Below are 57671 nucleotides of genomic sequence, written 5' to 3' on the forward strand. Positions count from 1 at the left end.
CGGCGACGTCGGCCGTCACACCACGTCGGCGATCGCGCGCTTCCGGCGTCAGAACGGGCTTCCCGAGGGGCTGATCGATCAGGCGCTGCTGACCGCGCTGGGGCTGTCATGATGCTGACCTTCGGCAGCGCGACGTCGGACCAGACCGAGCGCGCGATGGCAGGGCAATTGCTGTTCGGCTTCCTCTGCCTCGTCCTTCTGGTGCTCTTCGCCGCCGGTGCGGCGACCTGGGGCCATTTCATCGGCTGGGTGGTGATGACGGTGTGCTGTTCGGCACTCGTCGGGGCATTGCTGGGGCTGCTGTTCGGCCTTCCGATCCACCGTGTCGACGTCACCAACGCGATCAGCCGGGTGAAGGTCGCCGCTGCCGAGGCGATGAGCAAAAGCACGGCGACGGTCACCGAGGCGGCTGGCGATAACGCCGCTGTCCGGGATGAGGCACCCGCGTCGAGCGAGCCGGTCGTTATTCCCTACGCCGAAAGCAGCAGTCTGGAGCAGGTTGCCGATTGGCTGACGAAGATCATCATCGGCGTGACGCTGACGCAATACGCCAGCTGGGAGCAGCGCTTCTTCGAACTGGCGGTCGATGTGACCGCGAACCTCAACGGGACGCAGGCGTTGCTCGGCCGATGCGTGGCGGATCGCTATCGACCCGGTCTGTCGTCGGAGCAGGCCGAGGCATTGTTCCCGGTCTGCGCGCGCGCCAGCGGCGGTGCGATCCCCGGTGGCCTGTTGATGGTGACATTCGCGACGCTGGGCTTCCTGATCGCCTATCTGTGGATGCGGCGCTATTTCATCATCGAGATGGTCGTTGCGCGCAACGAGGCGATCGAGACGCTCCGCCGGACCCAACGCGTGAAGGAGCAGATCGAACTCGCTCGCGTCCGCCAATCGCTCGATCAGTTGCGGGTGGAGGCAGCGGCGGCGAAACTGAAATCCGATGCCGATTATGAGCGCGCGCTGCGGGAGTCGGAGGAGATCAAGGCGGAGCTGGAGCGCGAACGCGCCTCATCCCGCGACGACGACAAGCGCAAGCGCGCCGAAAGCCTCGGCACGCTGCAACTCAACGAGAGTAGCAATCCGGCCGCCGACGTGCTCGCTTATGCCGAGGGCGTCCTGACCCGCGCGCAGCAATTGCTGCCCAACAGCGAGCGCGCGCAGGGCGATATCGCCGTGATGCGCTCGCAGCTGCCGACGCTGATCCGCTACCCCGACGATCCGTGGCGTGGGCTGTTCGGCGGCAACATGGAGTCGCTGGTCGACGCCGTCATGCTGCGCGCATCGGTGAAGCCGTTGGCGCTCAATCCGAACGAGTTCGAAGTGAACCTGACGGTCGAGCCGCTCAACCCCGATCGCGTAACGCTTTCGGGGCAGAAGGCGTTGTTCTTCCTGCATCCGACCTTCGGGCGCGATCCGCGGGCGGTGTCGTTCGGGCCGGACGGACGCGCGGTATTGCCGTTGATCGCCTACGGCGCGTTCACGGTCGGCGTGTTGCTGGAAAGCGGCGAGAAGCTCGAGCTGAACCTCGCCGAAGTGGCGGATGCGCCGCCGATGTTCCGGGTGACCTGATCGGGCGGCGTGCATCGAGACCTGGCTCGTTGCACGCCGCCGACGGGTTCAGATCAGAAGTTGAAGCTCGCGCCCGCGCTGAAGTTGCGGCCGACGAGCCCGGCGTAGTGCCAGCTGCTCAGATAGTTCGGGTTGCTGGTATAGGCCGCCGATGCGAGCGGTGCGCGCGCATTGGTCAGGTTCTGGACGTTGAAGAAGAACCGGAAGTCATCGTTCACGCGCAGCGCGACGTTCAGGTCGGTGTAGATGAACGGCCGGATGTAGCAGTGGTTGTTCGGATCGCTTCCGCTGACGATCGGTGCCAGCGTGTTCTTGCACGACAGGTCGATCTCGCCGTTCACCGGGGTGATCCGATCCGCTGCGACCTGCTTGATGCGACCGACGTAATAGGTCGTCGCGGTGAGCGAGAAGTTGCCCACTTCCAGCGCGTTCTGCCAGTTGCCGCGGATGCGCGGCGTGCCGCCGCCCGACGACAGCTCGTACGGCCCGAGCGTCCCGGCATATTTCTGCACCACGCCCTCCGGCGTCACCAGATCGAGCCGCAGCACGCGGGTCACGTCGACGCGGCTGATGAAGCGGACGTCGTCGCGCAGGCGGACGTTGGCGGTCGCCTGCATGTCGATGCCCGAGCTGACCTGATAGTTGGCGTTGACGTAGGGCACGTCGAACACCAGCAGTCGCGGCAGCGCGTTGGGGTTGGAGGGATCGGGCGCGTCGACGACGTTGCACTTATAGCCCGGGCCGACCGCCGCGAGCGCCGCGCAGCCGTCGGTGGCGTTGCTCTTGCTGTAATAGGCGTCGATGGCCGCCGCGCGGAGCGGGCCGCTGACGATCAGTGCCGACTTCTTGATGTTGTAATAGTCGGCGGTGAGGTGGAACCAGCGCGTCGGCTTCAGGATCGCACCGGCGGTGAAGCTGCGCGACACTTCCGGCTTGATGTCCGGATTGCCGGTTGCGCCGCTGCCGATGTTGTACGTGCTCGTGTACGCCGCATTGCCCGGGTGTGCGGCGATGAAGGCCGCATTCGGGGTGAAGGACGAGAAGCCCGAATAGCTGCTCGCGGGATTGTACTCGGCAAAGGTCGGCGCGCGGAAACCCTGCGAATAGGTGGTGCGCAGCGACAGCGCCGGGATCGGCGTGAACTTCAGCCCGACCTTCGGCGAGAAGTGGCTGTAGCCCTGTGAATAGTGGTCGTACCGGCCCGAGACGTTGAGGTCGAGCTGCTCCAGGAACGGCGCATCGATCTCGAAGAAGCCTGCGGTCACGGTCTGGCGACCCTGTGCCGACGAGGTGTTCAGCGCATAATAGCTCAAGTCCGCATTCTGGTTGCGGTTCATGAGCGTCTCGCGACGGATCTGGAAACCGGCCCCGACGTTTAGGTCGCCGCCGCGCAGCTCAATCAGCGACTTGATGAGCGAACCGCCGATCGTTGCGACCGTCGAATAGGACGGCGTCGTGCGCTCGGGCGAGATCTGGTTACGCACCGCCGCGCTGTTTTGGCTCGGATCGACGAAATTGTACGCGCCGGTGTTGATCGCGTTCAGCAGGCCCTGGATGTTGATGAAGCCGCGCTGCGTGACGCTGAAATTGTCGCGGGCGTACACGCCGTTCAGGCGGAACTTGAAGCCATTGCCCAGGTCGCCCGAAATGCCGGCGGTGGTACGGAACACGTCGACATAGCGGTCGCTGCCCGCCGGAATGTCACCGAACAGGTAATAGATGCGCGCCGCGCCGTTCGCGGGCGTGTTGGCGTTGGCGGCGGCATAGGGGTTGTTCGGGTTCAGCCTGCGATCCGCCGCATTGGCGCAGTTGACGCCCGCGGAGCAGATGTAGACCGGCAGCACGATCCCCGGGCTGCTGGAGGCGAGCGCCGCCGACCCGCCGAACGGCTGCGTCTGGCGGATGCCCTGCGGCGCGCCGACGATGCTGACCTCCGAATGCGAATAGCTGCCGCTGGCAAAGGCTTCCAGATTGTCGCTAAGCCGCACGGTCAGGCGACCGGTCGTCGAGTAGCGTTGCTGACGCGGCTGGATGATGAAATATTCGTCGGGCAGGCTGTGCGAACAACCCGTGCCCTGCGCCGCGCCCGAGGTCACGGTGAAGGTGCCATAGGGGCAAGAATTGGGGTTCAGAAGCTGGTATTGGTTGGTCAGCGGCGCACCGACCTGTCCGGCGAGCGGATTGTTGAGATCGGTCTGCCGCACCTGCGTCACCACCGCCTGCGGGTTGGGCGTGGTCAGCGAATCGTCGTTGCGGTTGCGGTCGGTCAGCCCGCTTGCGCGCAGGTCGAGCGTGTTGAACGGATAACCGCGCGCGTTGTTCGTGATATACCCGTCATAGGTATATTCGCCGTTCAGGTAGAAGTTGAAGCCCTGCGAAGGATAATCGCCGAACCCGGCGGTCAGCGTCGCACGGTAGTGCGAACCATCGGCCTTCTCGGTCGCGCCGCCCTGCACCGAGCCCTGCACGCCCTGCACGTTCTTCTTGCTGATGAGGTTCACGACGCCGCCGATCGCATCGGCGCCATAGGTGGAGGACGCGCCGTCCTTCAGCACCTCGATCCGGTCGATCGTGCTGAAGGGGATCGAGTTCAGATCGACATAGGCGTTGTGGCCGTCGTCGTTCAGTGGGAAATTGGCCGAGCGCAGGCCGTCGATCAACACCACGGTCGACGACACGCCCAGACCGCGCAGCGACACTGCCGCGCCGCCGGCCGAGAAGCCGTTGCGGAAGCCGGTCGAAATCGACCCGGCGCTGTCGGCCGAAACCGAGCGGATCGCATCCTGTGCGGTGGTGATATTGGCGCGCTCCAGGGTCGCCGAGTTGAGCACCGTCACCGGCGAGATCGAGGTCGCGTTCGAATCGCGGAACAGCGTGCCGGTGACGACGACGGTCGCGCCCTGTGCAGGCTCCGCCGGTGCGGCGGCCGGCGCCTGCGCGTCAGCGACGGTGGCGGCAACGGGCGTCTCGCTGGCGGTGGTCACGTCGCTGGCGGTCGTTGGCGCGGCTTCTTGCGCATAGGCGGGCACGACGATCGCGCTGACCAGAGCCGCTGCCGAAATCCCGTTTCGCAGCGTACAAAAAGCGGCATTCATCAGCTTCACCAAGATTTCCCCTTCTGAACGCAGCGACGACTTAGGTCGTTGATTCCCGAGCAAGATTGCCCGGCGCTGCGATGAGGGGCGCTTATCGTCGACGGCGTTACCGAGCCGTTAAGCGCGAGGGGGTGCCAGGTCGAAAAACCGCGGCAGGCGAATGCGTTAGAACGCCCGTGAGCAGGCGATCTTGGACGAGAGGTGCTGATCCACGCCGTCGTTGGTTCAGCCTGCGGAGCGGCGGGGACGAACGCGGCTACGATCCGTCCCGCGCCGCGCCCGTTATTGCCAGATGCTCACCCGCTGTTCGGGCGGCAGATACATCGCGTCGCCCGGCTTCACGCCGAACGCCGTGTACCAGGGCCCGAAATTGCGAACGATGCCGTTGACACGATATTTATCGGGTGAATGCGGGTCGCTGAGCAATTGCTGCCGGACCGCCTCCTCGCGTCGCTTGCCCTGCCATGCCTGCGCATAGGCAAGGAAGAAGCGCTGATCGCCGGTCATGCCGTCGAGCACCGGCGGCTCGCCGTGCCGCGCGACATAGCGGCGGTAGGCGGCATAGGCGGTCTCCAGCCCGCCAAGGTCGGCGAGATTTTCACCCAGCGTCAGGCGTCCCTTGATCTTGACGCCGGGGATCGGCTCATACTGGTCGAACTGGTTCGCCAAACGATCGGCTTGCACGTTGTATTTGGCGGCGGTTTCCTTGCTCCACCAGTCGCGCAGACGTCCCTTTTCGTCGAACTGTCGCCCCTGATCGTCGAAGCCGTGGCCCATTTCGTGCCCGATCGTCGAGGCGCCGGTTTCGGCATAATTGACCGCCGGATCGGCGTTCGGGTCGAAGAACGGCGGCTGAAGGATCGCGGCCGGCAGCGTGATCTGGTTCATCGTCGGATCGTAATAGGCGTTCACCGTCTGCGGCGTCATGTACCACAGCCCGCGATCGACCGGCTTCGGGAAGCGCTGGAGTTGCAGCCGCCACTGGAAGTCCTGGACGGCAAGATTGTTGGCGAGCGGATCGGTGCGGCTGACCTTCAGCGTCGAATAATCGATCCACTTCTTCGGATGGCCGACGCGCGGGTCGAAGGTGGCGAGCTTGGCCAGCGCCGCGGTGCGGGTGGCGGCGTCCATCCACGTCGCCGCGTCGATCTTTTCCTTATAGGCGGCCTGCATGTCGGCGACGAGTTCATCGGCCTTGGCCTGCGTCGCCGGTGACCAGTAACGCTCGACATAGATCGCGCCGACCGCTTCGCCCAGCGCATCGTCGATCAGTCCCATGCCGCGCTTCCAGCGCGCACGCTGCTCGGGCACGCCACGCAGGGTCTTGGAGTAGAAGTCGAAATTCGCCTGATCGAAGGCATGGGGAAGGAAGGGCGCGGCGCCCGAGATGAACCGCGCGGTCATCCATTCCTTCCACGTCGCGAGCGGCACGTCGCCCAGCCGCTTCGATGCTGCCGCCACCGCGCTCGGTTCCGACACATTCACCTTCGTGGCCCCGGCAAGCCCCATGGACGCGAGCGTCGGGCTCCAATCCAATTCCGGTGCCAGCCGCATCAACTCGGCGCGCGTCATCGGATTGTGGGTCTTGACGGGATCGCGACGCTGTTCCGGCGTCCACTGATCCTGGCTCAACCGCGTTTCCAGCGCGATGATGCGGTCCGCCTTGGCGGCGGCATCGGCAATGCCCGCCAGTTCCTGAATCTTGATGAGATAGGCGCGATAGGCGCGGCGGATCGTGTCGTATTTTTCGCCGGTCAGCAGGTAATAATCGCGCGTTGGCAAGCCCAGGCGCGCTTGCCCCGCATCGACCATGTAGCGGGTCGGATCGTCCGCGTCGGTCGAAATGCCGATATTCACCGGCGCGGCGAAGCCCGGCCGCATCATGAGCTGGATGAGCTGCGGACGCGTCCGTACCGCATCGATCCGCGTCAGCCACGGCTTCAGCGGGGCCAGCCCGCGCGCATCGATCGCGCGTTCGTCCATCCATGCCGCATAGAAATCGCCGACCTTCCCCGCCGTCGGTGTCGTCGGGGAAGCTGCCGCCTCCTCGACGATCCGGCGGACCTGTCCCTCGATCTCGTCGGGCAGGTCGTAGTTGTAACCGGCCCCCACCTTGTCGGCGGGGATCGGATGATCGCGCAACCACGTCCCCAGCGCATAGGCATAGAAGTCGTCGCCCGGCTTAACGTTGCGGTCCATATTCTGAAGCTCGAGCCCCCAGGGCTGATAGCGAGGCTTGCCGTCCTGTGCGGCAAGCAGGGCGGGGACGGAGGCAAGCGCAAGAGCGAGCAGGACGGGACGGCGCATCGATAACTCCAAGGCAGCGAGCGAATAGCTTTAGGTGCGCGCGCGAACCCTCGCCAGCCCTTGGCGAGCCTCGTCGAAACGCAACGTAGGCGGGCAATACGCCGTATGCCGGCCGAACGAACAACAACTTCTTCCAATTCGCAGTGTTTTGATCACGATCCTGTCGACTCTGCGACGCCTTTGTGTCAGCCTCTCGCAGATTGGAGAGAGATGTCGCGAGCGATGGCTAGTCGTGCGGCATCGGTATGCTGGGGGGCTGCACATGGATCGTCGTGACTTCGTCTTGTCGTTGACTGCCACCACCTTCCTGTCCTTTTCGCACAAAGCACGGGCGCAAACAACGAAGCCGCCGGTGGCCAAACAGGTCGAGGCGGTCGACACCCGGCTCGGCTATACGCTGCGCGATCCGTATCGCTGGATGGAGAATCCGAAGGATCCCGATTGGGAGCCGTGGATGCGCGCGCAGGGTGCTTACGCGCGGCAGGCACTCGACGCGCTGCCCGATCATGACGCGCTGCTGCGGCGGATCGGGGAACTGACCGGCGACCTGCCGCTGGCCTCGCGCTTGCAGCGGATCGGTGACGCGACCTTCCTCGAGTTCCGCCCCAGCGGGGCGAGCGTCCCGAAGCTCTATGTGATCGAGCGAGCGGGGGCCGAGAAGAAGCTGCTCGTCGATCCAGAGACGGTGAAGGATGCCGGCGGCGCACATATGAGCCTGGATTGGTGGCGCGCCTCGGACGATGGCAGCTTGGTCGCCTACGGCATGTCGCCGGCCGGATCGGAGGAGTCGGTCGCGCGCATCATGCGGGTCGCCGACGGTACGCATTTCCCCGAGACGATCGATCGCGCACGCTTCGCCAGCCCGCAATGGTTGCCCGATGGCTCGGGCTTCTTCTACACGCGCGGCCGTGAGGGCGCGGTGCGCGGCGCCGCGGATTATTTTCTCAACACGGTGGCGTGGCTGCACCGGCTCGGCACCGATCCGAAGCAGGACGTGCGGATCGCAAGCGGTGGCGACATGGTCGACGGCTATACGTTGCTGCCGATCGACTTTCCGTTCGTGGTCCTCACCCCGGGATCGGACATCGCGTTGTTGTTGCCGTTTGGCGGCGTCCGGCGCGAAAATCCGCTGTTCGCTGCGCCAGTGGCGGAGGTGATGACGGGCAAGGCGCGCTGGCGTGCAGTGGCGCGAATGGAGGATCGCGCAACCAGCTTCGCGCTGCGCGGACGCGACGTTTATGTCGTGTCGGAAAAGGACGCACCGCTGGGACGGGTGCTGCGGACCTCGGCGACGGCGCCCGATCTCGCGCGTGCGACCGTGGTCATGCCAGAGGGCAAGACGCCGATCGAAACCTCCGATGCGGGATTGGTCGCGACGCGCGACGGCGTCTACTTCGCGCGTCAGAACGGCGGTCCCATGACGTTGCACCGGATCGCGCCGGGCGGGCAGGTGACCGACATCCCGATGCCGTTCGATGCGGGCATCTATGCGCTGTTCGGGTCGACCGATCAGGACGGCGTCGATGTGCGGATGTCCGGCTGGGTGGAGCCGGCCGGCATCTATCGGTATCGGCCGGGCGGGCGACTGGTCGATACCGGGCTGAGCCCGCGACCGACCTTCTCGACCGCGTCGTACGAGTCGGTACGCCTGATCGCGACCGCGCGCGACGGCACCAAGGTGCCGGTTTCGATCATCGCGAAAAAGGGGCTGAAGCGTGACGGCTCCGCCCCGGCGCTCGGGCAATGTTACTCGAGCTACGGCATTTCCGCCGCGCCGTACTTCTCGCCGCGCTCGATCGCGTTCCTTGAGCGCGGCGGGGTGATGTTCGAGGTTCATGCACGGGGCGGCGGTGAATTCGGCTCGCCGTGGTGGCGCGCCGGGCAAAAGGCGAACAAGCCCAACACCTGGCGCGACTTCATCGATGGATGCGAGGCGGTGGTGAAGGCGGGCTGGACCTCGCCGAAGCGGCTGACGATCATGGGCACGTCGGCGGGCGGCATCGCGGTCGGCAACGCTCTGGTCGAACGGCCCGACCTGTTCGCCGGCGCGATCGACAACGTCGGCTGGACCAACACCTCGCGCGCCGGGGTGGAGCAGAACAGTGCCCCCAATTTCCCGGAGTTCGGCGATCCGTCGAACGACGCGGAATATCGCGGGCTGGTGGCGATGGACGCCTATCAGAAGGTCAAGGATGGCACGCGCTATCCGGCGGTGCTGGCGATGACGGGGATGACCGATCCGCGTGTCGCGCCCTGGCATCCCGCAAAGATGGCGGCGCGCTTGCAGTCCGCCTCGACCGGCGGGCCGGTGCTGCTGCGGGTCGACTTCGACGCCGGACACGGTCTGGGTTCGACGCGCCAGCAGACCGACGCGCAATGGGCCGACGTCTTCGCCTTCGTCATGGCGCAGGGGCGCGCCTGAACATCACGCGCGTGGAAGCGCGGTTTGTTCCTTGCGCTTCCACTCGGCGGTACGCAGCGTGACGTAATCGCGCAGCAACTGCACCCGGCGTGGCCGGAAGCTCGTGCCGCCGCGTGAAAGCGCTATGATCCGCGGCACCTCGAACGTGCGATAGCCATCGCGCAACTGGCACCAGGCAACCAGCATCAGCGTGCGCGGGCTGTACGACATACCGAGCGGCAGAATCTCTCGCTCGGTTATCTGCTCGCGCGCGTCGCGATAGGTGATGCGGACGCTGGATTCGTCCCAACACGCCTCCCGCAACAGGCCGAGATCGACGGTGATCGCGGCGCGGGGCTCGGGTGGCCGCCACGACCGGATCGTCGCATGAGCGGCCTGTCGCGCCTGTCGGTCGGGGAGCGTGGCGACGATCCGTGCCAGTGCGTTGCGCCCGGCGACCGCCAGCGCCGCGTCGCCGTAATCGCCGAGGCTGGCGACACCAAGCATCAGCGCCTCGATCTCAAGCCGAGAGAAGCTTTGCGGCGGCAAGGTCGGGTCCTCGGTGAGGGTATAGCCATAGCCCGCGGCGCCATCGATCAGCGCGCCGCCCGCACGCAAGGTTGCGATGTCCCGGTACAGTTGGCGCGGCGAAATCTCGGTTTCGGCCGCGAGACGCGCGGCGGTCACCGGTTTGGGCAGGTGGCGCAACGCCTCGAGCAAACGCATCAAGCGATCCGACCGCGCCATTCCTGCTGCCCGAAATTGTCAGGAGCAACTGCGTAGATCGGGCGGGTCATTCAACGCAAGGAGTCCAAGGATGCCAACGCTATATTTCTCGCCGAACTCGCGGTCCGATACCGTCGTCACGCTCGTGCGGATGCTCTCGGCCGATATTGCGCTGCGCGAGGTGTCGATCGCGCGACAGGATGGTTCCGGCGTGCGCGACCCTGCCAATCCGCACCCGGAGGGCAAGGTGCCGTATCTCATCGACGGCGACGATGCGGTGCGCGAGCGCGGGGCGATCATCCTCTATCTGACCGACGCCTATCCCGATGCGGGCCTGGGCCCGGTCGTCGGTGAGCCCGGGCGGGGCGCCTATCTGTCGTGGCTGTCCTATTACCAGGGCGTCATGGAGCCGCTGCTGATCCTGAAGTGGGCGAATGTCGATCACCCGGCGATCAACGCCGGACTGCGCGACTTCGATACGACGATCGAGCGGCTGGCTGAGCCGCTGCGCCGCGGACCGTGGCTGCTCGGCGAGCGCTTTTCGGCGGCGGACATGCTCTGCAGTTCGCCATTCCTGTGGTTCACGGCGATGATGCCCGACGAGCCGGTGGTCCGCGATTGGGTCGCCCGCTGCAAGGAGCGGATGAGCCGCGTGGCGGCCTAGCATCGCTCCCGTGGCGCCGCGCAGGGCGACGAAGGAGATCGTCGGAAGCGAACCCCTGCGCGGATGTCGATCAGAGCCCTATGGGCGCTGTCGGGTGGTGCCGACCTGCCCGACACAGGCGGGACCGACCACGCTGCGGAGGGCTATCGCTTGCTAGAGCAACACCTCGGCATGGCCCGCCGCACTGCGTTCGCCGGCGTCGAGCACCTCCATGACCGCGAGGGCGTCGCGCGGGGGCACGGGATTTGCGCCGGTGCCGTGAATAGCGGCCACCAGTGCGGACCAGAAGCGCCGATAGTCGCCGCGCAGCGTGGGAATGCCCTGCTGCGTTCCGGCGGCATCGGTGAGCAGGCCGTCCTCCGTATCGAGCCCCCAGTCGTCGCCACCCGGCGCGCGTCCGCTGAAGGTCGCGGCTTCCTGCGGATCGATCCCGTGCTTGATCCAGCTCCCTGCCGTACCATGGACCGCGAAGCGCAGGCGATGGTCGGCAACGATCTTGCTCGAATGGAGCACGACCCGCTTGTCGGGGTAGCGCAGCGTGGCGTGAAAATAGTCGGGGGCGGGGGCATCGGTGCGCAGCGTGGCGATATCCGCCGTAATGCCGAGCGGCAGGCCGAACAGCACCAGCGCCTGATCGACCAGATGCGGGCCGAGATCGAACCACGATCCGCCCGCGCGCGCCTCCTTCCACGTCGCGGCGGCGGTCGGCCGCCAACGATCGAAGTGGCTCTCGAAGGTCGCGACCGCCCCCAGCCGGCCGTCGGCGAGCAGCGCACGAAGCGTCAGGAAGTCGGCATCCCAGCGCCGGTTGTGGAACACCGTCAGCAACCGGTCGGCACGCTCGCTCGCCGCGACCAACCGTCGCGCGTCGGCGAGCGAGGTCGCGAAGGGCTTGTCCACCACGACATGCTTCCCCGCCGCCAGCGCGCCGAGCGCGTGCTGGGCGTGCAGCGCGTCGGGGCTGGAGACGATCACCAGATCGATACCCGGGGCGGCGAGCAGCGTCTCGACGTCGGGAACGACCGTCGCCCCGGGCAGATCGGCATGGACCTTGGCCGCATCGCGGGAGACGATCGCGCGAAGCGTCAGGCCCGGCGTCGCCCTCACATAAGGGGCGTGGAAGGCACGCCCGCCCAGACCATAACCGATCAGGCCGACACCGATGTCGCCGCTCATTCTCCGTCCTCCGTTTCGATGCCCGACCCGCCGTTTCCGTGGAACCAATAGCCGCTGCGAAGCGGTTGCGGCACTCATCGAACATCACGCGAGATTTTTTATGAGCATTGCATCGGCACTGGGGCTGGGCGGACGCAAGGTCCGCTACGCGATCGTCGGGCTGGGCGATATCTCGCAGGAAGCGTTGATGCCGGGCGTCGCGCACACCGGCAATTCAGAAATGACCGCATTGGTATCTGGCGATCCCGAGAAGCTCGCGGCGCTCGGCAAGCATTACGACATCGCGGATCGTTATTCCTACGAACAATTCCCGGAGCTGCTGCGGTCGGGCACGATCGACGCCATCTACCTTGCCACCCCCAATTGGCGTCACGCCGAATTCGCGGTTCCGGCGCTGGAGGCCGGTATCCACGTCCTCTGCGAAAAGCCGCTCGATGTGTCGGCGGATAAAGCACGCGCGATCATCGCGGCGGCAAAGCGCGGCGGCGCCAAGTTGATGACCGCCTATCGCCTGCATTTCGAGCCTGCGACACTCGATGCGATCCGTCGCATCCGGGCCGGCGAACTCGGCGAATTGATCGCCTTCACTGCCTGTTTCACGCAGATGGTCGATCCCGCCAACCATCGTGCCAAAAACGGGATCGAGGCGGGGCCGCTGTTCGACATGGGTGCCTATCCGATCAACGCGATCCGATACCTGTTCGGGGCCGAGCCGCTGGAGGTCGTGTCCGCGATCGGCGTGCGGCATGCGGACTCCGGGTTCGGCGACTTCGACGATACGATCGCGGTCACGCTGCGGCTGCCGGGCGACCGGCTCGCGCAATTCACCGTCAGCTATTACGCCAACAACGTCGACAGCCTGACGATCGCGGGCACCAAGGGCTCGATCGAGATGAACCCGGCATTCGGCTTCGGGCAGGGCCTGGAGCATCATCGTCAGATCGGCGAGAAGCAGTCGCACGAAACCTACAAGGCCACCGACCAGTTCGGCGGCGAACTGCGCTATTTCTCCGACTGCATCCTCAACGATCGCGATCCCGAACCGGACGGCGAGGAGGGGCTTGCCGACCTGCTGGTGATCGAGGCGATCGTCGCGGCGCTGAAGTCCGGCGGCGCGGTGAAGATCGAGCCGCTCGCGCGTGTCCGCCGCATCGACCCGGATGCGCAGGAGCAAACGCTGCGCGCAGTGTCCGCGCCGGAGCCGGTCAACGCCGCACCGCCGACCGGCGCCTGACCCCTCACACGATCCCACAGGAGACATCGATGTCCAATCCCTCCCAGCCGCTCGCTGATCATGTCGCAGTGGTCACCGGTGCGAGTTCCGGCATCGGGCTGGCGGTTGCCGAGGGGCTGGCGGCGGCCGGCGCCGCGGTGGTCGTCAACTATCACTCGGACGCCGAGGCCGCCGAGGAACTGGTGTCGCGTGTCCGGGGCAATGGTGGACGGGCGATCGCGGTCGGCGCCAACGTCTCCGAGGAAGAGGATGTCGTCAGGCTGTTCGACGAGGCGGTCAGCGCCTTCGGGCGAGTCGACGTACTGGTCGCCAATTCGGGAGTGCAGAAAGATGCGGCGATCGCCGACATGTCGCTTGCGGACTGGAACACTGTCATCGAGGTCAATCTGACCGGACAGTTTCTTTGCGCACGCGAGGCGGTGCGGCGCTTCCGCGCGCAGCCCAAGGAAGCGCGACCGGCGCGCAGCGCCGGCTCGATCGTCACGATGAGTTCGGTGCACGAGGTGATCCCCTGGGCCGGGCACGTCAATTATGCGGCATCGAAGGGGGGCAGCCGTATGTTGACCCGCTCGCTGGCGCAGGAGGTAGCCGCCGACGGCATCCGCGTGAACGCCATCGCCCCCGGAGCGATCCGCACCCCGATCAACAAGGAGGCGTGGGAGACCGAGGCCGCGCTGGAAAAGCTGTTGCGCCTGATCCCTTATGGCCGGATCGGCGAACCCGAGGACGTCGCGCGTGCCGCGGTATGGCTGTCGTCCGATCAGGCCGATTACGTGACGGGAACGACGTTGTTCGTCGATGGCGGGATGACGCTATATCCCGAGTTCCGCGACAATGGGTGAGCCGCTGCGCACGATCGGCGACCACGGCATCATCGGTGATCTGGAGACCGCGGCGCTGATCGCGCGCGATGCGACGATCGACTATCTGTGCTGGCCTTCGCTCGACAGCCCGACGGTCTTCGCCGAGCTGCTCGATACGGAAAAGGGTGGAGCGTTCACACTTCACCCGGACCTCGACCGGCCCGAGCGCCTGCAACTCTACGTTCCCGATACCAACGTGCTGCTGACGCGCTGGATGGCGGAGGACGGCAGCGCCGAGGTCCGCGACCTGATGCCGCTCGCCGCGGCGCGTGTTCATCCCGATCGCGCAGCGCGTTGCCTGATCCGCCGTGTGACGGCGACGCGCGGCACGGTACGGTTCACCATGCGGTGCGCGCCACGCTTCGATTATGCGCGCGAACAACCCACGATCCACGCGCTGGATGGTGGCATTCGCTTCGTCGGGCACGAGCTGTCGTTGCGGCTGTTCGCCTCCGTACCGCTGTCGGCCGACACGGACGCCGCGACGGCAAGTTTCACGCTGACCTCCGGGCAGAGCGCGTGGTTCGTGCTGGGCGCCGACGATCTGCTTTGCCCCGACGACCAGACGATCGATCAGGACGTCGCCGCGACGACCGAGGCCTGGCGAAGCTGGGCGAACCATTCCTCATACAAAGGACGGTGGCGAGAGGCGATGACGCGCTCGGCGCTCGCGCTCAAGCTACTGACCTCGGAGCGGCACGGCTCGATCGCCGCTGCCGCGACCTTCTCGCTTCCCGAGGCGACCGGCGCGGGGCGCAATTGGGATTATCGCGCAACGTGGATCCGCGACGCCTCCTTTACCGTCTACGCTTTCCTGCGGCTCGGCTTCGTCGACGAGGCGGAGCATTTCAATCGCTGGGCGGCGAAGCGCGTGATGGCCGCCGATCCGCAGCATCCGATCCGCATCATGTATGCGATCGACGGTAGCGAGGCGGCGGACGAACGGGAGCTGCCGCACCTGGCCGGCTATGACGACAGCCGCCCGGTGCGGATCGGCAATGCGGCCCACGCTCAGACGCAGCTCGACATCTTCGGCGAGCTGCTCGACAGCGTCTATCTCTCGAACAAATACGGCCACGCGATCAGCCACGAAGGCTGGCAGCATGTGCGCGGCATCGTCGACCATGTGATCGCGCACTGGCAGGAGCCCGACGCCGGCATCTGGGAAATGCGCAGCGCGCCTCGGCACTTCCTGCATTCGCGCGTGATGTGCTGGGTGGCGCTCGATCGCGCGATCCGGCTGGCGCATCAGCGTTCCCTGCCGGCGCCGCTGGTGGAGTGGGCGACGGCGCGCGACGCGATCGTCGAGGACGTCTGGGCAAACTTCCGCCATCCCGAGCACGGCTATTTCGTGCAGGAGCGCGGCGGCCGCGCCCTGGACGCCGCCGCGCTGATGATGCCGCTCGTCCGCTTCGTCTCGTCGACCGATCCGGTGTGGCTCAAGACGCTCGACGCGATCGGCGCGGAGTTGCGCGACGACGGGTTGGTCTATCGCTACCGCAACGCCGATGGACTGGAAGGCGGGGAAGGGGCGTTCACCACCTGCACGTTCTGGTACGCCGAATGCCTCGCGCGCGCGGGGCGGATGGACGAGGCGCAGATGATCCTCGCCAAGGGCATGGCCTATGCCAATTCACTCGGCCTGTTTTCGGAGGAGGTCGATCGCCGCGGGCTGGCGCTCGGCAATTTTCCGCAGGCGCTGACGCATCTCGCCTTCATCAGCGCAGCCTATTTCATCGATCGTCGGCTCGATCCGTCCTATCGCCCGAATTGGCAGCCCTAGCGGCGATCGAACCAGGATCGGGCGATACGCCGAAGGTCGACGTTGACGCGGTCGCGCAAAGTGCGTTGTCTGCGGCGATGAACGATCCTCGCCCCACCAACCCCGCATCGCCGTCCCGAGCAACGCGCGCATGATCCTGCTGTCGATCGTCGCGGCGCTGGTGGTGCTGATCGGTTTGGTCACGCTGCGCGCGCCGCCGTTCCTGGCGTTCGTCGTATCGGCGCTGATCGCGGCGCTGCTGCTCGGCGTACCACTTGCACGGCTTCCCACCGCGATCGAGAAGGGGATCGGCGACACGATCGGCCCGGTCGTCATCACGATCGTGCTCGGCGCGTTCCTCGGCAAGCTGATCGCCGACAGCGGCGCGGCGCAGCGGATCGCGGACACGCTGATCGGCTGGTTCGGTCCGGCGCGGCTGCCGATCGCGATGGCGGCGACCGGTTTTCTGGTCGGCATCCCTTTGTTCTACAATGTCGGCTTCGTGTTGATGGTGCCGCTGATCTTCTCGATCGTGCTGCGCTCGGGCCTGCCGGCGGTGCATGTCGGCATTCCCTTGCTGGCAGGGCTGTCGATCGCGCATGGCTTCCTGCCGCCGCATCCGTCACCGACGGCCGTGGTGGCGCAGCTCGGCGCAGACCTCGGCGTGACGCTGATCTACGGGCTGATCGTCGGCATTCCGACGCTCGCGATCGCCGGGCCGCTGTTCGCGACCACGCTGAAGGGGATCGTCAGCCCGCCATCGCCGCTGTTCGAGGCTGCCGCCGCCTCGCGCGACCGCCCGCTGCCGGGTGCCTTCGCCAGCTTCGCCTGTGCGCTGCTGCCGGTCGTGCTGATCGCGGGCGCGACCGCGCTCCATTATGCGCCGCTGTCACCGTCGGCCGCGACGCTCGTCGCCTTCGTCGGTCATCCGACCAACGTGCTGCTGCTGTCGATCGCAGTCGGCATCATCGCTCTGGGGCGCAGCGTCGGGCTGACGAGGGTCGAGATGATGGACGGCTTTACCGTCGCGATCCGCGACATCGCGCCGATCCTGCTGATCATCGCAGGGGCCGGCGCGCTGAAGCAGGTGCTGGTCGAAAGCGGTGCGGACAAGATCATGGCCGCGCAACTCGCCGATCTGCCGCTGCCGCCCCTCGCACTCGGCTGGCTGCTAGCGTGCGTGATACGGATCGCGGTCGGCTCGGCGACGGTTGCGGGCCTGACCGCGGGCGGGCTGATCCAGCCGGTGATCGTCGCGACCGGCGCGGACGCCAATCTGATGGTGCTGGCGATCGGCGCGGGCAGCCTGATGTGCAGCCACGTCAATGACTCCGGCTTCTGGATGTTCAAGGAATATTTCGGGCTGTCGCTCCGCGACACCTTTCGCTCCTGGTCGTTGATGGAGACGCTGGTCGGGGTGTTCGGGCTGATCTTCGTGCTATTGCTCGATGCGGCCTTGCGGCTCGTCTGACTCTCTGACGAAGAGCGATGTCAGCGAACAGCTGACAGCTGCAACGGAAAGCACTCGATGTCCTCGCCCGAGGTCCGATCGCGCCTGTGTCCAGCTTGCGATAGGCGCTTAGCTTCAACGCCACCCGCGCCAAACCGTCTGGCGCACGCGAGGCGGCCGGCAGCTTCGGTCATTGCGTCGCCATCGCGACCGTCCACGGCATTGTCGATGTGGCCATCCGCCTGATTTTCGCCGAAAGGGCTGGGAATGCGATGGAGACGACGTAACCTGGCCTCGATGAGCGCCGATGTCGGTGACGGCCTGGCCCCGGCGGTCGAGGCGGTCACCGGCACATCCCCGCGCACCACGGCGGGCGCGCCGGTCCGCGGCTATCGCGTGATCGCGCTGGTGGTCGCCTCGGCGCTGTTCATGCAGCAGCTCGACGGAACGGTGCTGACGATCGCGCTGCCCACGATGGCGCGTGATCTTGGCACCCCGGCGGCGAGCCTCAGTATCGCGCTCACCAGTTACCTGCTGGCGCTGGCGCTGTTCATCCCTGCCAGCGGGACGCTTGCCGACCGGTTCGGGTCGCACAGCGTCTTTTGCGGCGCGATCGGGGTGTTCCTGCTCGGGTCGATCGCCTGCGCCTTTGCCGGATCGCTGCCGACATTGGTCGCGGCGCGTTTCCTGCAGGGCATCGGCGGAGCGATGATGGTGCCGGTCGGCCGACTCGTCCTGCTGCGCAGCGTCGCCAAGGAGGATATGGTGCAGGCGCTGTCGTGGCTGGTCATGCCCGCGCTGATCGGCCCGATCCTCGGGCCGCCGCTGGGCGGGTTCATCGTGACGTGGCTCGATTGGCGCTGGATCTTCTATCTCAACATCCCGATCGGCATCGTCGGCGTCATCGGCGCCTTGCTGGTGGTGCCGGAGGTGCGCGGCGATGCACGGACGCGCTTCGACGTGCCCGGCTTCCTTCTCTCCGGGCTGTCGCTCGGCTGCCTGTTGTTCGGGTTCGAGCTGGCGAGCCGTCCGGGCGCGGGGGCGGTCGCGGTGGCGTTGCTGGCCATCGGGCTCCTGCTCGGCCTCGGCTATGTCCGGCACGCGCGGCGTACCGACGACCCGATCCTCGACCCCAGCTTGATGCGCGTTCCCACGTTTCGACTGTCCGTGATCGCCGGATCGCTGACGCGGATCACGCAGGGCGCGCAGCCGTTCCTGCTGCCGTTGATGTTCCAGCTCGGCTTCGGCCTGTCCGCCGCGCGAACCGGCTCGATCACCATGGCCGGGGCGATCGGTGCATTGGCGATGAAGGCGCTGGCCCCGCGAGTCCTGCGCCGCTGGGGCTTTCGCCGCAGCCTGATCGTATCGGGGGTGGCGAGCAGTGCGGGCTATGCCACCTGCGCCTTGTTCCGGCCTGATTGGCCGATCGGCGCGCTGCTGGCGGTGCTTGCGATCTCCGGCTTCTTCACCTCGTTTCAGTTCACCGGCTATAATGCGATCGCTTATGCCGACGTCGACAAGACGCGGATGAGCGCGGCGACCAGCTTCTACGCGACCTTTCAGCAGCTCACCTTGTCGCTGGGCATCTGCACCGCCGCGACGGTGCTGGAGATCGGGTCGCTATTGAACAGCACACGCCAACCGACGCTCGCGACCTTTTCGATTGCGTTCGTGGTGGTGGCGACGATTTCGATGTCCGCAATTATCTGGAACCGGAAATTCGCCCCCGACGCCGGCGAGGAGATGAGCGGTCACCACGGCTGATCCAGTCTCAGTCCAGTTCGCGAAGATCCCGACCGCGCGTCTCGCGCCCGAACCACGCGACCAGCACCAGCGACAGCGCGGTCGGCGCCATGACCAGCAGCGCCGAGCTGCCCATCGCCAAGGCGACGCCGCTGATCGTCAGGCCCTGGGCGATCAGCCCGCCGGCCTTGGTACACGCCGCCACCCATCCGGTCGCGCGGCCGCGCACCCGCAGCGGGAAGCTCTCCGCGGCATAGGGTAATACGATCGCGATGATGCCGTTGCTGCCGACGATCAGCAGCGCGACCGGCAGCACCGGGCTTCCGCTGCCCGCCAGCTCGAGGCGCAGGACCAGCAGCAGCCCCGACAGCGTCACCGCGATCATCGTCGCCAGCGCCCATTTGGTGCTCCACCGGCTATAGAGCAGCGCGGCGATGAAGACGGTCGGAAAGGCGATCAGTGCGCTTTCGGCGAGCAGTCGGCTCGACACGCCGACCGAATAGCCCTTTGCGACCAGATCGGCGGGCAGCCACAGCAGCAGCCCGAAATTGACCAGCCCCCATGATAAGGCACAGATGCTGAGCGCCGCCAGCTTGCCGTACAACCCGATGCCGCGCAGCGCGTGGCCGCCGGGCGACGGCAGCTCGCGCATCGGCGTGGCGACGCGAGCGGTCGCGCCGAAGCGGCGCATCACCGCCTCCGCTTCTGCCACCCGCCCGCGGGCGAGCAGGAACTTGGCCGACTCGGGGATCAGCGCGCCGAGCAGCACCAGCGTCAGCCCGGTCGGCAGGTTCGCCAGCCACAGGATCCGCCAGCCGAAGATCGGTTGCAGCACCGCCGACATGCCGCTCGCCGCGAAATAGCCGCCGACCGCGCCCAGACCGCCGACCAGCACCAGGCTCCAGCCGCGATGGCGGTTCGGCATCATCTCGGCGAGCAAGGCATAGGTGACCGGCAGCATCCCGCCCGCCGCCGCGCCCATCATGAAGCACATCGCGATGTTCCATGCGAGGCTGGGCATCGCGCCGCAGATCGAGGTGCCGACGAACATCACCGCCGACAGCAGGATCGACGCCTTGCGGCCGTAGACGTCGGCGATCCATCCCCATAGCACCGATCCGGTGACCGTTCCGGCGAGTGCGAAGAACGGCACCAGCGACACGGTCTTCTTCGGCACGCCATATTCGGCGATCATGCCGGGGACGGTGAAACCGAGCGACGCGGGCTTCATGACGTCGATCACGAGCGCGATCACTAGCACCGCCATGAGCCCCCAATGCGCTGGCGCGAGCGGCGCATCCTCGGGCGCGGCGACGACGATGTCGGCGGCAGCCGCCCGCTGCGCGGCGACGTTGCGCGGAAGCAGGCCGTAGGCGGCGACCAGGGTGCCGACCACGATCAGCGCCATCCCGCCGAGCATTGCGGGGTCCATCGGCATTCCCGCCAGATGATAGTGCATCGCCCGCGCCATCGCGAACATCGGCAGATGCGCCACGACGCCGATTGTCACCGCGACGCAGCCGACGACGAACGCCCAGATCGCCTGCCGATCGGACAGCGTGCTTGTGATCGAACCCATTCTCATCCCCCGCCTGCCGCCGCGATAGCGGGGCGGCGTGCGGCAGGGAATAGCGGGATTACTGCCAGGGTGCGCGGTCGGCGGCGACGGTGACGATGCGGCTGAAGCGTTTGCCGTCCGGTGTTGCGGTGCGCAGCTCCACTGCGCCCTGCACCGCGACTGGGCTGGTATAATGCGTCCACTCGCCGTTTTGCGTGCGATAGTCGATCGGCATGCCGAGCAGTTCGCTGTTCGCCTCCAGCCGTCCGGCGACGATCCGCGCGCCCGGTGGGGTCAGGCGATAGACGATGCCGTCGTGGTCGAGCGCGGGCAGCCGGTCGGCGACCCGCCCGGCGAAGTCGCTCCAGCCACCGAGCATGGCCCCGACGTCGATCCGCGCATCGCCATAGCTGTAGCGCGCGCCGGGCGTGTAGCCCGGCTCCCATGAAGCGCGCGACCAGCCACGCTCCGCGAGCGCGAACAGGCGGGGGAACAGCATATACTCCACCTGCGAGTCGCAGCGGACCATCTCGCTCCACAATTGCCCCTGGATGCCGGCGACCATGTGCCCGGCCGCCAGCGGCGTCGCATCGTCGATGGTGCCCGGCCGATTGAGGATGTCGGTCATCGTCGCGGCGTTGGCCGGCAGGTTGCCGGGCATGAACGCGTAGAGCCGAAAGAGGTCGATCTCGCGCGTCGCCCATGTCGCGCCGGGCTCGTCGGGCGACACCGCCTGCGGCATGTCGAGATAGGTGACGTCGGGCATCGACAGGATCACCGGCCAGCCGCGATTGGCATGGCTATGCGCCTCCGCCACGCCGCGATCGAACAATCCGCCCCAGACATAGGATTGCGTCTGTGCGGGCAGGGCGGCGGGATCGGCGTTCGTCAACCCGTCGCTCCATGCGCCGGCGCGAATGCCCCGCTTGGCAAGCATCGCCGCCACCCGCTCGACGAAGCGCGCGCCGAGATGCGCGATCGGCGTGCCGGTACGCGCCGCCTCGGCCAGGCAGGCGGGCGAGTTGCGCCATGCGCCCGCCGTCTCGTCGGCTCCGATGTGATATAGGCCGAGCGGCACGCCGGCCCGTGCGTGCAACCGCGCCATCGCCGAAACGACGGTGTCGACGAAGCGGTAAGTCGCCGGAATGCAGACGTTCAGCGTGTTGTCGTCATAGGTCTGGATGCTGCGATAGCGGGTCGTGTCGTCGGGCTCGACGAGGCGATAGCGCTCGGCCTCCGCCGGCCGGCCGGCGGCCATCAGTCGTCGGTAGCGCGCTTCCATCGCCTTGATCGCGGCGCGCGAATGACCCGGCATGTCGAACGACGGCACGACGGTGATCTGCCGCGCTTTGGCCGCAGCCAGGATCGCGAGATAATCCTGCGTCGTGAGATAGCCGTTGGTGGGTGAGTCGCGCGCCGGATTGGCACCGAGCTGCGGTTGCAGGCAGGTGTTGTCGGACAGGTCGAGGCAGCGATAGGCGCCGACCCGGGTCAATTCGGGGAGTGCCGGGATGTCCATCCGCCAGCCCTCGTCATCGCCCAGATGCAGATGAAGCGTGTTGAGCTTCACCGCCGCCATCTGCTCGATGACACGCAGGATCTCGTCGCGACCGTGGAAATTGCGTGCGAGGTCGAGGTGCAATCCGCGATAGCCGAAGCGCGGCGCATCGACGATTGCCAACGGCTTCATCCGCAATCGCTCGTGCGTTGCCTGCTGCGCGAGCGAGCGAAGTGCATAGCTCGCTCCCGCTGAATCGCGTGCGGCAATGCGGATGCCCGTGGTTGTGACGTCGAGGCGGTACCCTTCGGCCGCAATGGAAGGGTCGCCGATGACGATGGATAGCGGCACCGCACCGGTGCCGATCCCGATCTTTTCCAACCCGGCCAAGGCAGGGGCAAGCGCCGCGCGCGACACTCCTCGCAGTTGGACCCGCACGCCTTGCGACAGGTCGAGCGCCGCCCCGGCCGGGCGCGAGGCCTGCGCCGGCGCGGGCAGGATGACGACGTCGGGTGTCGATGCCGCACCGCGCGCGGCATAGCGCGCGAACGCACGGACCGGCGTAAGCCAGACGTTGCGATCTGCGGCCGCGGCGGTCGCCAGCCGCGGCTCGTCGGTCATCGGCGCGACATAGGGGAGCGTCTCCAGCCCGGTTTCGGGGTCGGTGCCGGGGCGCGCCGCCGCGATGACGACCGGCGCCGCGCCCGGTGCCGCCAGCGCGGCGTTCGGCAGCACGAAGGCGCGCGAGAAGAACGGGACGCTGGCGGTCAACCGGATGCGATAATGCCGTCCCGCCTCCAGGGACCGGCCGGGCTTCAACGCGAAGACCGTCACGTCGCCGTTGACCAGGCGGCTGGTGAATTCGGCGCTGTCGATCAGCAGCACGCTGCCGATCAGGCTGGTACGCAGCTCCAGATCGGCGGGCGGGGTGACGTCGGCAGGGATGTCGAGATCGATGTCGAGCACCATACACTTGCGCGGCGGCAGCGGGGTGGGCGGGGGCGGTGCGGCGGGGTCGATCGCAAGCGGCGGGCAATAAGCGGGGCGATTGTCGACGACGGTGACGCGGTAGCCGAGTCCCGCGGCAAGACGATCGAGCGGTGAAGGAGTGGCGGTGACGGGCGTTGCGGTGGAGGCCATCAGCAGCGCGGTCACCAGCATATCCATGTTCCTCCTGCGAAATATCGCCGCGTGCTCACGCGTGTCAGGTCGCGATCGTGTCACGCCGGTGCCAGCCTAACAATACCAAAAAGGCACCTTGAGATACAATCAGACACATTCGGGTAATGTTTGCGCTTGCAAATTGCGCCGTCTCGATGTTTTTTGTTCGCGGTAGGTCATCGACCATCCGTGAGCAGGGCGCGGGTGCCGATGACAAATTGATACCAAAACAAAACAATTGATGTGGGGGCAGTCATGATCGTGAGAGGCGTGTTGTCGTCGGCCAGCCTGCTGGCACTTGCCATTGCCGCGCCGGCACTGGCGCAAGAAGTGCCACCGGCCGGGATCCAGGATCAGCCGCAGCACGCGCCTGCCACCGGGCAGGTTCGCAGCGGGATCGGCGACACGGACGGCGACATCATCGTCACCGGCATCCGCGCCTCGATCGAAGCCTCGCTGAACCAGAAGCGGCAGTCGGACATGGTGTCCGAAGTCATCACCGCGCAGGACATCGGCAAATTCCCCGACAAGAACGTCGCGGACTCGCTCGGCCGCCTGACCGGCGTCAACGTCGTCACCGGCTCGTCGGCGGGCGGCGGGTTCGGCGAGAACCAGTCGGTATCGATCCGCGGCACCGACCCGGAACTCAACCTGACGTTGCTCGACGGGCATAGCCTGGCGACCGGCGACTGGTTCGTGCTCGATCAGGCGAACGGCGGGCGCAGCTTCAACTTCAGCATGTTCCCCTCCGAGATCGTCGGCAGCCTGGAGGTCTACAAAAGCGCGCAGGCCGATATTCCCGAAGGCGGGATCGGTGGCACGATCAACGTTCACAGCCGCCTGCCGCTCGATCTGCCCTCGGGCACGTTCAACCTGACCGCGCAGGGCGCGTACAACGACCTTTCCGACAAGTGGAAGCCGCAGGTGTCGGCGGTCACGAGCTGGAAGAACAAGGCCGGGACGCTGGGCGTGTTGGTCGCCGGCTTCTACGAGGCGCGCTCCTTCCGCCGCGACGGTCAGGAATTCCTGGGTTATTCGACGCAGGAGAATTTCAACAACGACGGGGTCGACGTCGCCTATCCGGTGCTGATCGGCGACGCCTATTTCACGCAGGAGCGGATCCGCAAGGGCGGCACCTTCTCGGTGCAGTTCAAACCGTCCGACCGGCTCGAGCTGATCGCGACCGGGCTCTACACGCGGATGAGCGCGAACAACGTCAACGTGAACAGCATGGCGTGGACCAGCAAGCTGGTCGCGGAGAATTCGACGCCGGGCACGCCGGGATACGCGCTCGGCAAATATACGACCAAGGAATATGACGGCGTCTCGTATCTCACCTCCGCAGCATGGGGCGCGACCGGGGCGGGGGGAACGCCGGCGTTCGGGCGCGTGCAGGACGATATCTTCCGCACCGCTTTCTCCTCGACATGGAACGGCACGCTGGAGGCGAAATGGCGCCCGGCGGACGGCATGACCGTTCACGCCAATGTCGGCTATACCGAAGGGCGCGGCGAGACCACCAAGGAGCGCGCCTGGGAAAGCTATTGGCAGACCGGCATGAGCTACGCGATCGCCGGCAAGGGCGCGACGCTCAGCTATCCGGGCCTCCCGACCGATCCGACCTCCACGGCCTATCTGAAGAACTATTTCAGCGGAACCTGGGGCGGATCGACGATTTCGCCCGACAAGGAATTCTACAGCCAGATCGATCTGGAACAGGAGTTCGCCGACTCAAGCTGGCTGCGCACGATCAAGACCGGTGCGCGCTTCACCAGCCACAAGCGGGCGGTGAATGCGACCGGCATCCTGTGGGCGGGCAACGACACACCCGCCGTCGATCCCGAATTCGGGGCATCGGGTACCAACCAGATCGGGCTGGCAGACGTTTACGCCGGCGCCACGACGCCCGGCAACTTCAACCGCCGCATCGGCCAGCCATCGCGCTATTCGCTCGCCGATCTCGGCAAGGTCGAGGACGTGCTGAACACGCGCGGCGGCACCAGCGAGGCATTCTACCCGCCGTCCAGCTTTTCCGTGAAAGAGGACGATACCGCCTTCTACGCCATGGCCCGGGTCGGTAACGATCGCAATTGGCGTGGCAACATCGGGCTGCGGACGATCCGCCACCGACATCGACACGCTGCAATATTCGCCCAACGTGACGCCGACGATCACCAACAAGTTCGGCGAATTCGGCGAGGTTCAAGGATGGCCGCGCCTACTGGGATGTTCTGCCGAGCGCCAACCTGACCTATAACGCCACCGACAAATTGCTGCTGCGCGGCGCGGTGGCGAAGGTGATGTCGCGACCCGGCTATGCGCAACTCGCGGGGGCCTTTTCGGTCGACGACCTCAGCCTGTCGGGCAGTGCGGGCGGCAATCCCCGGCTCGACCCGTTCCGTGCCTGGCAGTTCAACCTCGCGGCCGAATTCTACTATGCGCCGCAGTCGCTGTTCTCGATCGGCATCTTCGCCCTCGACATCAAGAACTACATCACCACCACGACCAGCCGCCGCTTCTATCGCACCGTCCTCCACCCCAATGGCGCCTATTTCCTCGTCGAGGAGCCGGTCAACGGCGGGGCGGGGTCAACAAGGGGGCGGAGGTGAATTGGCAGCAGCGATCTGGGGCGGGTTCGGCGTGATCGCCAATTACACCTATTCAGATGCCAAGCGGAACAAGGACTCCGTCACTCCCGGTGATCGGCTCGGCCGCGATATCGACGGCAATTCCAAACATACTTGGAACCTGACCGGTTATTTCGAAAACGACCTGATCAGCACGCGCTTCGCCTACAGCTATCGCTCGAAATTCCGCTCGGGCATCGATCGCGCGACACCGATGTGGCAGGATGGCTATGGTCAGCTCGACGGATCGTTGCTGGTGCATGTCACGCCACATCTCGCGCTCAGTGCCGATGCTCAGAATATCACCAACGCCAAACTCTATTATTTCGTCGGCGACCCGGCGATCCCGCGCTCCTATTATGACAACGGTCGAACCTTTTACCTTGGTCTGCGGATAACCTATTGATCGTTGCACGAAGGGGAGGGAGATCAGCATGACCGCAGCCGTGGAGACAGCAACGGGGCCGGTCGCGACGGGGCCCCGCGATCCGCACGATCGTGCCGGGCGCCGGCTGCGCTCGTTGGACCTGTTGCGCGGCGTGACCGTGGCGGGAATGATCACCGTCAACGCCACCGCCGGGGTGCAATCGCTCGACAAGCCGGTGTTCGCGACCCTGCTACATGCCGACTGGGCGGGCTTCACGCTCGCCGATACGGTCTTCCCCGCGTTCCTGACGATGGTCGGCGTGTCGATCGCCGTGTCGGCGCGCGGCGAGGCGGGGAGCGCGGCGGCGACGCGGCGCGTCTTGGCGCGGGCGGCGCGGATGATCCTGATCGGGCTGCTGCTCGGGCATATGTTCTTCCTGGCCGACTTCCACAAATATGGCGTGCGGCTGCCGGGCGTGTTGCAGCGGATCGGCATCGTCTTCGCGATCTGCGCCTTGCTCTATCCGCGGATGAGCACTCGGGCGCGGGCGATTGCCGCAGGGGCGCTGCTGATCGGTTATTGGGTGCTGTGCCTGCTGCCTGTGCCGGACGGGAGCGCCACCGACCTGTGGGTGCCCGGCCACAATTTCGTGTCGTGGGTCGACCGCGTCGTGTTCGGCGAATGGCGATACGTGAAGGGGCCGTTCGGCTACGATCCCGAGGGATTGCTCGGCACCTTGCCCGCGGTGGCGCAGGCGTTGCTGGGCACACTGGCGGGCGATTTCCTCCGCCGCGGCCTGCCCGTCGTGCGTACCGCCAAGACCTTGCTGATCGCGGGGCTTGCCGGGATCGTGACCGGACTGGCGTGGGGCATCGTGTTTCCGATCGCCAAGAATTTGTGGACCAGCAGCTTCGTCCTGCTCTCGACCGGGCTGACGATCGCGCTGCTCGGGCTGTTCCACAACCTGTTCGATCGCGACGATCGCCCGGCGCGCAAGGGCGACCTGTTCGGCAGTTTCGGGCGCAACGCCATCGCCGCTTATGTGTTGCACGAGGTCGCCTCGATCATCCTGACCGGCGACGCAATCCAACTGCCGTTCAAATGGCTTGCGCCGATCGTCGGAACACAGATCGCGGCGCTGGCGCCGGTGGCGCTGTTCGTCGCGATCGTCTGGTATCCGATCGCCTATATGGACAAGCGCGGCTGGTATCTGCGCGTCTGATCCCGGCCGCTCAGACGGTATAACCGTCGCGTCGGATCGCGTCGGCAACCTCCGGCACGATCGGCGCCAGCTCGACCGCGTAGCGCCGCCAGCGCGCGACCGATCGATCGTGCATCGGCTCGCGTACCTGCGCGTGGCTCGGGGTAGGGGCGTGGCGCGTCTGGCGGTGGAAAGCGGCCTGCGCGGGATGTTCGGGCAGCCCGATCGCCGCCATCATCCGCGCCCGTTCGCCTGCCGGATCGGCGACCAGATCCTCATATCGAACGATCAGCGGCGCGAGCGACAGTTTCTCCCGGTAATCTGCGAGGAGCGCAGACACGCCTGCGAGGTGATGGGCGGCATCCTCGATCCGGTATGCGCAGTGGCTGCCGTGCGTCATGTCGTGCGCCATCATCGATACCAGGACATCGAGGGGATGCCGCCGCATCAGGATCAGCGGCGCGTCCGCAAAGGCGAGCCGGATCAATGGCAGGTCGACCTCGTTGAGCGGCATCTTGTCGGTGAAGAAGCGTGCGCCCTCGCCAAGCCCATGCACCGCCGCCCGCGCGAGATAGAAGTCGCGGAACACCGCCGGTAGATGATGCCGGTCCGCCACGCGCAACTGCGCGATCGTCGCCGCGAGTGGCGCGTCGGTGCCGAGCAACCTGCCCGCGAACGCGCGCAGCTCCGCGACGAACGGCAGCTCGCCGCCTGCCTTGATGTCTGGATGTGCCGACAGGATCTGCTCGACCAGCGTCGTGCCCGAACGCGGCATGCCCATGATGAAGATCGGCTGTGGAACGTCGCGCCGCGATCCTGCCGGCGTCAGCGCCGGCGGCCATTGGCGCTGCGCCGCGAAGTGCGCGTCCACCGCACCGCGATCGTAGCCGCGGGCGAGCCTTGCCTTGCCGGCCACGAAGTCGCGCCACGCCTCGGCATTCCGACCGGCGCGCTCCCGCAATCGTCCGCGCAGGAGCAATGCCGCCCCCGATGCCCCATCGGGCAATCGGTCCAGCATCGCCAGTGCCTCTCGCCAACGCGCTCCGATCGCGAGCACGCGCGCAGCCAGCAGCGTGACATCGCGCCCGTTCGCCAGCCGCTGAACCTGTGCGAACGCGGCTTCGGCCACGTCGGCGGCGCCACGTTGTTCGGCGATTTCGACGGCAAGCATCGCCGCCTCCAGCGACCCGGACCCCTCGTCCGCGAGTTCAGCGGCTTCGTCGAGTTGCCCGATCCGCACCATCGCGCGGCCCAAGGCCGGCGCCAGCGCGGCAGCCTCTTGCGCGGGCAACGTGTGCCGCGCTGCCCGCAGATGCCACGCACCCTCGTGCAACCGCTCCCGCTGTAGCAGCCGTTGTCCGAGGAACGCGTGCGCCGCCGGATCGTCGGCATCGTGCGCCAGCGCCGCGCACGCCACCGCTTCCGCCGCCTCCGGCTGGCCCCGGCGCAGGAGCAGGTGCGCCAGATCGTCGCGTGCCCAGCGGGCCTGTGGGGTGACGGCGACCACCTGCCGCAGATGACTCTCCGCCCGATCGAGATCGCCGGTGGCCGCGGCAGCGAGTGCCGCGACCTCAAGCAGATCGACGCTGTCAGGCGCATCTGCCAGCCGCCGCTCCGCCGCTTCCAGCGCCCATTGGCAACGCCCGGCGCGAAGTGCCGCGCGTAGCGTCTCGATCTCGTCGGTAGCGGTCATGCGGCAATGCTAGCACGAACGCGCTGGTCATGTGCCGTCGAGACGATCCGTCAGAAAGGCTCGCAACAGCGCGGTCACCTCACCCGGGCGCTCCATCGGCGCCAGATGCCCGCAGTGGCGGATCAGCCGGAAGCGCGCACCCGGAATGCTCGCCGCCAGCTCGCGCGCATCCTCAGGCAGGCAGATGCGGTCGCGCTCGCCGACCGCCACCAGCGTCGGCACGCGAACGCAGCGGATCGCATCGCCGATATCGGGCCGGGCGAGCAGGGCGCGTTGCTGCCGCTCGAACACGGTCGCGCCGACACGCTCGGCCATCGCCTGCACTGGCCCGCTGATGATCGGGGTCAGCATCGGATCGGCATGCGGCGCGATCGCCAGCATCCCCTGTTCGTCGAGCGTGCGGGCGCGCATCCGCAGCGAGGCACGCGTGCCGAACAGCGCCACCCGCTCGACGCGCTCCGGCGCCTGGCGGATCATCTCCAGGGCGACATAGCCGCCCAGGCTGACCCCCGCGACCGCGAAGCGTGGCGGTGCGTGGGCGAGCACTCGCGCCGCCATCGCCTCCAGCGTCGGATCGACGGTCAGGTCGCCCAGTTCGGGATGGGCGATGTCGCCCAGCGCGATCACCTGTTGCGCCCATAATTGCCCGTCACAGCCCATCGCGGGCAGCAGCACGAGCGGTACGGTCCGTTGCACCATCATGATCGTCGCTCCCGGATTAGCTGACGAGCGGGAAGGCGAACACGGCGATCCCGACAAGGGTCATCACGGCACACACCGCCGCGGCCGGCACCAGCGTGAACCGTTGGTGGTCGGCGAGGTCGATGCCGGCGAGGCTGACCAGCAGATAGGTCGAGGGCACCAGCGGGCTGAGCAGATGGACCGGCTGCCCCATCAGCGAGGCACGCGCGATCGCGATCGGCTCGACACCGTAATGCGCGCCGGCTTCGGCGAGGATCGGCAGCATCCCGAAGTAGAAGGCGTCGTTGGAAATGAAGAACGTGAATGGCAGGCTGAGCGCGGCGGTGATCGGCGCCATATACGGCCCCAGCACCGGCGGGATCATGCCGACGACTTCCTTGCTCATCGCCTCCACCATCCCGGTGCCCGACAGGATGCCGGTGAAGATCCCAGCGGCGAAGATCAGCGAGACGACCGACAGCACGTTGCCGGCGTGCGCGGCGATCCGCTCCTTCTGTTCGGCGACCTGCGGGTAGTTGACGATCATCGCCACCGCGAACGCCAGCATCATCAACACCGACAGCGGCAGGATGCCCGACACCAGCCCGGCGATCAGCGCGATCGTCAGCGCGGCGTTGAACCAGCGCAGCTTCGGGCGGCGCGCCTCGGGGAATTGCGACACCGCCATGCCGGTGAAGCTGGTCGGCTCGTTCGCCTTCACGTGTCCGATCCGGCGACGCTCCTTGCGCCCGAACCAGATCGCCAGCCCGATCAGAAAGGCCAGTCCCGCGATCATGCCGGGAATGAGCGGCAGGAACAGCGTGGCGGGATCTAGCTTCAGCGCGCTTGCCGCGCGCGCGGTCGGGCCGCCCCACGGCGTCAGGTTCATGATCCCGCTGGTGCTCATCAACAGGCAGCACAGATACAGGCGGTTCATGTCGTAGCGTTTGTAGAGCGGCAACAGCGCGGCGATCGTGATGATGTACGTGGTCGATCCGTCGCCATCGAGGCTGACGATCGCGCACAGCACCACCGTACCGATCAGGATCGCGAGCGGATCGCCATGCACCACGCGCAGCAGCCGGTTGACCAGCGGATCGAACAGGCCGGTATCGGTCATGATCGAGAAGAACAGGATCGCGAACAGCAGCATCACGCCGGTGGGCGCAAGGTTCTTGATCCCGTCGATCATCATGTCGCCCAGCCCGGAGGCGAAGCCGGCGAGCAGCGCGAACGCGGTCGGGACGACGATCAGCGCGACCAGCGGGGTCATCCGCTTCGTCATGATGAGCGTCATGAAGGTGGCCACCATCAGGAAGCCGAGCAGGGCGAGGTCCATCGAAAGGATGCTTTCGTCAGGAGGAAAGGGGGATCAGAAGGTGACGGCGATGCGGGTGCCGAGCGTCTCGCCGTTGTCCGCGCCGGTGTAGGCACCGGCGCGATTGTCGGTGTCCCAATGGGCCAGGTTGATCTGGAAGCGGGTGAAGCTGTTCAGGTACCAATTGGCGCCGATCGTCGCCGCCCAGCCGCGCCCGCCGCTAAGCAGGCTGGTGTAGTCGAGGTTTTCGTAGCGTGCGGTCAGTTCGATCGCGCCGGGGCCGCCGTCGAAGATCGGCTTCAGCACGCGCGGCTGGCCGAAACTGCCGAGGCGCGGATTGTACGGGGGCAGGTCGCCGGTGACGAACCAGCCGCCCGACAGGCTCCACGCCTTGCTGACGAAATCGGGGCGGCCGGCGTCGAGCCGCGCGTGGCGCTGGCCGCCCTCGCCCATCACCCAGATCGGGCCGATATAGCCGCCCGCCTCGACGCCATAGCCGGTGGTGCTGCGCCCGCCGAGCAGCGGCCCCGTCGACACGCGCAGCGCGCCGTTGAAGCGCCCGCCGATCACGGTGTTGCGGGTCAGCGTGGTGGCCGCCGACGACAAGGCCTCGTCGAACCCCCACAGGCCGAGGTGCAGCACGCCGCGCTCGGTCTTGATCGGGTTCCAATGTGCACGGGCGAGCGCGGTACGGCTGTCGCTGACGCTCTGGTTGCCGTCGATCCGGTCGCCGGTGACGGTCAGGGAGGCGTGCCCGCTCTTCCAAAACACGCGCGGCATGATGCCGACGCCGTAGAAGCCGCGCTGCGGGATGATCGCGGTGGCGACGACGGTCCGCTCCATGAACGGCGTCGAGTCCGATCCCGTCGCGCCTTCGAAGCTGCGATCGTTGAACAGGTGCCCGGCGCGCACGTCGTAATCGACGCCCTTGCCGATGCGATCACGCCAGCCGATGAAGGCGGTGACGATGTCGACCTCATTCTCGGAAAAGTCGGTCTCGAACTGGTAGAAGAAATGCGTGCCGACGCCACCCTCCAGCCCGAGGCGCAGCGCGCGCATCCCCGTAGTGGTCAAGTTGCGACCATCGTATTTCGAGCCGAAGGTGGAGCTGACGTCGGTCAGGATGCGCCCGCGCGGCTTGAAGGTGTAGATGCCGTCCGCGGAATGGAACACCGGCAGCCCGGCACCCCATTCGGTCGTCACGCCCGCCGCATTGGCTTGCCGCGCCTGCACGATATCGCGCTCGGCGGGGCCGGGTGGCACGAGCTGCGGCGCGAAGGGGCGCGTGACGGTGTCGCGGCCGAGGACGTCGGTCTGCGCCAGTTGCGGCGGGATGGACGTCGCCGGTGCCGCGGGGGTCGCAGCAGCGGCAGGGACGGCGGCAACCTGTTGCGCCCCCTCCAGCCGGTCGAGCCGCGCCCGCAGCGTCGCGATCTCCGCCGCTTGCTGGCGGACCAGCACCGCGAGTTCATCGGCGGTCGGCGTCTGCGCCAGGGCGGGTGAGGCGGCGAGCAGCGCGATCAGCGCGCTGGCGGTTCGGAACATGGTCATGGCGTCTTGGCCCCTTCGGCGAGGATCGCCCGCCAGTCGGTCAGGAACCGGCGGCGCTTGATCGAATCGAGATTGACGAGAAGCTGCGGCCCGACGCGGATCGGGCGCTGTTGTTCGCGCGACAGCCGCGGCGCGCGCACGTCGGCGCGCACCGGCAGCAGCCATTCGCGTGCGAGCAAGGTCTGCCCGGTGCGCGACAGCAGGAAATCGAGGAACAGCTTCGCCGCCGCCGGCCGCCGCGCATCGCGCGCGATGAAGGCGACCCGCGAGGCGACGATCGTATAGTCGCGCGGGAAGATCACCCCGATCCGCGCGTCGCGCCGCGCCCGCGCCAGCGCATAGGGGCCGACGACATTATAGGCGATCGCGATGCGCCCCGCCGCGATCGCATCGAGCATCGGCTCGGTCGTGCGCGAGAGCATCGGGCGGGTGGCGGCGATCGCCTGCACCAGCGAGCGGGTGTCACGCGTGATCGCCTGATCCTCGGCCAGATAGAGATAACCGACGTTCGACTGCGCCGGATCATAGGTCGCGACCCTGCCGGTCAACGCGGCCCGGCGACTGCGCAGCAGCCGCTCGAACGCCTCATGCGTGCGCGGCACCAGCGCCGGCGGGATCAGTCGCCGGTTGACGACGAACGCGACCGGCTCGGCGGTGACGCCATAACCCGTGTTCTTCCACACCGCGGTGGCGGGCAGCGCGGGCTTCTCGGGGCTCAGATAGGCCTGTGCATAGCCGTCGTTGATCAGCTTGGCCTGCAGATCCATTCCCGACGACCACACCAGATCCGCGCCCGGCCGCCGCGCCGCCGCATCGGCCACGACGCGGCGATAGATGTCGCGCGACTCCAGATCGTCGTAGCGAACCGCGACGCCGGGATAGGTGCGGCGGAACGCAGCGATCAGCGGCTGCATCGCGGCGCTGTCGGCATTGCCGAAGACATGCACGCCGCGCTCGGCACGCGCCGCGGCGATCAGGGCGTCATAGGAGCGGGGGTAGCCCGCCGGGCGTTGCGCGGCGGCGGGCGTCGCAAGCCCCAGCACCAGCATCAACAGGATCGGCATACGCATCGTTCAGGTCCTCTCGCTTCCCGCCTCTGAGTTCGGGTAAGCTGTGGAACATGGATTATGCGGGCAAGCTGTCATCCACCTTTCACGGTTCGGGCGTGACATGCGGATTTTGATCGTCGAGGACGATGCGGCGCTCGCGCGCGGGATCGTCGCGCTGTTGCGCGCCGCCGGCCATGCGGTCGATCATGTCGCGAATGGCGAGGACGCGCTGATGGTCGTCGCCGAGGAAAGCTATGCGCTGGTGGTGCTCGACGTCGGCCTGCCGGGGATCGACGGCTTTGCGGTGCTTCAGACGTTGCGGCGACAGGGCAATCGGGTGCCGGTGCTGATGCTGACCGCGCGTGACGCGCTCGACGATCGCGTGCGGGGGCTCGATCTCGGCGCGGATGACTATCTGCGCAAGCCTTTCGCGCCCGAGGAGCTGGAGGCCCGCATCCGCGCGCTCGGCCGGCGGCGTGGGGGGGATCCCACGCCGGAACTGGTGGTGGGAACGCTGGTGCTCGACCGGTCGCGCGGCGCCGCGCGCATCGGCGATCGGCCGCTCGACCTGCGTCGCCGCGAATGGGCGGTGCTCGATGCGCTGGCGACGCGCGCGGGCCAGATCGTCCCGCGCGAAACCTTGCAGTCGGAAGTGTTCGGCTATGACGAGCCGGTCGGCCCCAATGCGATCGAGGTGAACATCACCCGACTGCGCGGCAAGCTGGCGCCCGACGGCCCTGCGATCCGCACCGTGCGCGGTGTCGGCTATCTGCTCGATGGCGGATGATCCCGCGCGCGGTCGTGCGCCCGCGCTGCGCACACGCTTGCTCGCGGCGTTGCTCGCACCGCTGCTCGGCATCGCGGTGCTGCTCGGGCTGGCGGGCGCGACGCTGATCGCCGACACCGTGCGGCGTACCAACGATCGCGTGCTGGGCGGCGCACTGGGCGCGATCGCCGAAACGGTGCAGGTCGAGCGCGGCGAGGTGACGATGGACCTTTCGGCCGCCGCCTTCGGAATGCTGGAGAACAGCGAACGCGACAACGTCTATTACCGCATTGCGGTCGGCGATCGGTTGCTCACCGGCTATGCCGATCTGTCTGCGCCAAGGGCGACCGAACTGACGCTCGACACGCCGCGCTTCCGCTACGCGCGCTATCGCGATCAGGACATCCGGATCGCCGAGGTGCGCCGCGCCCTGCCGCGCATCGCCGCGCCGGTGATCGTGCAGGTGGCCGAAACGCTCGACGGCCGCCGCGCGCTGCGGAACCGGCTGCTGCTCGCGTTGCTGCTCGGGGAGGTCTCGCTGGTCGGCGTCGCGATGCTGCTGATTCGTCCGGCGCTGTCGTGGAGCCTGCGACCATTGTCGCGCCTCCGCGACGCGGTGGCCGCGCGGGACACGCGTGCGACCCCGGATCTGTCGCCGCTCGACGCCGGTCCCTTGCCCGATGAGCTGCGCCCCCTCGCCGATGCCTTCGACCATCTGCTCGCCCGCCTCGATACGGCGACCGCGGGGATGCGGCGCTTCACCGCCGACGCCTCGCACCAGATGCGTACCCCGCTCGCCGTACTGAAGGTGCAGGTGGCGCTGGCGCGGCGCGGCGACCCGGCGGCGCTCGGCGAGATCGCCGATGCCGCTGATCGGCTCGAACATCTCGTCAAGCAATTGCTGGCGCTCGCCCGCGCCGAGGAAGCCGGGGTCGCGCCGCCATCCGAACGCGTGGACCTGCGCGAGGTCGCGGTGGCGGTCATCAACCGGCGGATCGCGCAGGCGATCGAGGCATCGGTCGAATTGCATCTGGACGCGCCCGAGCCGGTCGCGATCGACAGTCATCGGACACTGATCTTCGAAATCCTCTCCAATCTGATCGACAACGGCATCCGTTACAATCGGCCCGGCGGTCAGGTGACGATCGCCTTGGCGCGTGACGGTGCGGGCGTATCGGTGATCGTCGCCGACGACGGACCGGGGTTGTCCGAAGCCGAGATCGCCAAAGCCGGACAGCGGTTCGCGCGTCTGTCCACCAGCCACGAAACCGAAGGCACTGGTCTGGGCCTCGCCATTGCCCGCTCCGGCGCGCAGCGCATCGGCGCAACGCTGTCGTTGCGCAACACGCACCCGGGACTACGCGTCGTCCTTCTCTTCGGCGCATCGACCTGACGCTTCTTCAAGGGGCTTGGGCCAGTTCCTTATCTTTGATGGCGCTATCATCAGATAAATGCCTGATAGTGCGATGATTTGAAACAAATTTTCATTGTTAAATCATCTTGGCGGTGACACACCTCAATCGCTGGCGCTGGGAGATAAGCCGCTGACGATCCACCGGAAAGGCGGACGCGGGCTGATTTCTCGACGCTTCAGGGAGCGTAGGGGAGTAGTACCAATGACGTTGAGGAATTTGCTGGCCAGCGGATGCTGCGTGGCCGCACTGATTGCCATGCCATCGCTGGCCGCGGCGCAGACGGAGGGAGCGCCGGTTCCGCCGATCGGCGATCCGGTCGCGTCGGCGAAACTGGCCGCCGACGTCGGGCGCGACACGACCACCAGCAGCAGCGACACCGCGCAGGATGTGGTCGTCACCGGCACGCGCATCGTGCGTCCCAACAACCGCTCGGCCGCGCCGATCGTGACCACCACCGCGTTCGACATCGCCGCGCAGGGCGCGACCACGATCGAGGAAGTGGTCAACCGCCTGCCGCAGGTGCAGGTCAATTCCGAGCAGAATTTCAGTGACTCAGAGGGCCGTCAGCGGATCAAGCTGCGGAGCCTCGGATATGAGCGCACGCTGATGCTGATCGACGGATTGCGCATCGGCCTTCCCAATACCGTCGACGTGGGCATCATCCCGAATGCGCTGGTCGAGCGGATCGACGTGCTGACCGGCGGCGCCTCGTCGGTTTATGGCTCCGACGCGGTGTCGGGTGTCGTGAACTTCATCCTGAAGAAGAATTTCGAAGGCATCCGCATCGATGCCAATTACAGCTTCTTCAATCACGACAACGGCCGCAATGCGGTGACCGACGCAGCGGCCCGCGCCGGCTTCAACTCGCCCAACGGGCTCACCAATGACGGTGCGCGCAGCGACATCAGTCTGGCGGCGGGCACCAATCTGTTCGACGGTCGCGTGAACTTCACCAGCTTCATCAACTATCGCCAGTCCAATCTGGTGAAGCTGGGCGACCGCTCGACCGCGACGTGCGAGGTGACGCAGTCGGCCAACAATGCGCCCTTGGGCTGCAACCGCGCGAGCTTCACGCCTGCCGGGACGATCATTCCGCAGAGTGGTCCGCGCGCAGGGCAGCAACTGGTCAACAATCCCAATGGCGATGGGACGTTCATCCCGATCAACAGCGGTCCGTCGGGCGCGTCGGCCAATCCCTACGACGATCACGCCTTCCAGCGTCCGTTCGAGCGCGTCAACGTCGGCGGCTTCCTGACCGCCGAGATCAGCAAGGACATCGAACTCTACGCCAACGCCTTGTTCTATCGGGACAAGTCGAACAACACGATCCTCAATCGCACCTACAACTTCGGCGCGTTCGGGTCCGACCCCTACCGGGTGAATTGCGACAATCCGTTCCTGTCGGCATCGCAGGCCAGCGATCTTTGCGGCGCGAATGCCGGCGTGGCAGGGCAATATGCGCCGATTGACGTCCGCTATCGCTTCGACGGTCTGCCGCTGGTCCAGCAGAAGTTCACCAACGAAGGGTATCGCATCGTCGCCGGGCTGCGCGGCAAGGGCCTGAACGATGTGTGGACCTATGACGTCGCCGCGATGATCTCGCGCGCGCGGCTGGACACGATCGACGTGCCGTTGGCGCCGTTCGCCAACGTCAATCGTTCGCTGGATGTGGTGAACGTCGGCGGCGTACCGACCTGCCGCTCGGTCGTGAACGGCACCGATCCGAATTGCGTGCCCTTCAACGCCTTCGTGCCGTTCAACAAGGATCAGGCGACCAACGATTACCTGTATGGTGCGGCGTCGGGCGGGATCAGCACGCGCATCCCGCGGCTATTGCAGTTCCTGGCGACCACCAGCGGCGATCTCGGAAAGTACGGCATCACCTCGCCGTTCGCGGAGCAGGGCGTCGCGGTCGCGCTCGGCGCGGAATATCGCGAGGAGATGGAGCGGACGATCGTCAACGAGATCTACATCGAGAACAACGGCGGCCAGAACCAGCGCGTCACGCAGAACATCTTCGAGGCCAATGCCGAAATCCAGGCGCCGCTGGTCGAGAACCAGTCATGGACGCGACTGCTGCAATTCAACGGCGGCTATCGCGTCTCGAAGTACAACCGCCTCGAGAACCGCTTCACCACCTGGAAGGTCGAAGGTCTGTGGTCGCCGATCGAGGACATCACCTTCCGCGCCTCGTACAACAAGGCGCAGGCGGCACCCGGCGTCGGTGCGGCGGCCGGGGCGGCGAACGTGTTCTGGAACCAGGGTTTCTACGCCGATCCGTGCGCCCCGCGCGTCAACTCCGCCAATCCGAACGGCCCGCGCCTCGCGCCCGCCTATTCGGCGGCGCAATGCGCCAACACCGGGCTGCCTGCCAACCTTTACGGCAGCACGACGCTGATCTGCCCCGACGATCGCTGCACGGTGCGCGAAGGCGGGTTCAACCTGACCCCCGAAACCGCCTACACCAAGACGTTCGGCGTGGTGCTGCGGCCGCGCTTCATCCCGGGGCTGGTGGTGTCGGTGGATCGCTGGCTGATCGATCTCGAGGATCAGTTGGTGTTCCTCCAGCCGCAGGACATCATCAACGAGTGTCTGACCACCGGGCTGGAATATTTCTGTCGCGGCATCGTTCGCAACCCGGGCACCGGTACGCTGTCCAGCTCGCCAGCGACCAGCCCGTCGACCGGCTGGGTCGCGCGCGGCTCGTCGAACGGCTATAAGGAGCAATCCTATGGCTGGGACTTCCAGGGCCAATATAACGTCGGCCTGGGTAACGTCGGTTCGCTCGACGTCAGCTTCAACGGCACGTTGATGACGCGCAACGGCGGACAGGCATCACCGGCCGCGATCCGCCGCAACTGCACCGGTTACTATGGCGCGGGTTGCGGCGAGAGCCTGCCGCGCTGGCAGCACCAGATGCGCGTGACGTGGTTCGCGCCGGAGCGCATCGCCAACGTCTCGGTCAACTGGCGTCATCGCGGTGCCATGCCGCTGACCTTCTACGCGCCCGCCGATACCGGCATTCCGGTGCAGGACGAAAGCCAGCGTCGCGATCAGTATCCGGGCATCGACGCGTACAACTGGATCGACGTCGCGCTCGGCTTCGACATCAGCAAGCGCATGACGTTCCGCATCGCCGCGAACAATCTGTTCGATCGCGACCCGCCGCTCGTCCCGGACAGCCGTGCCAAGATCGGCCTGCTGCGCGGGAATACGATCATGGGTTACGACCTACTCGGCCGGCAGATCGTGGCGGGCGTCTCGCTCAAGCTGTGATCCATGGATGCCGCCCGTCCCGGTCGAGGGACGGGCGGCATTTCGCTATTGGATCGGCCGTTCGGCACCCAGTCGCTCGACCAGCGCGATGCCGCTACGAGCCGGCGCTCCCGGCTTCGCTGTCACCGATGCGAGCCTCCGTCGCCTCATCGGCGTCTGCGCGCTCCAGCCAGGCGTCCAGCGACAATGCGTCGCTAGACGCGGTTTCCGCGCACATGCTGTGCCGCATCAACTCAAGCGCCCATTGCTGGTGTTCGCGCGCTTCGCTGGCGACCGTATCCTCGGGCACCCAGAGCGCATAGTCGCGCATATGCGCGTCGGCGGCGGTGAACAGGACGCAGATGTCGGCGGCGATCCCGGACAGGATCAGACGGCTGACGCCCAGTTGCGGCAGCAGCACGGGAAGATTGGTCGCGTAGAAGCCCGAAAATTGCGGCTTCACGATGAAATAATCCGTATCGCGAGGATGGAGGAGGTCGATCAGCGGCTTTCCACGACACGCTTCCGCGCGGCAATGATCGATGATCGCCGAGCGTTCGGACAGCCAATGCCCGAAATTATCGTTGACGTAGATGACCGGCACGTCCGCCGCATCGGCCGCATCGCGCAACCGACGGATGCGCTCCGCCGCGGCGATCGCCGGGGGGGCAAGCGCTTCCCCGCCGTCGAACGCCAGATCGTTGATCATGTCGATGATCAGCAACGCCGAGGCGCCGGGCGAGGGGGTCTTTGCGTCAGCCATGGCGCGGCTCCTTTTCCTAAGGCCCTGCGCGGGTGTCATGATCCCTGTTGCGAGCACTGTCGTTGATCCACATGAGCGAGAGGCCGTGGATCAATAGATGTCGCGACGGTAGCGCCCTTCCTCCAGCATCGCCTCCAGGGCGTTCTCGCCAACGATCGCGGCGAGGGCGGCATGGACGCCCGGTGCCATCCCGGCGATGCTGCCGCAGACGTAGATCGCCGCCCCCGCGCGGATCGCGGCGGCGAGCCGCGCGGCCGCTTGCGTCACCGCATCCTGCACGTAGCGAGGCCCTCCTTCGTCGCGTGACCAGGCGCAAAACGTCTCCGTCAGCGTGCCACGCGCGGCAAGGGCCGCCCGCACGTCGGCATGGAAATCGTCATGCGCGGCGTTGCGCTCTCCAAAGAACAGCCACGCCGGTGCGCCGCCATCGACGGCGCGCTGGCGCAGGTGCGCGAGCAAACCGGCCAGGCCAGTGCCGTTGCCGATCAGGATCAGCGGCGTCGCGGGATCGGCGGGGGCATGGAAGGCGGGGTTCCGGCGGATGCGGGCGCGCACGACGCCGTTCAGCGCCGCGCCGCGCGTCAGCCAGCCGGAGCCGAGCCCGGCAAAGCCGTCCGCCGCCTGACAGGCGCGCACGATCAGTTCGACCCGTCCGTCCTCCGGGATCGATGCGATCGAATATTCACGGTGCGGCAACGGCTTCAGCAGATCGGGATCGAAGGCGTCGCCGGGATCGGACGGCAGCAGCCGCGTCATCAACGTCGCGCGACTCTCTAGCGTGTCAGCCAGACCGTTGGCGAGGATGAACGCCTCGACGCGCGCCGGGTCCTGCTCCGGCAACAGCTCCAGAATGTCGCCCGCCTGCCAGGTGGCTGGCCCCGTGAGCGGTTCCAGCGCGACATGCCATGCCGCCGCGCCGACGCTACCGGGATTGAGCAGGCGGCGTTCGCTCAGCCGCCACTCGGTCATCGGTGCGGGTGCCCAGTCCGGCTCGTCGGTTCGTGCGCCCAGCCCGGTAAGCTGCTGCTGCCACTGGCGCTGCGCGTCGGCATCCTCGCCATCCGCCTCGATCAGGTCGAACAGTCGCACCGCACCGGCGTCGTGCAGCCAGTGGTCGACCCGGTGGCCGAACGCGCAGAAGTCCCGATATTCTCGGTCCCCCAATGCCAGCACGGCATAGGACAGATGCGACAGGTCGCCCGGTGCCGCGGCCATCGTCCGCGCAAACGCCCGAGCCGAGTCGGGCGGCTCGCCCTCGCCATAGGTGCTGGCGACGACGAACACGCGCTCGGCGCGTGCCAGGGCAGCGCGGTCCAGCGCGGCGATCGGCAGCGCGGCGGCGTTCGGCAAGGCCTGTGCAGTCAGTCGCGCGATCCGCTCCGCCGAGCCGGTCTGGCTGGCATAGGCGACCAATGTCGTCGCGGCGTCGGGCGTCGCCGCGGGGGCAGCGGCGGCGACCTCCGCCAGCGCGCGCTTGCGACGTCGGCGCGCGAAATACAGCAGGAACCCCGTCACCGTGAAGAGCGGCATCGTCAGGCTGGCCAGCATGATCGCGACCCGCCCAAGGATGCCGAAATAGGCACCTCTATGAATTTCGTAGACGCTGGCGACGATGTCCTCGCCCAACGCCCGATCGGCGTAGCGGGAGTCGGAGAGCACCTTGCCGCTGGTGCTGTCGATCGTCAGCTCGTCAGAGACGCGATCGTGGCGCGCCCCGGGCAATTTGCCACGGAATTGAACCGCCGTGCCGTTGCGACTGGTGGCGGTTACGCTCTCGTACGGCTGGCCGGCGGTGACGCGCGCAAAGGCCTGCCATGCGCGCGGCAGGTCCGCGTCCGCGCCTTTGCCGGGACGACCGCGCCCTTCGTGTGGGCGCTCGACCGACAGCAGGTGCTGCACGCCGCTGCGATACCAGTCATAGGACCACCAAAGCCCGGTGCCCGCGCTGACGAGGTAGAAGACGAGCACCCAACCGCCGATCACCGCATGAAGCGCGCGGTACAGGTTGCGCCCGGTCATCCGCAGATCGAGGACGAACCAGTTGCGCCAGTCGAGCGGCCGTCGCGGCCAGCGCAGATACAGGCCGGACAGTGCGAAATAGATGAGCGACAGCGCCGCGAAGCCGGTGATCTGTCGCCCGATGCCATTGCCTGCGCCGGGCAGCGCGAGCCAGCGATGCAAATCCTCGACGACGCCATAGAAACCTTCGCCGCGCGGCTCGCCAAGCAGCCTGCCGGTCGCGGGGTCGAGGAAGCTGCGGCGGCGCGCCTTCGATTCCTTCACCGAATAGGTGATGGCCGCCGCCCGACCGGGATCGCGTTCGACGATCACGCGAATGATCTTCGCGGCGGGACGCTGCGCGGAAAATCGCTCGATCAACGCCGGCGCGGGAAGGGGGGCGCCGGGTGAGGGGGAGACGGTGACCACGCCGGGATTGAGCGCGGCCAGGATCTCCGGCTCGAAGCTCATCAGGGCGCCCGTCACGCCCATCACCGCCAGCACCAGCCCGGCGGTGATCCCTAGGAACCAGTGAATTTGAAACAGAACCGAACGCGTCATGAACCAGCACTTCCCCCGCTAGTGCGAATAAGTCGCGTTAACGGGGTCGGTGGGCTTGGTCAATGATGGAGCGGAGCTTCGTGGACTCAGGGCTGGGCGGTACCCCCGCCGGTACGATAGCGGTCGAACCAAGCGATGATCGCCGACGCTTTCGCCGCCGACTGCGACGGACGCGACGTGAACCCACCATGGCTCGCCCCCGGCACCTTCACCAGCGCGGTCGGCACGCCGCGAATCTGGAGCGCGGCATAATATTGCTCGGACTCGCTCACCGGCGTGCGATAATCCTCGCTGCCCACCACCACCAGGGTCGGCGTCTTCACATTGCCGACCAGGCTGAGCGGAGAGCGATTCCAATAGCTCATCGGATCTTCCCACGGCAGCTTGCTGAACCAGTAGCGTGAGGTGAACAGCGTCGCATCCATGGTCAGCGCCTCGCTGGTCCAGTTGATGACCGGCTTCTGGGTCGCCGCCGCCTTGAACCGGTTGGTCTTGCCGACGATCCAGGCGGTCAGCACCCCGCCGCCCGATCCGCCGGTGACGAACAGATTGTCGGGATCGGCGGTGCCGTCCGCGATCGCGGCATCGACCGCGGCGATCAGGTCGTCATAGTCGGCCGACGGATAGTTCTTGTCGATCAGGTTCGCGAACTCGGCGCCGTAGGAGGTCGAGCCGCGCGGGTTCGTCCACAGCACCGCGTAACCCGCGGCGGCATAGAGCTGCACGTCGGATGCGAAGCTCGGGCCATAAGCGCTGTTCGGCCCGCCATGGATTTCGAGGATCAGCGGCACGCGTGCGCCGGGCGTCCGGCCGGCCGGGGTGGCGAGCCAGGCGTCGATCGCGCGGCCATCGGGCGCGGTGACCGCGATCTTGCGCACGCTCGCCAGTATCTTCGAGGAGGTCAGCACGTCGTTGAGATGGGTCAGCCGTCGCGACTTTCCGCCGCTCCATACCCACACGTCGGCAGGCGCGCTGGCGTCGCCGCCGGTATAGGCGATCGTCCCGGCCTTGGAGACCGAGAAGTCGCCACCGGTATAGGGCCGATCGATCCCGCCGCCTTCGACATTGTCGATCAGCGACTGGACACGCCCGTCGAGCCCGATCCGTGCGATCCGCCGCTGTCCGCGATCGTCGTAGCTCGCATACAGGCTGCGGCCATCCGCCGCCCAGGTCGCTTCCTCGATGCCACGATCGAGCGATGCGGTCAGCGAACGCGGCGCACCGGCATCGCGATCGCCGACGTACAATTGGGTATTCTCATAGCTGCGTCGCTTATCATCGAAGCCGAGCCATGCGATGCGGGTGCCGTCCGGCGAGACGCGCGGCTGCGCATCCGGCCCGTCACGCGTCGTCAGCGTCCGCATGGCGGCGGTGGCGACATTCACCGCGAACACATCCGAATTCAAGATCTGCCGCTCGGCGTCCGGTCCGCGGATCGCGGTGAACACGATCTCGCGTCCGTCCGGGGTCCATGACAGCGGCCCCCCGTCGTCGAACCCACCGAACGTAAGCTGCCGCGCCGCCCCGCCGTCGGCGGCGACGACGAACAGATGGTCGCGACCTGGCTTCACGTAACCGCCGCCATCGTTGCGATAGTTGATCCGGTCGATGACGGTCAGCGGCTCGGCCCATTTCGCGCCCTCCGGCTTGGCCGGCGCCTTGCCCAGCGTCGTCGGCTCGCCCGCGATCGTGGCGATGTAGGCGAGCCGCGTGCCGTCCGGCGACCAGGCGAGCGCCTGCGGATCGCCGGGGAAGCCCGTCACGCGCGCGCTCGCGCCGGTCGCGATCCAGCGGACGAACAGCTGCGATCCGTTGCCGTCACCCGCCACATAAGCGACGCGGGTGCCGTCGGGCGACCAGCGCGGGCTCGATCCCTGCGTCGCGAACGGCGATTGCCGCCCGCTCGCGACGTCGATCAGCCACAACGACGATTGCATTCGGTCGGTCATGATGTCGGCGCTGCGCCGGACATAGACGATGGTGCGTCCGTCCGGGCTGATCTGCGGATCGGCGGCGATCGACAGGCCGAACAGATCCTCCCCCGTGAAACGCCGGGTCGGCGCGTCGGCGGGGGCGGCATTGGGCTGTTGCTGTGCCGCGGCCGGGGCGGCGGCGAGCAGGGCGAGGGCGAGTGTCAGGCGCAAGGAGACGTTCCTTCAGAAAGATCAGCCAGCGGTGGCGGGGAGCTTCACGACGGTGCCGCGATGCATGACGAAGTCGACATGCTCCAGGCGCGTGACGTCGTCGAGCGGCGAGCCGCGCACGGCGATGATGTCGGCGGTCTTGCCCGGCGCGAGCGTCCCGATGTCGTCGCGCCCCAGCAGGTCGGCGGCACCCGTCGTGGCGGCGGCGATGGCCTGCGCCGGGGTGAGGCCGTTCCTGACGAGCAACGCGAATTCGTTGGCATTGTCGCCATGCTTCGACACGCCGGTGTCGGTGCCGAACGCCACCTTGACGCCCGCCGCATAGGCGCGCCGGTGGTTGGCGGCCATCGCCGCCGCGGCCTGCTCGGCCTTGGCGATCGTCGCGGGCGGCAACGCCCCGCCGCGCGCCTGCGCCAGTGCCGCGACCGGCGCGATCTCGGTCGGGACCAGATACGCGCCCTTGGCCTTGAACAGCCGGATCGTGTCGTCGTCGAGGAAGGTGCCATGCTCGATCGAGTCGACCCCGGCCTCCAGGGCGGCCTTCGTCCCCTCGGCGGCGTGGCTGTGCGCGGCGACCTTGCGGCCCAGCGCGTGCGCGGTGTCGATGATCGCGCGCATTTCCTCCAGCGTCATCGCCCGTCCCAGTCCGCCGCTGACGTTCGACAGCACCCCGCCGGTCGCGGCGAATTTGATGACCTTCGCGCCCATCCCGACCTGCGCGCGCACCGCGCGGCGGCAGTCGTCGGGGCCGTCGCACAGGTTGATCTCATGCGCGTGGACCGCCTCCGCGAACTCTTCGCCGAGCCCGTTGCCGGCATCGCCGTGCCCGCCGGTCACCGAGATCATCTCGCCCGCGTTGGTGATGCTCGGCCCCTCGACCGTCCCGGCGTCGATCGCGTCACGCAGCGCGCGGATGCCGCGCGGATCGCCGCCGAGATCGCGCACCGAGGTGAACCCCGCCGCCAGCGTCGCGCGCGCGTTGGCGACGGCGGTCATCTCGTCATCGAAGCGGTCGCGCGTCAGCGCCTCCAGCCGCGCGCGCATCGGGTCGCCGCCGATCCCCCATAGATGGACGTGCATGTCGACCATCCCCGGCATCACGAATGCGTCGCGCAGGTCGACGAGCTTCGCCCCCTGTTCGGGCGCCACGAAGCCCTCGCGCAGTTCCGCCACCTTGCCGTCGCGAACGACGATCGTGGTGCGCCCGCGCGGCGCTTGTCCCGGCCGGTCGAGCAACGCCCCCGCCTGGATGTAGGTCACCGCGCCCGGTGCCGGAGCTTGCGCGACCGCGGGCATCGCCGTCGTCATCGCAAGAGCTGCGAGTAAAGCCTTGACCACCCCTGAACTCCCCTTTTGCCGGCATCGTTGCCGAGCCGGCGAGCGAAGGCAAGCGGGCGTGTGCTCAGGCCGAGCGCTGACCGATATAGCGCCCGACGTTATCGGCCAGCACGGTCAACGGCACGTTCCCGCCATCGACCACCGCCTGATCGAAGTCGCGCAGGTCGTAGCGGGCGCCGAGCGCCTTTTGCGCCCGCACGCGTTGCGCGACGATCTCGGCGCGCCCGACCTCATAGCCGCACGCCTGACCCGGCCACGCGCAATAGCGATCGACCTCGCTCTCGGCATTGCTGCGCGGCAGCCCGGTCGCGGCGATGAACTCGGCCAGCGCCTTGTCACGCGACCAGCCGATCGCATGGATGCCGGTGTCGACGATCAGCCGCACCGCGCGCCACGCCAGCCCCATCAGATAGCCGAGCCGCCCGGCCGGATCGCCGTCGTACATCCCCAGCTCGTCGGCGAGTTGCTCGGCATAGAGCGCCCAGCCTTCCGAATAGGCGTTGAAGGCGAGGATCGAGCGGATCAGCGGCAGCCGCTGCGCATATTCGCCCTGCCAGACATGGCCGGGAATACCCTCGTGATAGACGAGATCGGGGATCGTCACGCGATTGTGGATCGAGGGATCGCCGAGGTTGATCCACACCTTGCCCGGCTCGCGACCGTCGATCGTGCCGGGGCCGCCATAGGCTGCGGGCGCGCCCGGCTCCTGCGCCAGCGGCATCCGGCGGATTTCGAGGTTGCCGCGCGCCAGCCGCCGGAACGCCTGCGGCAATCTCGGGCGGATCGCGTCGATGCGGCCCTGCATGTAAGCGACGATCTGACGCCGCCCTTCGTCGCCGTCGGGAAAGCCGATGCCCGGACGCTGCTGATAGGCGATCGTCCGCTCGGCGACGCTGCCCTGCGTCAGCCCTTCCTTGCGCAGGATCACGTCCATCTGCGCCTGAAGGTCGGCCAGCCGCGCGCGTCCCATCGCATGCAGGTCCGCCGCGCTCCTGCGCGTCGTGGTGCCCGCACGCAGGCCCCAGGCGTACCATTGTTCGCCGTGCGGGCGCGCGTTCAACCCCGGCGCTGCGGTCGCCACCGCCCGCTGCGCGCGGATCTCGGTCAGTTGCCGCTCCAGCGCCGGGACGATCGCGCCGCGCACGATCGCGGCGGCGCGGGTCGTCCAGTCGCCCGGCACCGCCTTGCCCTTGCGCGCCAGCGGACCGATCAGCGGCCCGTCCTCGTTCGCCGCCTCGGCAAGGGTCCGCGTCATCCCTGCGATCGTCTTGTCGAGCAGGAACGACGGCGGCACGACCCCCAGCGCGCGCGTATGGCGGATGCGCAGCGTCTCGCCGTCGAGCTGCGCCGGCATCGCCGCGAGCCGCGCGAGATAGGCGTCGGCATCGGCCTTGTCGCGCACCGGCTGGTCGCCGTCGAGCATCTGCGGCACGTCCAGCCACGCGCCGACATTCTGCACGACACCATAGGGCGTGTTGCGCCAGTCGCCGATCGTCGCCACGCCGTACGGCAGCGCCATGCCGTCGAGCGCGGTGCGGAATGCGCTCTCGACCACCGCGAGGCTGGTCGCGGTCGACGGGTCGAGCCCGGCGCGCGGCAGCGTCGCAAGTTCGGCGAGCGCGCCACTCAGGAAGCGCTGGCGCGCAGCGACGCCGGCCGGGGAGCGATCTTCCAGCCGCCGCCGCAAGCCGGCATGGGCGCCTTCGTCGACGCCCAGTGTCGTCGCGCGCTCTGGCTGGAGTTCGAGCAACTGCCACGCGACGCGATCAAGGAACGCCTGCGCGCGCTCGCCGGGCGGTGTCGCCCCGGCGGCGGTGGCAGCGGTGACGGCGGTCAGGCCGAGCAGGGTGTCGCGACGCGAAACGAGATGGTTCATGCGCCCGTGATGACCGGCACCGGGGGGAACGTCAAACGCCTGTGGGCGGGGAAGCGACCCCGCCCTCCACCCGCATCATGCCGCCGGACAGGTCGCCCCGGCCGGATCGGTCGCGAGCCGCACGTCCGACACCGACAGTGCGAATGGCGCATCGGCATCGATCGCCATCGGGGTCGATACCTTATCGACCGCCGCGCCGCGATCGCGGAAGCATTTCAGCGGCACGCGCAGCACTTGCCACCCGCTCTTCCCGAGCAGCGGCGCCACGTCGACGCGCCCGCCGCCCAGCGCCAGCCCGACCGCGCCCTTCGCTGGCGTGTCGACGCGATAGGTGATCTGCAGGTTCAGGTCGGCGTTGGTCTCGCGCACCAGCGACAGGTCCGGCCCGGCGATCTTCGCCGCGCCCTTGCCCTTCCAGGTCAGCCGCACCGCGCCTTCCTGTGCGGTCGCGCTGTCGACCGCGGCGCGCGTGACGGCCGGGTCGAGGTCGAGCCGGAACGGGGCGGGGACCTTCCCGCGCGCGAAGAACAGGCTGGTATTGGCGAGGCTGGCATCGACGCCCGCGACCTCGCTGAGCGCGGCGACCTTGCCGGGCTTGGCGTAGCTCAGGCCATAGCCGAACGGGAACAACGGGTCGTAACCGGGCGCACCACGGTTGAGCGTGAATTGCCCGGCGGTCTTGGGCCAGCTGAACGACAGCGTACCCGTGAAGTCGCGCTTCCCGCCGATCAGCACGTCGGCGACGCCTTCGCCCTCGGAGCCGGGAAACCACGCGGCGACGAACGCATCCGACTGGTTCAGCTCCGGGTTCACCCACAAGGGCCGGCCGGAGAGGAACACCGACACGGTCGGAATGCCCGCTGCCTTCAGCGTCTTTAGCAGCGCCAACGCCTGCTTGTCGCCGGCCTCGAACTCCAGCGTGCGGACATCGCCGCGCATCTCGGCATAGGGTTGCTCGCCGAATACGACGATCGCGACATCGGGCTTGGTCGTGAACCGACCATCGGCCGACAGCGTCGCGCTGCCGCCGCCGGCCTTGGCCGCCGCGGCAATTCCGGCGAAGATCGACGTCGCACCGGGGAAGTCGGCATTGCTGTTGCCGTCACCCTGCCACGACAAGGTCCAGCCCCCCGACTGCCGGCCGATGTCATCGGCCGCGTCACCCGCGACGAGGATATTGGCGCTGGCCTTGATCGGCAGAACGCCGCTGTTCTTGAGCAGCACGAGGCTTTTCGCCACCGCCTCGCGCGCGATCGCACGGTGCGCCGCCGACCCGAGCTGCTGCGGCTGCGCCTCATAGGGGCGGGCCGGGTCGAACAGCCCCAGCTTCATCTTGACCCGCAGGATCCGCCGCACCGCATCGTCGATCCGCGCCATCGGGATCTTGCCGGCGCGCGCGGCGGCGAGCGTCGTGTCGAACAGGCCCTTCCAGCTATCGGGCGCCATCGCCATGTCGAGCCCGGCGTTGAACGTCGCCGGACAATCGCTGTTGGTGCAGCCGGGGATCTGCCCGTGGCCATTCCAGTCGCCGACGACGAACCCCTCGAAGCCCATCCGGCCCTTGAGCACGTCGGTCAGCAGCGAGCGGTTGCCGTGCATCTTCTGCCCGTTCCAGCTCGAAAAGCTCGACATCACCGTCATCGCGCCCGCCTTGATCGCGGGCGGGTAACCGGCGGCATGGATGCGGATCAGCGTGTCTTCGTCGACCTGCGTGTCGCCCTGGTCGACGCCGTCCTTGGTCCCGCCGTCGCCGAGGAAGTGCTTGACGCTCGCGGCGACATGCCCGTGCTGGATGCCGCGGTCGGCGCCGACGCCCTGCAATCCCTCAACCATCGCTCCGGCATAGGAGGCGACCACCGCCGGGTCCTCCGAATAGCCCTCGTAGCTGCGCCCCCAGCGATCGTCCTGCGGCACTGCCACTGTTGGGCCGAACGCCCAGTCGATCCCGGCCGCCGCCGTTTCGGCGGCGGTGGCCGCGCCGATCTGGCGGATCAGCGCCGGGTCGCGCATCGCGCCCAACGCGATATTGTGCGGGAAGAGCGTCGCGCCGACGACATTGTTGTTGCCGTGTACCGCATCGACCCCGAACATCAGCGGAATTGCGACGTGTCCGGCGCGTTGTTCCATCGCCACCGCGTTGAACGCGCGCGATGTCGCCACCCACGGCGCGGCCGGCGAGCGATCGGGGCTGCCGAGCGGTGCCGAACTGCCGCCGGCAAGGATCGAGCCGAGCGGATATTTGCGCAGATCCTCGGGCTTGATCGCGCCGATATCGGCCTGGATCATCTGGCCGATCTTCTCTTCCAGCGAGAGTCGGGCGAGCAGGGCGGCGACCTTCGCCTCGGTCGCCGGATCGACCAGCCCGGTACTCTTCGCGACCGGCCAGCGGTCGGGATGGGCAACCTGCGCCGCGGCCCCGCCCGCCGCGACCGTCATCAATGCCACCGCAAGATAGCTCACGCCCCGCATCGTCATCCCCGCCTGCCTTCTATCATCGTTCTGACTCGGCAGTGCTGATAACGCTATCTCCCGTAGCTTGCCAATGCCGATCGATGCGAACGGGTAAGGGGACGCCCGATCATGTTGATAGCGCTAACCCGACCGATCACCACCATGTCGCATAGAGGGCGATCAGGATGAGCACGATCCCGAGGCTCGCGACGTTGAAGCCGGTCGTGGTGCGGAAATCAGTGCCCTGTACGGTGACGCGGTTGGCGTCCGCGTTCGACTTCACCAGCAGCGACAGCACCACCGCCAGCGCGAGGCTCAGCAGGAACACCAGGCTCATGCGGTTGAGGAACGGCAGGTCGGGCAAAGCGGCGCGCAGCACGTAGGACAACACCACCGACGCCACCGCCGCGCCGATCGCCCCCGCCTCGTTCGCACGCTTCCAGAACAGGCCGAGCAGGAAGATGACCGTGATCCCCGGCGTGAAGAAGCCGGAGAATTCCTGGATGAACTGGAACGCCTGGTCCGACTGTCCGATCAACGGTCGCGCGGTCAGCATCGCGATGACGATCGAAACGCACGCCGCGATGCGCCCGACCAGCACCAGCCGCCGCTCCTGTGCCGGGTCGGCGCGGTCGTCTTCGGCGGCGTTCTTCCGGCTGAACTGCTTGGCATAGAGGTCGAGTGTGAAGATCGTGGCGATCGCGTTGATCTTCGACGCCGTCGACGCAATGATCGCCGCGATCAATGCCGCGAACACCAGACCCAGCAATCCGGGCGGCAGCAGCCGCAGCATTGCCGGATAGGCCTGGTCGGGCTTGGCGAGGTCGGGGGCCAGCACCACCGCAGCTATGCCGGGCAGGACGATGACCAGCGGCATGAGCAGCTTCAGGAAGGCGGCGAACACAATCCCCTTCTGCGCTTCCGGCAGACTCTTTGCGGCCAATGCGCGCTGGATGATGTACTGGTTGAACCCCCAATAGCTCAAATTCGCGATCCACATGCCACCGATGAGCACCGCAAGGCCCGGCAGCTCCTTATAATGCGGATTATCTGGCGACAGGATCATGTCGAAATGGTCCGGCACACGCCGCGTCAGCTCCGAAAAGCCGCCGATGATGCCTTCGTCGCCTCCGATCGCCTGCAACGTCAGCGCCGAGACGAGCAACCCGCCGAATACCAGCAGCGTGACTTGCACGATGTCGGTCAACGCCACCGCCTTCAGCCCACCACGTAGCTGATAAAGCACGGCAAAGGCGCCGAGCCCGATCAGTGCCACGTCCTGGTTGATCCCGGCGACCTGCGTCACCGCGATCGAACCCAGCCAGATGATCGACGTCAAATTTACGAAGATATACAGCGCCAACCAGAACACGGCCATGATCGTGCGGATCGACGTGCCATACCGCTGCTCGAGGAATTGCGGCATCGTATAGATGCGGTTGTGGAGGAAGATCGGCAGGAAGAACTTGCCGACAATCAACAATGTAGCGCCGGCCATCCACTCATAGGAGGCGATCGCCAGCCCGATCGCATAGCCCGATCCCGCCATGCCGACGATCTGCTCGGCCGAAATATTCGCCGCGATCAGCGACGCACCGACCGCCCACCACGGCAGCGCCTTGGAGGCGAGGAAATAGTCCGACGTGTCCTTGCTCTCGCCAGCCTTGTCGCGACTAACCCACTGCGCGAGCACGAAGATACCGATCGCGTAGCCAATTACCACGACCAGATCGATCGTCTGCAACGTCATCCTGTTTTCTCCCCGCGGTCGCCAGCGATCCTCGTCGCGGCGCAGCGTGTACGGGGCGGACGTTCGCTGTCAACTTGGTCGGTGCCGCGCGAACGAAGCACGGAGCCGCGCCCGTCGGCGCAGCCCCGCTTTATGTCCGTGTCAGAACTTGGCACGCACGCCGAAATTGTACCGCGCGCCGGTTTCCTGCTGGAGCAGATAGCGTTCCTTGATCGCCGACCACTCGTCAATATACTCGTTCGTCACATTCACACCTTGCACATAGACCTGGAAATTGGGCGTGAGATCGTACGACACGTTGAAGTCGAGCTGGCCATAGGCGCTGCGATTGCGTGGACGCGACTGGCTGTCGCGACAATTGCGTAGATAATCCGATCGCCAGTTGTACGAGACGCGTGCCGACAGGCCGTATTTCTCGTAGAATACGCTACCGTTCGCCGAATGCGGTGAAAGACCGTTGTAGCCGCACGAAAAGTCCGCGAGCGTCTGATCACGTTCGGCGCTGCTTGCGACATAGGTGTAATTGCCGGTCACGCCGAAGCCGCCAACGAAGCCGCCAAGTGCATCGAACGAATATTGGCCGCCAACCTCGATGCCCTTGATCGTTCCGCTCTGGCCGTTGCGGGTGCGGGTATCCTGGTAGATCCGGCCGAAGCGCTCGACCGGCAACGTCTGCAGTTCAAGGAAGTCGGACAAATCCTTATAGAAGCCACCCACACTGATATAGCTGACGCGCGAAATGTACCACTCCAGCGCCAGATCGTAATTGGTCGAGCGGAAGGGTAGCAGATTGGGGTTGCCGCCCGACGACAGAGGAACCGCAATACGCCCGCCGAAGTCGTTATTGACGCCGAGGTCGGTCAGCGTCGGGCGCGTCATCGTCTGCGAGAAGGCGGCGCGCGCGATCAGCTTCTCGGTCAGGTTATATTTGATGTTGGCGGAGGGCAGCGCGTTTACATAACTGCTTCGCACCGAGATCGCGGTGGCGGGGCCATAGGTATATTGCAGCGTGTCGTCACCGGGCGTGTTGTTGATGCCGGTGACCGGCGTGTCGAAGCCCGAGGAGAGCACCTGGGTACGGATCACGCGCACGCCGGCGTTGCCGCTCCAGCGGTCGCCGCCGAAATTCATGTTGATATAGCCGGCGGTCAAACGCTCCTGCACGTTGACGGTGCCGCGCAATTGTTCACGGACACCAAAGGGGCCGCCCTCCAGCGCTTGTACCTGCGCGGCAAAGGCCGCCTGCTGCGCGGGCGTCCGTCCGTTCGAGGGGATGTTCAGCGTCGCGGGATCGTTCAGATAGGCGAGGAACGCCTGCGGATCGACCTCGAACAGCGATGGCGGGATGTTCTGGCCACCCCCGAGCAGGTCGCCCCATTCGTATGGCTTCAGCAAACCCTGCGCAATCGGCACCTGATATCCGCAATAGGTACAGTTCGAGTCGCTGTTGTTGAAGGAGCGGTTAATCTTGCGTCGCTCCGTATAGGAACCGCCAAGCGTCACATTGCGCAGGATCGAACCGTCTACGGTCCATTTGCTGTCGAAGTGGTATTCCGATCCACGATCACGCGTGCGATTGGCATCGATGCCCATGTAATGCAGTCGCATCAGGTCGGGATTGTTGATGACGTTATTGTCATAGGAGATCGACGGAATGCCCTTTCCGCCATCAAGCGAGAACTCATAACTATACGGCAGCAACGCACCGTAAACCAGATAGGCATTGGGCGAGCGGCGGTTCGCGCCGGTAGTCGAGGCATCGAAACTCAGCTCGACATTCTCGGCTGGGCTCCACTTGATATTGGCGCCGATCTGGTAACTGTCCGACTTGCGATTGGTCGTGTTATAGACGTGATCGACCTTCGCATTGACGCCATTGTTCGTGAGGCCCGGATTGGCCGCCAGAAATTGCGGGTTCTGCGCGATGAAGTCGCGGCCCAGCATCGTCAGACTGGTGGCGGTGTTCGAGCCGTCGAAGGTCGGTTCGAAATAGGGCGCCGCCATGAAGTTATCGAGCCGGCGCGTCACGCCGGAAACGTTGAAGCGGGAATAAATGCCGTCGACGGTGACCTCGAGCGTGTCGGTCGGCCGAAATTGCAGCGCACCGGACACGTTGATCCGCTCGCGTTCCTCTTGTGCACGCTGGTAATAGACGCTTTGCGGCAGGTTGGCGTTGCCGGTCACCGGATAGCGCGGGTCGGAGCCGGTGATCAGCGTCGGCACGCCCCCGATCGTTTGCACGATATCGGGGCGGCCATTGATCCAGCCGTCGATCGCGATCGTATCGGCCTGGTTCTTGCGCTTCGTGTACGAACCCGCAAGCAAGATCCCGAACGTCTTGTCGGGGTTCGTCCAGGAGGCGGTCGCCGCAAGATCGGGCGAAACCTTCTCGCGCAACCTGTCGTAGATGCCGCCGATCTGCGCCGCCGCGTGGAACCCGCTGCGCCCTTCCAGCGGTCGGGCGGTGACGATGTTGACCGTGGCGCCGATCCCGCCTTCCTGCAGCGATGGCACCGGCGACTTAAAGACGTCGGTACGCTGGATCATGTTCGAGGACAGGACGTCGAACGAGAACTCGCGACCCGCATTGTCGGTCGCCATCACACGGCCATTGACGAGCACGGTGTTGAACTCCGGCCCAAGCCCGCGCACGGTGATGAACTGCCCTTCGCCACCCGATCGATCGATCGCAACGCCGGTGATCCGCTGGAGCGATTCCGCGATGTTCGCGTCAGGGAATTTACCGACGTCGACGGCCGAAATCGAGTCGACGATCTGATTGGCGTCGCGCTTTGTCTGCGCCGACGAGCTCAGGCTGGCGCGGATGCCGGTGACGACGATGTCGTCGGCGGCGCCAGCCTCCGGCGGCGGTGCCGCCTGATCGGCTGCGGGCGGGGCAGACGCTTGTCCAGGTAGCGCAAGCGCGCCGGGGCCTTGCGGATCTGCTGGGGCGGCAGGCGCGGTCTGCGCCAGCGCCAACGACGACATCGAACAGCTGGCGCCCAAGGCGGCCAGCATCCACCACGACCTCATGTTCCTCTCCCGACTTATGTCTTCATTCTATCGCGCGAGGAGACGACGCGTTGTCCCTGTTCGCCTTCCTCGCGCCGACGAAGCGGAGCGGCGGATCTTTATAGCAGCAATATTTTTGCGGTAAGCGACAGATTTTATACGATGAATGAAGCCGCGCTACTGAGTTGGCGCCCACAGTGGATGGTGCCCGGCCGCACCATCGCTATATGCGGCCGAAAGGGACCTTCAGGGGGTGTTCGTGTCCGTACTGCGCTATGCCGCATTGCTCTTCGGTGCGGTGATCTTCGCAAGACCGGCTGCGGCACAGGTCGAGGATGAACAATTCTGGGAGCAGGTCAACGTCAACGTACCGTTGACGCCCGAGGTACGCGTGACGCTCGAACAGATCGGGCGCTGGGGCGACCGTGCCGACGGGATCAGCCAGACCGAATATGGCGGGTTGCTCGGTTGGAAAGCCAGCAAGGCGATCGAATTGGGGTTCGGCTATCGCCGCGTCGGGTTGTTCAGCGCGTCCGGACCGTCCGTTCACGAGAACCGCCTGCGTCAGCAAATGATTCTGTCACAAGGGAACCTCGTCGCACGCTTTCGCGTGGACGAGCGCTTCAACCCCGGTGGGGATGAGATCGGCTTTCGTATCCGCCCGCTCGTTCGGCGAAACTTCCCGCTACGCAGCGGAAGGTTCGCGTTTTTCGCATCGCACGAAAGCTTCTTCCTGCCCAATTCCACCAGTTGGGGACAGCGCGCGGGATATGAGCGGATGCGCAACATGCTCGGCATCACGTTGCCGCTGGTCGCCCGCAAGGCGATGCTCGACATCGGCTACCTGAACCAGTTTCGGTTCGCGCGCGCCGGCGCGCGCCCGCAGATGGAACACGCCCTCAGCCTGCAACTGACGATCAACGCCATCGGCCCGATTCTCCACGATTGAGGGACGCGCTCGCGCACACTCAGCGATGTCGCGATACTTCGGCGAGGGTTTCAGATGCGAGCGCTTAGAGGACGCTTCAGCACGTCACCCGGCCGAGTCTTTCCCGACGCTTCCCGACAGAAGCCAACATCCGACGCGCCGGTAATTGGCGGAAGCGCTCGTCAGCGAGTTCGACGCAACAGCCGCGACGCCAGCCACGCGCGGGCCGGTGCGTCGTAGAAGCGCAAGCTCACGTAAGCGATCGTCACGGCGGTAAACAGCAGCGCTACGCCGACGAGCGTGCCCTCCGCCGCGCCGGGGCGCGCATCGGTGACCCAGGCGGTATAGATATAGATGAGGGGGAAGTGCGTGATGTAGAGCGGAAAGGACAGATCGCCGAAGAAGCGGGCGACACGCACCGATGCTCCGTCGACCGTCTTCTGACCCGCGCCCAGCGCGACGATCAGCGGGAACACGAGGATCACGCAACCCGCTTCGTAGATTCCGTTCAGCCAGAGGTGATCGGGCCCGCCGAAGCGCGGCAGGCTGAGGGCCGCGACGAGGAGCAGGCTGCCGATCGCGAAGGCATGACGGATCCTGATCCGCGCGCCGAGCCGCTTCATCAGCACCCCTGCGAAGAAAGGGAAAATGACCCGGCTGAGCCCGATCCTGATCCCGTTGAAGTCGAGCGCCCAGCCGCCGATCAGATCGCCACGTGGCCCGAAGACGGCAAGGTGCAGCAACGCAAGCGCCGCCGCGGCGACCAGCGTTGCCATGGCGCGGTTCGACAGCCGACGCAGCCCGATCGCGTAGAGGATGTTGGCGACATATTCGTAGAACAGCGACCATTGCGGTCCGTTGAGCGGATAGATTTCGTCCCAGCCGCGCAGATCGGCGCTTTTCGGCAGCGGGATCATGGTGAAGCCGAGGAGCATCACCGCGATGACATAGCCCGCGGAATTGCCTTCGATCTTCGGGAACGCCGACGAGGTTTGGAAGGCGAACAGCAGGGCGCCAAAAACGCCGCCGAGCACGACCATCGGATGAAGGCGGACGATCCTTCGACGGATGAAATCGCCGACGCTCATATCGCCCCAACGATCGTCATATGCATAGGCGATCACGAAGCCTGACAGCAGGAAGAAGAAATCGACCGCGAGGTAGCCGTGGTTGACGATCTGACGCTGTGGATCGCCGAACGAAAATGGCTCGAAGAGGTGGAAGATCACTACCATCAGCGCCGCTACGCCGCGCAGGCCGTCCAGAATGACATAGTGGTTCTTGCCCGGTCCGATCGCATCGGTCGACGTGGCGGCATCGCTCTTCATTGGATCCACGATGCAGAGCGGCAGGCATCGGCGCAACGGTTAGGAGGTAGTAAAACGGCCGCGCGAGCTATTGCCCAGGGTGGAGGCGCTCTATGCCTCTGCGGTGTTCATCCCGAGGTGGGAAGCATCACGGTGCCGTCATCCCGACGGTGGAGCGGGCCATAGGCGACGATCGTCTCCAGCAACATCTCACCATAGAGATGCGGGAAGAGTTGGCCGCCGCGCGACTCCTCCCACTTCACCTTGTCGCCATGCGCGGCGAGGTCGACGGCGGCGATGTGGAGGTCGTCCTGCCCGGCGAAATGCTTGTCGATCGTCCCGGCGAGCTGATCGGCGGTCGACAAATGGATGTAGCCGTCCGCCACGTCGATCGGCGCGCCGCCGAACCGCCC

Annotated in this window: 38 protein-coding genes (2 of these 38 only partly in view); 17 read left to right on the forward strand and 21 right to left on the reverse strand. The window is 66.7% G+C overall.

Annotated features, from left to right (window positions below):
• Positions 1-112: the end of a peptidoglycan-binding protein gene (locus tag PGN16_RS05215; protein WP_335308326.1), read on the forward strand. It extends 710 nt beyond the left edge of the window; only the last 112 of its 822 coding nucleotides appear in the window; its start codon lies beyond the left edge, outside the window; the stop codon is at positions 110-112.
• A complete protein-coding gene (locus PGN16_RS05220) occupies positions 109-1569 on the forward strand; it encodes a pYEATS domain-containing protein (RefSeq protein ID WP_335308327.1) in 1461 nt (486 codons plus the stop codon). Before PGN16_RS05215 ends, PGN16_RS05220 begins: the two co-directional genes overlap by 4 nt.
• A gap of 53 nt (positions 1570-1622) precedes the next feature.
• Here the strand turns inward: PGN16_RS05220 and PGN16_RS05225 are convergent, their stop codons facing one another.
• Both PGN16_RS05225 and PGN16_RS05230 read right to left on the reverse strand, forming a co-directional pair.
• Entirely contained in the window at positions 1623-4664 is a 3042-nt protein-coding gene (locus PGN16_RS05225; RefSeq protein WP_335308393.1) for a TonB-dependent receptor domain-containing protein, read from the reverse strand.
• Between the two features lie 282 nt (positions 4665-4946).
• Positions 4947-6971, reverse strand: coding sequence for a M13 family metallopeptidase (locus tag PGN16_RS05230; RefSeq protein WP_335308328.1), 2025 nt, complete (start codon positions 6969-6971; stop codon positions 4947-4949).
• Positions 6972-7233: 262 nt separating this feature from the next.
• Between PGN16_RS05230 and PGN16_RS05235 the strand changes: the two genes are divergently transcribed.
• Positions 7234-9393: a prolyl oligopeptidase family serine peptidase gene (locus PGN16_RS05235; RefSeq protein ID WP_335308329.1), complete on the forward strand. Its 2160-nt coding sequence runs from the start codon at positions 7234-7236 to the stop codon at positions 9391-9393.
• A 3-nt stretch (positions 9394-9396) separates the two neighbouring features.
• Here the strand turns inward: PGN16_RS05235 and PGN16_RS05240 are convergent, their stop codons facing one another.
• Positions 9397-10098: a helix-turn-helix transcriptional regulator gene (locus tag PGN16_RS05240; RefSeq protein ID WP_335308330.1), complete on the reverse strand. Its 702-nt coding sequence runs from the start codon at positions 10096-10098 to the stop codon at positions 9397-9399.
• Positions 10099-10189: 91 nt separating this feature from the next.
• Here PGN16_RS05240 and PGN16_RS05245 point away from each other — a divergent pair, with 91 nt between their 5' ends.
• Positions 10190-10762, forward strand: a complete 573-nt coding sequence (locus PGN16_RS05245) for a glutathione S-transferase family protein (protein WP_335308331.1) — start codon at positions 10190-10192, stop codon at positions 10760-10762.
• 153 nt (positions 10763-10915) lie between these two features.
• Here the strand turns inward: PGN16_RS05245 and PGN16_RS05250 are convergent, their stop codons facing one another.
• On the reverse strand, positions 10916-11938 hold the full coding sequence (locus PGN16_RS05250; RefSeq protein WP_335308332.1) for an oxidoreductase: 1023 nt from the start codon (positions 11936-11938) through the stop codon (positions 10916-10918).
• 100 nt (positions 11939-12038) lie between these two features.
• Between PGN16_RS05250 and PGN16_RS05255 the strand changes: the two genes are divergently transcribed.
• The 5 genes from PGN16_RS05255 to PGN16_RS05275 all read left to right on the forward strand — a co-directional run bounded on the left by PGN16_RS05255 (position 12039) and on the right by PGN16_RS05275 (position 19011).
• Positions 12039-13172: a Gfo/Idh/MocA family protein gene (locus PGN16_RS05255; protein ID WP_335308333.1), complete on the forward strand. Its 1134-nt coding sequence runs from the start codon at positions 12039-12041 to the stop codon at positions 13170-13172.
• Between the two features lie 29 nt (positions 13173-13201).
• The gene (locus tag PGN16_RS05260; protein ID WP_335308334.1) at positions 13202-14014 is read left to right on the forward strand and encodes a glucose 1-dehydrogenase; all 813 of its coding nucleotides are present in this window, start codon (positions 13202-13204) and stop codon (positions 14012-14014) included.
• Positions 14007-15818, forward strand: a complete 1812-nt coding sequence (locus PGN16_RS05265; RefSeq protein ID WP_335308335.1) for a glycoside hydrolase family 15 protein — start codon at positions 14007-14009, stop codon at positions 15816-15818. The genes PGN16_RS05260 and PGN16_RS05265 overlap by 8 nt, the downstream gene beginning before the upstream one ends.
• A 130-nt stretch (positions 15819-15948) precedes the next feature.
• The gene (locus PGN16_RS05270; protein WP_335308336.1) at positions 15949-17268 is read left to right on the forward strand and encodes a GntP family permease; all 1320 of its coding nucleotides are present in this window, start codon (positions 15949-15951) and stop codon (positions 17266-17268) included.
• Between the two features lie 276 nt (positions 17269-17544).
• Positions 17545-19011: an MDR family MFS transporter gene (locus PGN16_RS05275; RefSeq protein ID WP_335308337.1), complete on the forward strand. Its 1467-nt coding sequence runs from the start codon at positions 17545-17547 to the stop codon at positions 19009-19011.
• A 7-nt stretch (positions 19012-19018) separates the two neighbouring features.
• Here PGN16_RS05275 and PGN16_RS05280 read toward each other — a convergent pair whose 3' ends face one another.
• Both PGN16_RS05280 and PGN16_RS05285 read right to left on the reverse strand, forming a co-directional pair.
• Positions 19019-20569: an MFS transporter gene (locus tag PGN16_RS05280; RefSeq protein WP_335308338.1), complete on the reverse strand. Its 1551-nt coding sequence runs from the start codon at positions 20567-20569 to the stop codon at positions 19019-19021.
• A gap of 58 nt (positions 20570-20627) precedes the next feature.
• A complete protein-coding gene (locus PGN16_RS05285) occupies positions 20628-23213 on the reverse strand; it encodes a family 20 glycosylhydrolase (RefSeq protein WP_335308339.1) in 2586 nt (861 codons plus the stop codon).
• Between the two features lie 249 nt (positions 23214-23462).
• Here PGN16_RS05285 and PGN16_RS05290 point away from each other — a divergent pair, with 249 nt between their 5' ends.
• From PGN16_RS05290 to PGN16_RS05305, 4 genes are read left to right on the forward strand one after another with little or no spacing between them, the layout of a single operon-like run.
• Positions 23463-25457 carry a TonB-dependent receptor gene (locus tag PGN16_RS05290; protein WP_335308340.1) on the forward strand — a complete coding sequence of 665 codons (1995 nt, stop codon included), beginning with the start codon at positions 23463-23465 and terminating at the stop codon, positions 25455-25457.
• A complete protein-coding gene (locus tag PGN16_RS05295; RefSeq protein ID WP_335308394.1) occupies positions 25454-25816 on the forward strand; it encodes a TonB-dependent receptor domain-containing protein in 363 nt (120 codons plus the stop codon). Before PGN16_RS05290 ends, PGN16_RS05295 begins: the two co-directional genes overlap by 4 nt.
• Position 25817: 1 nt before the next feature.
• Positions 25818-26240: a TonB-dependent receptor domain-containing protein gene (locus tag PGN16_RS05300; protein WP_335308341.1), complete on the forward strand. Its 423-nt coding sequence runs from the start codon at positions 25818-25820 to the stop codon at positions 26238-26240.
• Positions 26241-26268: 28 nt separating this feature from the next.
• On the forward strand, positions 26269-27423 hold the full coding sequence (locus tag PGN16_RS05305; RefSeq protein WP_335308342.1) for an acyltransferase family protein: 1155 nt from the start codon (positions 26269-26271) through the stop codon (positions 27421-27423).
• A 10-nt stretch (positions 27424-27433) separates the two neighbouring features.
• Here PGN16_RS05305 and PGN16_RS05310 read toward each other — a convergent pair whose 3' ends face one another.
• From PGN16_RS05310 to PGN16_RS05330, 5 genes are read right to left on the reverse strand one after another with little or no spacing between them, the layout of a single operon-like run.
• Positions 27434-29095: a sulfotransferase family protein gene (locus PGN16_RS05310; protein WP_335308343.1), complete on the reverse strand. Its 1662-nt coding sequence runs from the start codon at positions 29093-29095 to the stop codon at positions 27434-27436.
• 27 nt (positions 29096-29122) lie between these two features.
• Positions 29123-29797: an alpha/beta fold hydrolase gene (locus PGN16_RS05315; RefSeq protein WP_335308344.1), complete on the reverse strand. Its 675-nt coding sequence runs from the start codon at positions 29795-29797 to the stop codon at positions 29123-29125.
• A gap of 16 nt (positions 29798-29813) precedes the next feature.
• The gene (locus tag PGN16_RS05320) at positions 29814-31115 is read right to left on the reverse strand and encodes a CitMHS family transporter (RefSeq protein WP_335308345.1); all 1302 of its coding nucleotides are present in this window, start codon (positions 31113-31115) and stop codon (positions 29814-29816) included.
• Between the two features lie 33 nt (positions 31116-31148).
• Entirely contained in the window at positions 31149-32645 is a 1497-nt protein-coding gene (locus tag PGN16_RS05325) for an OprO/OprP family phosphate-selective porin (protein WP_335308346.1), read from the reverse strand.
• Positions 32642-33715: an ABC transporter substrate-binding protein gene (locus PGN16_RS05330; protein WP_335308347.1), complete on the reverse strand. Its 1074-nt coding sequence runs from the start codon at positions 33713-33715 to the stop codon at positions 32642-32644. Before PGN16_RS05330 ends, PGN16_RS05325 begins: the two co-directional genes overlap by 4 nt.
• Positions 33716-33815: 100 nt before the next feature.
• Here PGN16_RS05330 and PGN16_RS05335 point away from each other — a divergent pair, with 100 nt between their 5' ends.
• The 3 genes from PGN16_RS05335 (at position 33816) to PGN16_RS05345 (ending at position 39151) form a co-directional block, all read left to right on the forward strand.
• Positions 33816-34481 (forward strand): response regulator transcription factor, encoded by a 666-nt coding sequence (locus tag PGN16_RS05335; protein WP_335308348.1) that lies wholly within the window; start codon positions 33816-33818, stop codon positions 34479-34481.
• Complete coding sequence (locus PGN16_RS05340; protein ID WP_335308349.1) at positions 34453-35853, forward strand: sensor histidine kinase; 1401 nt, start codon at positions 34453-34455, stop codon at positions 35851-35853. Before PGN16_RS05335 ends, PGN16_RS05340 begins: the two co-directional genes overlap by 29 nt.
• Before the next feature lie 277 nt (positions 35854-36130).
• A complete protein-coding gene (locus tag PGN16_RS05345) occupies positions 36131-39151 on the forward strand; it encodes a TonB-dependent receptor domain-containing protein (RefSeq protein WP_335308350.1) in 3021 nt (1006 codons plus the stop codon).
• Between the two features lie 94 nt (positions 39152-39245).
• Here PGN16_RS05345 and PGN16_RS05350 read toward each other — a convergent pair whose 3' ends face one another.
• The 8 genes from PGN16_RS05350 to PGN16_RS05385 form a co-directional block, all read right to left on the reverse strand.
• Positions 39246-39893 (reverse strand): cysteine hydrolase family protein, encoded by a 648-nt coding sequence (locus tag PGN16_RS05350; RefSeq protein ID WP_335308351.1) that lies wholly within the window; start codon positions 39891-39893, stop codon positions 39246-39248.
• Positions 39894-39983: 90 nt separating this feature from the next.
• Entirely contained in the window at positions 39984-42452 is a 2469-nt protein-coding gene (locus PGN16_RS05355; protein ID WP_335308352.1) for a sulfite reductase flavoprotein subunit alpha, read from the reverse strand.
• A gap of 86 nt (positions 42453-42538) precedes the next feature.
• Positions 42539-44596: a S9 family peptidase gene (locus PGN16_RS05360; RefSeq protein WP_335308353.1), complete on the reverse strand. Its 2058-nt coding sequence runs from the start codon at positions 44594-44596 to the stop codon at positions 42539-42541.
• A gap of 21 nt (positions 44597-44617) precedes the next feature.
• Positions 44618-45904, reverse strand: a complete 1287-nt coding sequence (locus tag PGN16_RS05365) for a metal-dependent hydrolase family protein (protein ID WP_335308354.1) — start codon at positions 45902-45904, stop codon at positions 44618-44620.
• Positions 45905-45998: 94 nt separating this feature from the next.
• Entirely contained in the window at positions 45999-47810 is a 1812-nt protein-coding gene (locus tag PGN16_RS05370) for a DUF885 domain-containing protein (RefSeq protein ID WP_335308355.1), read from the reverse strand.
• A gap of 75 nt (positions 47811-47885) precedes the next feature.
• On the reverse strand, positions 47886-50279 hold the full coding sequence (locus PGN16_RS05375) for a glycoside hydrolase family 3 N-terminal domain-containing protein (protein ID WP_443019583.1): 2394 nt from the start codon (positions 50277-50279) through the stop codon (positions 47886-47888).
• Positions 50280-50415: 136 nt separating this feature from the next.
• Positions 50416-52011: a sodium:solute symporter family transporter gene (locus tag PGN16_RS05380; protein WP_335308356.1), complete on the reverse strand. Its 1596-nt coding sequence runs from the start codon at positions 52009-52011 to the stop codon at positions 50416-50418.
• A 141-nt stretch (positions 52012-52152) separates the two neighbouring features.
• Positions 52153-55044: a TonB-dependent receptor gene (locus tag PGN16_RS05385; RefSeq protein ID WP_335308357.1), complete on the reverse strand. Its 2892-nt coding sequence runs from the start codon at positions 55042-55044 to the stop codon at positions 52153-52155.
• Positions 55045-55282: 238 nt separating this feature from the next.
• Here PGN16_RS05385 and PGN16_RS05390 point away from each other — a divergent pair, with 238 nt between their 5' ends.
• Entirely contained in the window at positions 55283-55972 is a 690-nt protein-coding gene (locus PGN16_RS05390; RefSeq protein ID WP_335308358.1) for a DUF2490 domain-containing protein, read from the forward strand.
• 161 nt (positions 55973-56133) lie between these two features.
• Here PGN16_RS05390 and PGN16_RS05395 read toward each other — a convergent pair whose 3' ends face one another.
• Positions 56134-57279, reverse strand: a complete 1146-nt coding sequence (locus PGN16_RS05395) for an acyltransferase family protein (protein WP_335308359.1) — start codon at positions 57277-57279, stop codon at positions 56134-56136.
• A gap of 107 nt (positions 57280-57386) precedes the next feature.
• Positions 57387-57671 carry the 3' portion of a DUF952 domain-containing protein gene (locus tag PGN16_RS05400; RefSeq protein WP_335308360.1) on the reverse strand. Its footprint extends 69 nt past the window's final position, so the window shows 285 of its 354 coding nt (coding positions 70-354); the start codon falls outside the window, past its right edge — the gene reads right to left on this strand; it ends in the stop codon at positions 57387-57389.

The organism is Sphingomonas phyllosphaerae (assembly GCF_036946485.1).
GTDB lineage: Bacteria > Pseudomonadota > Alphaproteobacteria > Sphingomonadales > Sphingomonadaceae > Sphingomonas > Sphingomonas phyllosphaerae_E.

Excerpts from the sequence above, each read along its gene's own strand:
- PGN16_RS05290 (WP_335308340.1), top strand. The coding sequence starts at position 23,463 with ATGATCGTGAGAGGCGTGTTGTCGTCGGCCAGCCTGCTGGCACTTGCC.
- PGN16_RS05385 (WP_335308357.1), bottom strand. The coding sequence starts at position 55,044 with ATGAGGTCGTGGTGGATGCTGGCCGCCTTGGGCGCCAGCTGTTCGATG.
- PGN16_RS05240 (WP_335308330.1), bottom strand. The coding sequence starts at position 10,098 with ATGCGTTTGCTCGAGGCGTTGCGCCACCTGCCCAAACCGGTGACCGCC.
- PGN16_RS05320 (WP_335308345.1), bottom strand. The coding sequence starts at position 31,115 with ATGGACCTCGCCCTGCTCGGCTTCCTGATGGTGGCCACCTTCATGACG.
- PGN16_RS05310 (WP_335308343.1), bottom strand. The coding sequence starts at position 29,095 with ATGACCGCTACCGACGAGATCGAGACGCTACGCGCGGCACTTCGCGCC.
- PGN16_RS05235 (WP_335308329.1), top strand. The coding sequence starts at position 7,234 with ATGGATCGTCGTGACTTCGTCTTGTCGTTGACTGCCACCACCTTCCTG.
- PGN16_RS05335 (WP_335308348.1), top strand. The coding sequence starts at position 33,816 with ATGCGGATTTTGATCGTCGAGGACGATGCGGCGCTCGCGCGCGGGATC.
- PGN16_RS05315 (WP_335308344.1), bottom strand. The coding sequence starts at position 29,797 with ATGATGGTGCAACGGACCGTACCGCTCGTGCTGCTGCCCGCGATGGGC.
- PGN16_RS05325 (WP_335308346.1), bottom strand. The coding sequence starts at position 32,645 with ATGACCATGTTCCGAACCGCCAGCGCGCTGATCGCGCTGCTCGCCGCC.
- PGN16_RS05250 (WP_335308332.1), bottom strand. The coding sequence starts at position 11,938 with ATGAGCGGCGACATCGGTGTCGGCCTGATCGGTTATGGTCTGGGCGGG.
- PGN16_RS05370 (WP_335308355.1), bottom strand. The coding sequence starts at position 47,810 with ATGAACCATCTCGTTTCGCGTCGCGACACCCTGCTCGGCCTGACCGCC.
- PGN16_RS05355 (WP_335308352.1), bottom strand. The coding sequence starts at position 42,452 with ATGACGCGTTCGGTTCTGTTTCAAATTCACTGGTTCCTAGGGATCACC.
- PGN16_RS05225 (WP_335308393.1), bottom strand. The coding sequence starts at position 4,664 with ATGAATGCCGCTTTTTGTACGCTGCGAAACGGGATTTCGGCAGCGGCT.
- PGN16_RS05365 (WP_335308354.1), bottom strand. The coding sequence starts at position 45,904 with ATGACGACGGCGATGCCCGCGGTCGCGCAAGCTCCGGCACCGGGCGCG.
- PGN16_RS05375 (WP_443019583.1), bottom strand. The coding sequence starts at position 50,279 with ATGCGGGGCGTGAGCTATCTTGCGGTGGCATTGATGACGGTCGCGGCG.
- PGN16_RS05220 (WP_335308327.1), top strand. The coding sequence starts at position 109 with ATGATGCTGACCTTCGGCAGCGCGACGTCGGACCAGACCGAGCGCGCG.
- PGN16_RS05345 (WP_335308350.1), top strand. The coding sequence starts at position 36,131 with ATGCCATCGCTGGCCGCGGCGCAGACGGAGGGAGCGCCGGTTCCGCCG.
- PGN16_RS05330 (WP_335308347.1), bottom strand. The coding sequence starts at position 33,715 with ATGCGTATGCCGATCCTGTTGATGCTGGTGCTGGGGCTTGCGACGCCC.
- PGN16_RS05285 (WP_335308339.1), bottom strand. The coding sequence starts at position 23,213 with ATGGATATGCTGGTGACCGCGCTGCTGATGGCCTCCACCGCAACGCCC.
- PGN16_RS05305 (WP_335308342.1), top strand. The coding sequence starts at position 26,269 with ATGACCGCAGCCGTGGAGACAGCAACGGGGCCGGTCGCGACGGGGCCC.
- PGN16_RS05280 (WP_335308338.1), bottom strand. The coding sequence starts at position 20,569 with ATGGGTTCGATCACAAGCACGCTGTCCGATCGGCAGGCGATCTGGGCG.
- PGN16_RS05270 (WP_335308336.1), top strand. The coding sequence starts at position 15,949 with ATGATCCTGCTGTCGATCGTCGCGGCGCTGGTGGTGCTGATCGGTTTG.
- PGN16_RS05265 (WP_335308335.1), top strand. The coding sequence starts at position 14,007 with ATGGGTGAGCCGCTGCGCACGATCGGCGACCACGGCATCATCGGTGAT.
- PGN16_RS05350 (WP_335308351.1), bottom strand. The coding sequence starts at position 39,893 with ATGGCTGACGCAAAGACCCCCTCGCCCGGCGCCTCGGCGTTGCTGATC.
- PGN16_RS05260 (WP_335308334.1), top strand. The coding sequence starts at position 13,202 with ATGTCCAATCCCTCCCAGCCGCTCGCTGATCATGTCGCAGTGGTCACC.
- PGN16_RS05245 (WP_335308331.1), top strand. The coding sequence starts at position 10,190 with ATGCCAACGCTATATTTCTCGCCGAACTCGCGGTCCGATACCGTCGTC.
- PGN16_RS05230 (WP_335308328.1), bottom strand. The coding sequence starts at position 6,971 with ATGCGCCGTCCCGTCCTGCTCGCTCTTGCGCTTGCCTCCGTCCCCGCC.
- PGN16_RS05395 (WP_335308359.1), bottom strand. The coding sequence starts at position 57,279 with ATGAAGAGCGATGCCGCCACGTCGACCGATGCGATCGGACCGGGCAAG.
- PGN16_RS05275 (WP_335308337.1), top strand. The coding sequence starts at position 17,545 with ATGAGCGCCGATGTCGGTGACGGCCTGGCCCCGGCGGTCGAGGCGGTC.
- PGN16_RS05380 (WP_335308356.1), bottom strand. The coding sequence starts at position 52,011 with ATGACGTTGCAGACGATCGATCTGGTCGTGGTAATTGGCTACGCGATC.
- PGN16_RS05255 (WP_335308333.1), top strand. The coding sequence starts at position 12,039 with ATGAGCATTGCATCGGCACTGGGGCTGGGCGGACGCAAGGTCCGCTAC.